At 63.3% G+C, this 57,671-nt stretch carries 49 protein-coding genes (1 of these 49 only partly in view); 41 read left to right on the top strand and 8 right to left on the bottom strand.

Annotated features, from left to right (window positions below; genetic code table 11):
- Positions 1–291: 291 nt before the first annotated feature.
- Both B9N88_RS25980 and bamA read right to left on the bottom strand, forming a co-directional pair.
- Entirely contained in the window at positions 292–1,146 is an 855-nt protein-coding gene (locus tag B9N88_RS25980; protein WP_081744474.1) for a lipopolysaccharide biosynthesis protein, read from the bottom strand.
- 165 nt (positions 1,147–1,311) lie between these two features.
- Complete coding sequence (gene bamA / locus B9N88_RS25975; protein WP_027607396.1) at positions 1,312–3,678, bottom strand: outer membrane protein assembly factor BamA; 2,367 nt, start codon at positions 3,676–3,678, stop codon at positions 1,312–1,314.
- A gap of 196 nt (positions 3,679–3,874) precedes the next feature.
- Here bamA and B9N88_RS25970 point away from each other — a divergent pair, with 196 nt between their 5' ends.
- The 9 genes from B9N88_RS25970 (at position 3,875) to B9N88_RS25930 (ending at position 13,860) form a co-directional block, all read left to right on the top strand.
- Entirely contained in the window at positions 3,875–4,558 is a 684-nt protein-coding gene (locus tag B9N88_RS25970; RefSeq protein ID WP_027607397.1) for a response regulator transcription factor, read from the top strand.
- Positions 4,555–5,838: a HAMP domain-containing sensor histidine kinase gene (locus tag B9N88_RS25965; protein WP_027607398.1), complete on the top strand. Its 1,284-nt coding sequence runs from the start codon at positions 4,555–4,557 to the stop codon at positions 5,836–5,838. The genes B9N88_RS25970 and B9N88_RS25965 overlap by 4 nt, the downstream gene beginning before the upstream one ends.
- 57 nt (positions 5,839–5,895) lie before the next feature.
- Positions 5,896–6,333 carry a hypothetical protein gene (locus B9N88_RS25960; protein WP_027607399.1) on the top strand — a complete coding sequence of 146 codons (438 nt, stop codon included), beginning with the start codon at positions 5,896–5,898 and terminating at the stop codon, positions 6,331–6,333.
- Between the two features lie 255 nt (positions 6,334–6,588).
- On the top strand, positions 6,589–7,257 hold the full coding sequence (locus tag B9N88_RS25955; protein ID WP_027607400.1) for a GntR family transcriptional regulator: 669 nt from the start codon (positions 6,589–6,591) through the stop codon (positions 7,255–7,257).
- A gap of 64 nt (positions 7,258–7,321) precedes the next feature.
- Entirely contained in the window at positions 7,322–8,128 is an 807-nt protein-coding gene (locus B9N88_RS25950) for an ABC transporter substrate-binding protein (protein ID WP_027607401.1), read from the top strand.
- Positions 8,129–8,140: 12 nt separating this feature from the next.
- The gene (locus B9N88_RS25945; protein ID WP_027607402.1) at positions 8,141–8,917 is read left to right on the top strand and encodes an amino acid ABC transporter permease; all 777 of its coding nucleotides are present in this window, start codon (positions 8,141–8,143) and stop codon (positions 8,915–8,917) included.
- Between the two features lie 2 nt (positions 8,918–8,919).
- Complete coding sequence (locus B9N88_RS25940; protein WP_027607403.1) at positions 8,920–9,699, top strand: amino acid ABC transporter ATP-binding protein; 780 nt, start codon at positions 8,920–8,922, stop codon at positions 9,697–9,699.
- Positions 9,700–9,721: 22 nt separating this feature from the next.
- Entirely contained in the window at positions 9,722–11,332 is a 1,611-nt protein-coding gene (locus B9N88_RS25935; RefSeq protein WP_027607404.1) for a gamma-glutamyltransferase family protein, read from the top strand.
- Between the two features lie 122 nt (positions 11,333–11,454).
- A complete protein-coding gene (locus B9N88_RS25930; protein ID WP_027607405.1) occupies positions 11,455–13,860 on the top strand; it encodes a TonB-dependent receptor in 2,406 nt (801 codons plus the stop codon).
- Positions 13,861–13,971: 111 nt separating this feature from the next.
- Here B9N88_RS25930 and B9N88_RS25925 read toward each other — a convergent pair whose 3' ends face one another.
- Genes B9N88_RS25925 through B9N88_RS25915 form a run of 3 tightly spaced genes read right to left on the bottom strand, consistent with a single transcriptional unit; the run spans position 13,972 to position 18,417 of the window.
- Positions 13,972–14,904, bottom strand: coding sequence for a sulfonate ABC transporter substrate-binding protein (locus tag B9N88_RS25925; RefSeq protein WP_027607406.1), 933 nt, complete (start codon positions 14,902–14,904; stop codon positions 13,972–13,974).
- Positions 14,901–16,241, bottom strand: a complete 1,341-nt coding sequence (locus tag B9N88_RS25920) for an LLM class flavin-dependent oxidoreductase (RefSeq protein WP_027607407.1) — start codon at positions 16,239–16,241, stop codon at positions 14,901–14,903. The genes B9N88_RS25925 and B9N88_RS25920 overlap by 4 nt, the downstream gene beginning before the upstream one ends.
- A complete protein-coding gene (locus B9N88_RS25915; RefSeq protein ID WP_043293743.1) occupies positions 16,234–18,417 on the bottom strand; it encodes a TonB-dependent receptor in 2,184 nt (727 codons plus the stop codon). Before B9N88_RS25915 ends, B9N88_RS25920 begins: the two co-directional genes overlap by 8 nt.
- Positions 18,418–18,625: 208 nt before the next feature.
- Here B9N88_RS25915 and B9N88_RS25910 point away from each other — a divergent pair, with 208 nt between their 5' ends.
- The 3 genes from B9N88_RS25910 to B9N88_RS25900 all read left to right on the top strand — a co-directional run bounded on the left by B9N88_RS25910 (position 18,626) and on the right by B9N88_RS25900 (position 20,797).
- Positions 18,626–19,648, top strand: a complete 1,023-nt coding sequence (locus tag B9N88_RS25910) for a LacI family DNA-binding transcriptional regulator (protein ID WP_027607409.1) — start codon at positions 18,626–18,628, stop codon at positions 19,646–19,648.
- 29 nt (positions 19,649–19,677) lie between these two features.
- Positions 19,678–20,292, top strand: a complete 615-nt coding sequence (locus B9N88_RS25905) for a TetR/AcrR family transcriptional regulator (RefSeq protein WP_027607410.1) — start codon at positions 19,678–19,680, stop codon at positions 20,290–20,292.
- Positions 20,293–20,617: 325 nt separating this feature from the next.
- A complete protein-coding gene (locus B9N88_RS25900; RefSeq protein WP_081744476.1) occupies positions 20,618–20,797 on the top strand; it encodes a hypothetical protein in 180 nt (59 codons plus the stop codon).
- A gap of 40 nt (positions 20,798–20,837) precedes the next feature.
- Here the strand turns inward: B9N88_RS25900 and B9N88_RS25895 are convergent, their stop codons facing one another.
- The gene (locus B9N88_RS25895; RefSeq protein WP_027607411.1) at positions 20,838–23,588 is read right to left on the bottom strand and encodes a beta-glucosidase; all 2,751 of its coding nucleotides are present in this window, start codon (positions 23,586–23,588) and stop codon (positions 20,838–20,840) included.
- A 507-nt stretch (positions 23,589–24,095) separates the two neighbouring features.
- On the opposite strand from B9N88_RS25895, the gene B9N88_RS25890 reads away from it, so the two are divergent.
- The 22 genes from B9N88_RS25890 (at position 24,096) to B9N88_RS25780 (ending at position 48,984) form a co-directional block, all read left to right on the top strand.
- Entirely contained in the window at positions 24,096–24,320 is a 225-nt protein-coding gene (locus tag B9N88_RS25890) for a hypothetical protein (RefSeq protein WP_027607412.1), read from the top strand.
- A gap of 93 nt (positions 24,321–24,413) precedes the next feature.
- Positions 24,414–26,144, top strand: a complete 1,731-nt coding sequence (gspE, locus tag B9N88_RS25885) for a type II secretion system ATPase GspE (RefSeq protein ID WP_027607413.1) — start codon at positions 24,414–24,416, stop codon at positions 26,142–26,144.
- On the top strand, positions 26,141–27,343 hold the full coding sequence (gene gspF, locus B9N88_RS25880) for a type II secretion system inner membrane protein GspF (protein WP_027607414.1): 1,203 nt from the start codon (positions 26,141–26,143) through the stop codon (positions 27,341–27,343). The genes gspE and gspF overlap by 4 nt, the downstream gene beginning before the upstream one ends.
- A gap of 20 nt (positions 27,344–27,363) precedes the next feature.
- On the top strand, positions 27,364–27,789 hold the full coding sequence (gene gspG / locus B9N88_RS25875) for a type II secretion system major pseudopilin GspG (protein WP_027607415.1): 426 nt from the start codon (positions 27,364–27,366) through the stop codon (positions 27,787–27,789).
- A gap of 9 nt (positions 27,790–27,798) precedes the next feature.
- Positions 27,799–28,230 carry a type II secretion system protein gene (locus B9N88_RS25870; RefSeq protein WP_027607416.1) on the top strand — a complete coding sequence of 144 codons (432 nt, stop codon included), beginning with the start codon at positions 27,799–27,801 and terminating at the stop codon, positions 28,228–28,230.
- Positions 28,227–28,595, top strand: coding sequence for a type II secretion system protein (locus tag B9N88_RS25865; RefSeq protein ID WP_027607417.1), 369 nt, complete (start codon positions 28,227–28,229; stop codon positions 28,593–28,595). Before B9N88_RS25870 ends, B9N88_RS25865 begins: the two co-directional genes overlap by 4 nt.
- The gene (locus B9N88_RS25860) at positions 28,592–29,221 is read left to right on the top strand and encodes a prepilin-type N-terminal cleavage/methylation domain-containing protein (protein WP_027607418.1); all 630 of its coding nucleotides are present in this window, start codon (positions 28,592–28,594) and stop codon (positions 29,219–29,221) included. The genes B9N88_RS25865 and B9N88_RS25860 overlap by 4 nt, the downstream gene beginning before the upstream one ends.
- Positions 29,218–29,943, top strand: a complete 726-nt coding sequence (locus B9N88_RS25855; RefSeq protein ID WP_043293746.1) for a hypothetical protein — start codon at positions 29,218–29,220, stop codon at positions 29,941–29,943. The genes B9N88_RS25860 and B9N88_RS25855 overlap by 4 nt, the downstream gene beginning before the upstream one ends.
- Complete coding sequence (locus B9N88_RS25850; protein ID WP_027607420.1) at positions 29,940–30,983, top strand: type II secretion system protein GspL; 1,044 nt, start codon at positions 29,940–29,942, stop codon at positions 30,981–30,983. Before B9N88_RS25855 ends, B9N88_RS25850 begins: the two co-directional genes overlap by 4 nt.
- A complete protein-coding gene (gene gspM / locus B9N88_RS25845; protein ID WP_024076406.1) occupies positions 30,958–31,569 on the top strand; it encodes a type II secretion system protein GspM in 612 nt (203 codons plus the stop codon). The genes B9N88_RS25850 and gspM overlap by 26 nt, the downstream gene beginning before the upstream one ends.
- Complete coding sequence (locus B9N88_RS25840) at positions 31,566–32,090, top strand: general secretion pathway protein GspN (RefSeq protein ID WP_027607421.1); 525 nt, start codon at positions 31,566–31,568, stop codon at positions 32,088–32,090. Before gspM ends, B9N88_RS25840 begins: the two co-directional genes overlap by 4 nt.
- On the top strand, positions 32,087–34,309 hold the full coding sequence (gene gspD / locus B9N88_RS25835) for a type II secretion system secretin GspD (RefSeq protein WP_027607422.1): 2,223 nt from the start codon (positions 32,087–32,089) through the stop codon (positions 34,307–34,309). Before B9N88_RS25840 ends, gspD begins: the two co-directional genes overlap by 4 nt.
- A gap of 1,142 nt (positions 34,310–35,451) precedes the next feature.
- Positions 35,452–37,845, top strand: a complete 2,394-nt coding sequence (locus B9N88_RS25825; protein ID WP_027607423.1) for a TonB-dependent receptor plug domain-containing protein — start codon at positions 35,452–35,454, stop codon at positions 37,843–37,845.
- A gap of 15 nt (positions 37,846–37,860) precedes the next feature.
- A complete protein-coding gene (locus tag B9N88_RS25820; protein ID WP_027607424.1) occupies positions 37,861–38,826 on the top strand; it encodes an amino acid ABC transporter permease in 966 nt (321 codons plus the stop codon).
- Positions 38,819–39,592 (top strand): amino acid ABC transporter ATP-binding protein, encoded by a 774-nt coding sequence (locus tag B9N88_RS25815; RefSeq protein WP_027607425.1) that lies wholly within the window; start codon positions 38,819–38,821, stop codon positions 39,590–39,592. The genes B9N88_RS25820 and B9N88_RS25815 overlap by 8 nt, the downstream gene beginning before the upstream one ends.
- A gap of 18 nt (positions 39,593–39,610) precedes the next feature.
- Complete coding sequence (locus B9N88_RS25810; protein WP_027607426.1) at positions 39,611–40,534, top strand: ABC transporter substrate-binding protein; 924 nt, start codon at positions 39,611–39,613, stop codon at positions 40,532–40,534.
- A gap of 12 nt (positions 40,535–40,546) precedes the next feature.
- On the top strand, positions 40,547–42,130 hold the full coding sequence (locus B9N88_RS25805; protein WP_027607427.1) for a flavin monoamine oxidase family protein: 1,584 nt from the start codon (positions 40,547–40,549) through the stop codon (positions 42,128–42,130).
- Between the two features lie 11 nt (positions 42,131–42,141).
- Positions 42,142–42,564: a RidA family protein gene (locus B9N88_RS25800; RefSeq protein WP_027607428.1), complete on the top strand. Its 423-nt coding sequence runs from the start codon at positions 42,142–42,144 to the stop codon at positions 42,562–42,564.
- A 232-nt stretch (positions 42,565–42,796) separates the two neighbouring features.
- The gene (locus B9N88_RS25795; RefSeq protein ID WP_043293747.1) at positions 42,797–43,297 is read left to right on the top strand and encodes a DUF2165 family protein; all 501 of its coding nucleotides are present in this window, start codon (positions 42,797–42,799) and stop codon (positions 43,295–43,297) included.
- 36 nt (positions 43,298–43,333) lie between these two features.
- Entirely contained in the window at positions 43,334–44,440 is a 1,107-nt protein-coding gene (locus B9N88_RS25790; RefSeq protein WP_027607430.1) for an efflux RND transporter periplasmic adaptor subunit, read from the top strand.
- 21 nt (positions 44,441–44,461) lie between these two features.
- Complete coding sequence (locus B9N88_RS25785; RefSeq protein ID WP_027607431.1) at positions 44,462–47,545, top strand: MexW/MexI family multidrug efflux RND transporter permease subunit; 3,084 nt, start codon at positions 44,462–44,464, stop codon at positions 47,543–47,545.
- A complete protein-coding gene (locus tag B9N88_RS25780; RefSeq protein WP_027607432.1) occupies positions 47,542–48,984 on the top strand; it encodes an efflux transporter outer membrane subunit in 1,443 nt (480 codons plus the stop codon). Before B9N88_RS25785 ends, B9N88_RS25780 begins: the two co-directional genes overlap by 4 nt.
- Here B9N88_RS25780 and B9N88_RS25775 read toward each other — a convergent pair.
- Both B9N88_RS25775 and B9N88_RS25770 read right to left on the bottom strand, forming a co-directional pair.
- Complete coding sequence (locus B9N88_RS25775) at positions 48,951–49,688, bottom strand: nitroreductase family protein (RefSeq protein WP_027607433.1); 738 nt, start codon at positions 49,686–49,688, stop codon at positions 48,951–48,953. The genes B9N88_RS25780 and B9N88_RS25775 overlap by 34 nt on opposite strands.
- Before the next feature lie 35 nt (positions 49,689–49,723).
- The gene (locus B9N88_RS25770) at positions 49,724–50,377 is read right to left on the bottom strand and encodes a helix-turn-helix transcriptional regulator (RefSeq protein ID WP_027607434.1); all 654 of its coding nucleotides are present in this window, start codon (positions 50,375–50,377) and stop codon (positions 49,724–49,726) included.
- A 342-nt stretch (positions 50,378–50,719) separates the two neighbouring features.
- Here B9N88_RS25770 and B9N88_RS25765 point away from each other — a divergent pair, with 342 nt between their 5' ends.
- From B9N88_RS25765 to ribD, 7 genes are all read left to right on the top strand, one after another.
- Entirely contained in the window at positions 50,720–51,775 is a 1,056-nt protein-coding gene (locus B9N88_RS25765; protein WP_027607435.1) for a class I SAM-dependent methyltransferase, read from the top strand.
- The gene (locus B9N88_RS25760; RefSeq protein ID WP_027607436.1) at positions 51,775–52,668 is read left to right on the top strand and encodes a VOC family protein; all 894 of its coding nucleotides are present in this window, start codon (positions 51,775–51,777) and stop codon (positions 52,666–52,668) included. The genes B9N88_RS25765 and B9N88_RS25760 overlap by 1 nt, the downstream gene beginning before the upstream one ends.
- A 74-nt stretch (positions 52,669–52,742) precedes the next feature.
- Positions 52,743–53,774 (top strand): formylglycine-generating enzyme family protein, encoded by a 1,032-nt coding sequence (locus tag B9N88_RS25755; protein WP_027607437.1) that lies wholly within the window; start codon positions 52,743–52,745, stop codon positions 53,772–53,774.
- Positions 53,775–53,784: 10 nt separating this feature from the next.
- Positions 53,785–54,381: a GTP cyclohydrolase II RibA gene (gene ribA / locus B9N88_RS25750; protein ID WP_027607438.1), complete on the top strand. Its 597-nt coding sequence runs from the start codon at positions 53,785–53,787 to the stop codon at positions 54,379–54,381.
- Between the two features lie 28 nt (positions 54,382–54,409).
- Positions 54,410–56,098, top strand: coding sequence for a WD40 repeat domain-containing protein (locus B9N88_RS25745; RefSeq protein ID WP_027607439.1), 1,689 nt, complete (start codon positions 54,410–54,412; stop codon positions 56,096–56,098).
- A gap of 17 nt (positions 56,099–56,115) precedes the next feature.
- Positions 56,116–56,772 carry an SAM-dependent methyltransferase gene (locus tag B9N88_RS25740; RefSeq protein ID WP_027607440.1) on the top strand — a complete coding sequence of 219 codons (657 nt, stop codon included), beginning with the start codon at positions 56,116–56,118 and terminating at the stop codon, positions 56,770–56,772.
- Positions 56,769–57,671, top strand: partial view of a bifunctional diaminohydroxyphosphoribosylaminopyrimidine deaminase/5-amino-6-(5-phosphoribosylamino)uracil reductase RibD gene (gene ribD, locus B9N88_RS25735; RefSeq protein ID WP_027607441.1) — the 5' portion only. 201 nt of this gene lie beyond the right edge of the window; 903 of the gene's 1,104 nt are visible here — the first part of the coding sequence; its start codon is at positions 56,769–56,771; the stop codon falls past the right edge of the window. The genes B9N88_RS25740 and ribD overlap by 4 nt, the downstream gene beginning before the upstream one ends.

Genomic DNA, 57,671 nt, shown 5'->3' with positions numbered 1-57,671 from the left:
TAAACCCACACAGGTTCATTGAGCATAGGCAGATCTGAAGTACGATCAGCGCATACGCTTCAGCGTAAGCCCCAAATGGCCCAGGGCATAGTGCTCACTATGCAACAGAAGGCCCCCGCCATTCTTCTCGCTGGCCGTGGAACCCAATCCAGATAACTCCTTCAATCTCCTGCTAAAAAAGACTGAAGTATCCGGGCTGATATTCGGATTTTTTGAGAAGGGCCCTCAGCTGCCGACACCCAATGTGTGTAGTGCAGGGAGTTGGCGAAGGCCTCCAGGCCGACTGTGTGTCTACTGGTGGAGCATCGCTTCCACTTGAGCGACGCTGATACGCGGAATCACACTCGCCGGAATCTTCGAAATATCGGATAAGTTGTAAACCATGAAGTCATCCCCGATGACTTTCTTGGACATCAACTCGAACGACGGCAGTATGCGGGTGTAATAGTGCTGGTCGAGCCCGCAGGGGGAGTTTATGGAGTCCTTCGTTTCGTAAAACCTCCCCGACTTTTCGTCCAGGTCGACGCCCACCAGGAAAACCTTGGAGAACCCGACGTGGAATGCCAGCTGGATGGCCAGGTAGGCCACGGTTCGGGCATCAAAAAAGCCCTGGCTCATGTCCTTGCTGAACCCGATGGACCGTTTCCGAAAGGCGATCAAGGGGTGATCAGTAACCAGCTCTTTTGATCTTCCGAGCGCCACATCGATCCACGACGGTTTTGGCGCCTTGGACAGCGGGTAGAGCTGCCCGGTTGGACGAGCATGGGAGGATTGCGCATGGTCTTCCCACAGCGCGACCCTTTGGCTGACAGCCATGGCGTAGTTGAATAAATCCGGCTGCTGTTTGGAAAAGCTTCTGTCCGTGCAGGCGTAAAAACTCGGCTTGATGTCGGTGTTCATAAACATCGAAATGGAGCCATTCATGGTGATCATGGGCACGTGCGCGAACTTTTCGAGGGGGAATGATTTGGCTGACAGGCCGGAAGCGATAATAAAAACCGCTCCTGATTCGACATTCCGACAGGCAGCAAAATCGTTCAGGTACAGCGGGTGTGCGCTTGAACGCCATGGCGCTGGCACGGGTGCAAACAAAGCCAGCTTTTTGTCGGCAACAGGCTTGGCCTCGACGAAGGGCATCTGTTTCATCCGATCTATCCGCGTAGTGAAAGGAAAATCCACACATCAGCCGACCAAGGCTCGATAGCGGAGTTCCTTTATAAAAAACAATACATAAACGCGGCTTCGCCAGACGTCCGGTATTTGTGTAGGGCCTTTCCGAGAAGGGGGAAACGCATCAACACGCCGCAACCTTTAAAACGTCTGCCCCATGGAGAACTGAAACACCTGCTTGTCCGCGTTCTCCGGCGTGCGAATCGGGTAGGCCAAGTTCACACTCAGCGGCCCCAGCGGGCTGTACCATGTCACCCCAACTCCCACCGAACTGGCCATCTGGCTTAGGTCCACGCTGCCGCAGCCCTGGGTCGTGCTGAGGTAGCACTTGTCCGAATACACCGTCCCTACGTCCCAGAACAACGAGGTTCGCACGGATTTGTTGTCTTTGATGAACGGCACCGGGAACAGGTACTCCGCGCCGCCGGTTATCAGGATATTGCCGCCCAGCGACTCGGTGTCCCGGTCCGAGTAGTACGCCTGCCCGGCACTGGCGTAGGCACCGGTTGCCGGGGTGTTGCGCGGGCCGAGGGTGCCGCTTTCAAAGCCGCGCACCGTGCCTTCGCCGCCGGCGGTGTAGGTTTCATAGAAGGGCAGCCCGTCCGTGGAGCCGTAGCCGCTGCCGTAGCCGAGCTTGGTGTGAAAGCGCAGTGATGTGGTGTTGCTGACAGGCAGGAACGTCTGCCCCGTGTAGTCGATTTTGTAGAAACTCAGGTCGCTGCCGGGCACCGTCACCATCAGGTTGAGGTTTTGCGAATGCCCGCGAGTCGCCAGCACGCCTTTGTTCAAGGTCGACTCCGACCAGCCAAGGTTGGCCTTGAAGTTGGTGAATTCCTTGCCTTCGCGCTCGATAAAGTCGTAGATCTCGTCGGCGCTGTAGGTGCCCGGTTCGATGCTGTCGTGTTGTACGGTCAGGCCAAAGTTCAAGCGCGAGGTTTCATTGATCGGGTAACCGAGGGTGGTGCCCAGGCCAAAACTATTGATGGCGTAATAGGAAACCCCGTCATCGTAGTACTTGTTGTAGTCGGTCTTGCTGTAGAACGCGTTGTAACCCAGGCTCACCCCGTCGGTGGTGAAGTAGGGATCGGTGAAACCGATGTTGTACTTGCTCTGGTAGGACGAGCGGGTCAGCCCCAGGCTGGCGTAGTTGCCGGTGCCGAGGAAATTGTTCTGGGTGATCGAGCCGCCGAGGATCAGCCCCGAACTCTGGGCAAAGCCGACACTGGCGGTAATCGAACCGGACGCCTGTTCTTCCACGGCGTAGTTCACATCCAACTGGTCATCGAGGCCGGCCACCGCAGGCGTCTCGACGTTCACCTCCTTGAAGAACCCCAGGCGCTCCAGGCGCACCTTGGACTGATCGATCAGGTAGGTTGACGCCCAGCCACCTTCCATCTGGCGCATTTCCCGCCGCAGCACCTTGTCGTCGGTCTTGGTATTGCCACGGAAGTTGATACGGTTGACGTAGGCCCGCTTACCGGGGTCGACGGAGAACGTGACGTCAACCGTGTGGTCTTCATCGTGGGCCTGCGGCACGCCGTTGACGTTGGCGAACGTGTAGCCTTCGTTGCCCAGGCGACGGGTAATCAGCTCCGAGGTGGTGGTCATCAGTTTGCGTGAGAACACCTGGCCCTTCTGCACCAGCAGCAAGGACTGGACCTGGTCCTGCGGGACTTTCAGCTCACCACTGAGCTTCACCTCGCGCACCGTGTATTTCTGGCCTTCCTGGATGTTCACGGTGATGTAGACGTGCTTTTTGTCCGGGGTCATCGAGACCTGGGTCGAGGTGATATCCATGTTGATATAGCCACGGTCCAGGTAATAGGAGCGCAAGCGTTCAAGGTCGCCCGACAGCTTCTCCCGTGCGTATTTGTCGTCGTTCTTGAAAAACGACAGCCAGTTGCTGGTCTTGAGGGTGAACTGGTCGATCAGGGCATCGTCGGGGAACACCGTGTTGCCTACCACGTTGATGTGCTGGATCGACGCCACTTCACCTTCGTCGATCTTGATTTTCAAGCCTACGCGGTTACGCGGCTGAGCCACCACCTGCGCGTCCACCGACGCCGAGTAACGGCCCTGGGCAACGTACTGGCGCTGCAACTCGTTGCGTATCCCTTCCAGGGTGGCGCGTTGGAAAATCTCGCCCTCGGCAAGGCCCGATTGCTTCATGCCTTTCATCAGGTCATCGGTGGCAATCGCCTTGTTGCCCTCGAACTCGATACTGGCAACCGAAGGACGCTCGACTACATTGATGATCAACACATCGCCTTCGCGGCTCAGTTGGATGTCCTGGAAGTAACCGGTCTTGAACAGCGCGCGGGTCGAGTCCACCAGGCGCCGGTCATCCGCTTCGTCGCCGACGTTCAGGGGTAATGCCCCGAACACGCTGCCTGCAGAGACCCGTTGCAGGCCGTTGATTCGAATATCCGAGATTTTGAAGCCTTGGGCGAGTGCCAGTGAGGCATTGAGCAGCAGCGCAACCGAGCAGAGCAGGCGCGAAAAATTCATCAAGATCTTTTCCAGAACACATCGACAAGCAGCGCCGGCACGCATGGACAACTCGCCGCGCGGCCGGACTGGTGAACATCCAGCATACGAGCGAGGGGCGTTTGGTGCGGTTAACCGAATGTCAAGTTAGGTAAAGTTTGGCCTGGGATGCCGATGCCGGGCCGATAATGCGCAACCCCCCACCGACGAGCCCGAGATGATCCGCGTATTGTTGGTCGACGACGACCAGGAACTGACTGACATGCTGAGCCAATACCTCGCGCGCGAAGGCTTTGAGACCACGGCCGTGCACACGGGGGAGGAGGGCGAGGTGGAGGCGCTGTCGGGGCGCTACAGCATTGTGGTGCTGGACGTGATGCTGCCCCAGCGCTCGGGCATCGAAGTGCTCCGGCGCATCCGCGTCGTCAGCCAGGTACCCGTAGTGCTGCTCACCGCCCGTGGTGACAACATCGACCGCATCACCGGCCTGGAACTCGGCGCCGATGATTACGTGCCCAAGCCCAGCTCCCCCGGCGAACTGGTCGCGCGCCTGCGCGCCATCATGCGCAGGGTGCAGCCGGTGGGCCAGCCGACCACCGAAGTGATCAAGACCGGCGCGCTGGTGTTGTGGCCCGGCAGGCGCCAGGCCCTGTGGAACGGCCTCGAGCTGGGTGTGACCAGCACCGAGTTCAGCCTGCTGGAAGAGCTGGCCCGCAGTGCCGGCCAGGTAGTGAGTAAAAAGGATCTGTCACTCAATGCCCTCGGTTGCCCGCTGACCCGCTACGACCGGCGCATCGACGTGCATATCAGCAGCATCCGGCAAAAACTCGGGCCGCGCCCGGACGCCAAGGCCTGGATCCAGAGCGTACGTGGCCTCGGCTACTTGTTGATTGCCGAATGACCAGGCCCAGCCTGCTGTTCTGGAAACTGTTCCTGGCCTTCTGGCTGGCGACCACCTTGACCTTCCTGGTGGGCGTCGGCGTGCTTGAACTGGGCCGTTTCCAGCCGAATGACCCGCATGTGGAAGCCATGCTGGCGGCCGAAGACAAGCTACTGCAAACGTTCGGTGTCGAGGCGGGCGGCCAGCTCCTGGCGGTGTGGGAGCGCCCGGCGGATGAGGCCATCGGCGTCTACAACAGTGCCGGGCAATTGCTGATAGGTGGGCCGGTGACGCAGCCGGCCTATGAGCGAGCGGTCGTCAGCAAGGAAGGCCTGGCGCTGTCGATCAGGTCGACCCACGCGCCCGGTAACCCGCCCGGCCGGCCCTGGCACCAGATTCCGTTGATCATCGGCACATTGATGAGTGCGCTGTTCAGCGGCTACATGGCCTATTACCTGGCCTGGCCCCTGGCTTACCTGAAGCGCGCCATGAGCGACGCGGCCCAGGGACGCTTCGAAACCCGGGTCAAGCCGGCCATGGGCAAGCGTCGCGACGAGATCGTCGACCTGGCGGAAGACTGCGACCGCATGGCCAACCAGTTGAAGGGGCTGGTGGAGGCCCAGCAGCAACTGCTGCACGACATCTCCCATGAACTGCGCTCCCCGCTGACGCGCATGCAGGCGGCCATCGGCCTGTTGCGCCAGGACGCCGCCCGCCTGGAAATGCTCGAACGCATCGAGCGCGAATCCGAGCGCATGGACACCCTGATCGAGGCGTTGCTGACCCTGGCGCGCCTGCAAGGCCGCCCGGAAAGTATCGAGCGCGAGCCCGTGGATATTGTCGAATTGCTGGCGATGATCGTTGAAGATGCGCAGTTCGAAGCCGGCATCAAAGGCTGTCGCGTGCACCTGCAGGCGTGCCCGCCGTTTATCGCCTGCGTCAGCGGTGAGTTGTTGTACCGCTGCTTCGAGAACGTGATTCGCAATGCCGTGCGCTACACCCGGCCGGACACCACCGTGTGCGTGTCGGCGCAGGTCAACCAGGATGCGAACCGCCTCACGGTACAGATCACCGACCAAGGGCCGGGCGTCGACAATGACCGGCTGCACAGCATTTTCCAGCCGTTCGAACGTGGTGTGGGCGATGCCAGCGTGGGGTTTGGCCTGGGGCTGGCCATTGCTGCGAGGGCCGTCCAGATGCACGGCGGCCACATCCTCGCGCGCAACGAGCCGGGCGGCGGGCTGACAGTGGAGATCACCCTGCACAGCGCGCGATCTTTACACGACATTACATTGGCTTGACCGCCCTGTACGTCGCGCCTGATTAGACTTGTCGCCATTGATTGAGTGGAGGTGACGATGTTTCAGGTGCATAAGAAGGGCTTCGTGCCCGGCAGGAAAATGGTCGACGGCCTGGTCCCTTACGACTTCTTTTGCGAAGACAGCCCGGCGATCAATCTGTTTGTGTTTACCGGCGCCGCTACGCCGGGCGCCACCGTCGAAGAACAGACCCTGTGGGGCTTCACTCGGTTGGAACGTTTTGAGGCGATGAGCCACGCGTTGGTGAGCAACCAGCGGCACGCCGGCTGGTTTCAAAGCGTCAATGTGCTCACCGGGCCCAGCCACAACGGCACGCTAAGCGTGAAATTCCAGCGCGTGCTGAAAATCATCAAGCACGCCAGCCCGGCCCGTAAGGCCGACTACGAGATCCTCACCGACGAAGGCGACACCTATTTCACCCGCCAGGCGGTCGGCGAAAACAGCGCGCAAACCGTCATCTATTCGGCCGAGCCATAACGCCAACGGTGGGCTGGATTCGCCTCAAGCAAAAGCATCTCACCCACGTCCTGCTTGTTACTTCCGCCCACCAATGGGGCATCTTCTGCGCCATTGGGTAGCAAATTCCCACGCGACTTTTCAACGCCAGCGCCAGCTTTTTCCCTTCTATCCGATCTGAATCAATCACTTGGCTCCTGGCCCAGGCCGTTGGCACGCATTCTGCTTTTTTGTATTCGTGGATAATTGGATACAAAAATTCAAAAGGTGCTGCCGATGCAATTCGCTCCCGCTTACGTTGACCGCCAGCCCCTCACCGCCGAGGAGGAGGCCTACAACTTTCTGCTCGATGCCATTTGCGGCGGCCGCTACCGCAAGGGCGACCGGCTGATCGCCGAAGACATCGCCAGCGAGATCGGCATGAGCCGCATGCCGGTGCGCGAAGCCTTTCGCCGCCTTGATGCCCAGGGCCTGGTGACCCTGCGGCCCAACCGTGGCGCGATCGTCAGCGGTCTGGATATCGATGAGCTGCACGAAGTGTTCGAGATGCGCAGCGCCCTCGAAGGCCTGGCGGTGCGCGTGGCCGTCGGCCGTATCGGTGAGCGTCAACTGGCGGCCCTGGAGCGCATGCTCGACGCGATGGACGACTACCGCGATGAGAGCGCCGCCTGGGTCAGCCGCCATCGCGCGTTCCATGAATACCTGTGCAGCCTCAGCGGCCGCCCACGCTTGATGAAGCAGATTTCGGCGCTGTACTCGCTGGTCGAGGCGCCCATGCGCTTGTGGTTGCAGCACGGCGAAAAACCCCTCAGTGCCCGCCAGGAACACGCGGTGATCCTCGATGCGATCCGCGCCGGCGACGCCGCCCGCGCCGAAGCCGTGGTGCGCGAACACATCGAAGGCACCGTGCCGGCGCTGATCCAGTTCCTGCAAACCGAACAATAAGAAACACCCGCTGTGTTTTGACTTTAGTCCTGCCCCGTTATTCAACGAACTGGAGTGTCTGGTCATGCATAAATGCCGCGCCTTGCTGGTGGCTGTCTCCTTCGGTCTCTGCGCACAAGGGGCCTTTGCTGCGCCTCAAGTGCCGGATCGTCTGCAAAAAGTCGACAAACTTGTCTATTGCTCGGGGATGGATTCCCCGCCCCTGGTGTCCTTCGACGAAGCCCAGAAACCCCGCGGGCTCACCGTCGACCTGGGCCTGGAAATCGCCAGGCGCCTGGGCGACAAGCAAGTGCAATGGCGGGTGATTCCGTTCTCTGGCCTGGTGCCGGCGCTGCTCGCCCAGCAGTGCGACATGATCGTCGACCAGCTGTTCGACAAACCCGAGCGGCGCCAGGTGATCGACATCGTCAACTACATGTATTCCAGCCAGTCGGTGGTGGTGCCCAAGGGCAACCCCAAGGGCATCAAGGCGCTGGATGACCTGTCCGCGCACAAGGTCGCGGTGCTCAACGGCTCCACCATCAAGACCCTGCTCGATGCCCACAATGAAAGCCTGGCCAAGGCCGGCAAGCCCCCGATGAAACTGGTGGTCTACAACACCGACACCGACGCGTTCCAGGCCCTGCGCATCAGCCAGGTCGACGCCTACGGCACCACCGTGGAAACCGCCGGTTACTACGCAGCAATGGCCCCGGACCTGTTCCAGGAAGGCGTGCCGGCGTTCAGCCGCATCCTCACCGGCCTGGGCATACGCAAGGACGACCCGCAACTGACCGCCGCCGTGCAGCAGGTGATCAGCGATATGCGCAGCGATGGCAGCTATGTGCAGTTGCTGGACAAATGGCATGTCAGCAGCGACACACTCGACTGAGGCGTACCTGCGATGAATTTCAATTGGGATGTGTTCTGGCAGTACCTGCTGCAGCCCAGCGGGGTTTACCTCACGGGGCTGTGGCTGACCTGCCTGATCAGCGTACTGGCGATGCTGCTGGGCTGCGCGCTGGGGCTGGCGGCGGCGTTGTTGCGCTTGTCGAAGAACCCGCTGTTGCATCTGCCGGTGCGTTTTTACGTGTGGCTGATGCGCGGCACGCCGCTGCTGGTGCAGATCGTGTTTCTGTACACGGCGCTGGCGGCGGGCGGGATTTTCCGCTTTGAGGATATCGAACTGTTCGGCCTGATCGTCCCCGGCAATATCCAGGCGGCGATCATTGCCCTGGGCCTCAACGAAGGTGCCTACATGGCCGAGATCATCCGTGCCGGCATCGGCGCGGTGGACAAGGGCCAATATGAAGCCGGGCGCTCCCTGGGCATGGGCTTCGCCAAGTTGATGCGGCGCATCGTGCTGCCCCAGGCGTTCCGGGTGATCGTGCCGCCGCTGGGCAATGAGTTCAACGTGATGCTCAAGAACACCACCCTGGTCAGCGTGATCGGTGTGCAGGAACTGCTGCTCAGCACCCAGATGATCACCTCGGCCACCTTCCGGGTGTTCGAGCTGTACCTGGTGGTTGCCTTGTACTTCCTGACGCTGACCACCCTCTGGGGCTTTTTCCAGCGCTGGCTCGAAGCCCGCTTCAGCCAGTCCGACCGGCCTTCCGCGCCACCACCGGCAGCCAGCCGCATGTTCGGGCGCAGCACCCTGAAACTGCTGAGGGGACGATAACCATGGCGCACCAAAGTGAAGAGCTGATCATTGAGGCACTGGATATTCAGAAGTCGTTCGGCGCGTTGCAGATCCTCAAGGGTATCTCGCTGCAAGTACGGCGCGGCGAAGTGGTGGTGCTGATCGGCGCCTCGGGCTCGGGCAAGACCACCTTTATCCGCTGCATCAACCTGCTGGAAGACATCCAGGGCGGGCGCATCCGCGTCAACGGCCGCGCCATGGGCTATCGCGAGCGCAGCGACGGCAGCCTGGTGCGTGATTCGGAGCGCAACATCGCCCGCCAGCGCCGCGACATTGGCATGGTGTTCCAGCGCTTCAACCTGTTCCCCCATATGACGGCGCTGGAAAACATCATTGAAGCGCCGATCCAGGTCCTCGGCACGCCACGTGCCGAAGCACTGGAACAGGCCCGTGGCCTGTTGGCGCGGGTCGGCCTGGCGGACAAGGCCAGCCATTACCCGTCGATGCTCTCCGGCGGCCAGCAGCAACGGGTCGCCATCGCCCGCGCCCTGGCGATGAAACCCCAGGCCATGCTGTTCGACGAACCCACCAGCGCCCTCGACCCGGAAACCGTCGGCGAAGTGCTGCAGGTGATGAAAGAGCTGGCCGAGGAGGGCATGACCATGGTGGTGGTCACCCATGAAATGGGCTTTGCCCGGGAAGTGGCAGACCGCGTGGTGGTTCTCGACCAGGGCGAACTCATCGAACAAGGGCCGCCGGAACAGATCTTCAGCCACCCCAGTCATCCCCGGACCCGGGCGTTTCTCAGCCGTGTGTTATGACTTTTTTTGAAGAGCCTTTGCCATGTTGAAATTTTCTGCTCACGAGTATCCCTATCCATCGCAGCGCCAGAGCGTATTTGCCCGCCGTGGCATGGTCGCCGCGTCCCAGCCCCTGGCTGCCCAGGCCGGTATCGAGATCATGCAAAAGGGCGGTAACGCCATCGACGCGGCCATCGCCACGGCGGCCGCGCTCACGGTGGTGGAGCCCACCGGCTGCGGCCTGGGCGGCGATGCGTTTGCCCTGGTGTGGTGCAAGGGCCAGTTGCATGGCCTGAACGGCAATGGCCATGCGCCGGGCGCCTTGAGTGTCGAGGCGGTCAAGGCTGCCGGGCACGATCGGATGCCGCTGTACGGCTGGACCCCGGTGACCGTGCCCGGCTGCCCATCGGCCTGGGCGGAGCTGTCGCAACGCTTCGGCAAGCTGGCGTTTGCCGAGTTGCTGCAACCGGCCATCCGCCTGGCCCGCGAGGGTTTCCCGCTGTCACCGGTGGTTGCCCACCAATGGCAGATCTCCTTGAACGAATTCAGCCCGCACCGCGATGAAGTGCTGCAAGCCTGGTTCGACACGTTCCTCATCGATGGGCGCGCACCCCAAGCGGGCGAGATTTTCCGCAACCCGGCCCAGGCGCGCACCCTGGAAGAACTCGCCGCCAGCCGTTGCGAAAGCCTGTATCGCGGTGCCCTGGCCGCACGCCTGGACGCCCACTCACGGGCCACCGGGGGTTACCTGCGCGCCAGTGATCTCAAGGACTACCGCGCACAGTGGGTGGACCCGATCCACATCAATTATCGCGGTGTCGACGTCTGGGAAATCCCGCCGAGCGGCCAGGGCCTGGTGGCGCTGATGGCGCTGAACATCCTCGAAGGCTTCACCTTCGATCACCGCGACAGCCAACAGACCTGGCACCGCCAGCTCGAGGCCATGAAGCTCGCCTACAGCGACGGCCTGCATTACATCACCGACCCGCTGCACATGCGCGTGGCAGTGGCCGACCTGCTCAGCGACGACTACAGCGCGCGCCGTCGCAGCCAGATCGGCGAACAGGCCCAGGCGCCCAAGCCCGGTGACCCGCACGCCAGCGGCACGGTGTACCTGGCCACGGCGGACGCCGAAGGCAATATGGTCTCGTTCATCCAGAGCAACTACCACGGCTTCGGCTCCGGCGTGGTACTGCCCGACAGCGGCATTGCGTTGCAGAACCGTGGGCAGGAATTCAGCCTCGACCCGAGCCACGCCAACTGCCTGGCAGCAGGCAAGAAAACCTTCCACACCATCATCCCCGGTTTCCTCACCAAGGACGGCCAGGCCCTGGGCCCGTTCGGCGTGATGGGCGGCTACATGCAGCCCCAGGGTCACGTACAGATGGTGATGAACCTGGTGGACTTCGGCCTCAACCCCCAGGCCGCACTGGATGCGCCGCGCTGGCAATGGCTGGGCGACATGAAGGTCGGCATCGAGCAGGGTGCCTCCCGCGACCTGGCCAATGCCCTGGCCCGGCGTGGTCACCAGGTGCAGATCGCCAGCGACCTCACCGACTACGGCCGTGGGCAGATCATCCTGCGCGACCCGGTCAGCGGCGTGCTGTGCGGCGGCACCGAACCGCGTGCGGATTCCCATATCGCGGTATGGTAACCAGGGCAGGGCATGGCGCCGCCATTGCCCTGCCATTTTGAAAAAAGTTGGTCGAAGCCTGTCCCCTTTTTTCACCTCGCCTGTCATTCCAGGCAAGTGAACAAAATCGAGAGCTTCTTCCAATGCCCGCAGTCCACCCCTTGCGCTTGCGCCCGTTGCTCAAACTGAGCCTGATGCTGAGCCTCAGCGCCAGCCCCTTGTTCGTCCCCGTCAGCTATGCCGAAGACAGCGCCGCGCGCCGCAGCTACCAGGTGCCGGCCGGCAGCCTGAGTGCGGCGTTGACCCGTTTTGCCGGGCTGTCGGGGGTCAACCTGTCGGTGGACCCGGCGCTGGTCAGCGGGCGCAGCAGCAGCGGTTTATCCGGCGAATATGGCGTGGAAGAGGGCTTTGCCCGCTTGCTGCAAGGCTCCGGCCTGCAATTGCAGCCCATGGGGGAGCAGGCCTACATGCTGGTGCCGGTGCCGGAGGGCGGCAGCCTGGAGCTGGCGCCCACGTCGATTCTCGGTACCACCGGCCTGTACGACGGCGACACCTACGCCGGTGGCCAGGTGGCGCGGCGTGGCTCGCAAGGCCTGCTGGGCACCCGGGACTTCATGGAAACCCCGTTCAGCATGACCACCTACACCCAGGACGCGGTGAAAAACCAGCAGGCGCGCACCCTTGGCGACCTGATCGCCAGCGACCCGTCGGTACGCGCCACCAACCCGGCCGGCGGGCGGTATGAGCAGTTCACCATTCGCGGCTTCAGCCTGTTCAACAGTGATGTGTCGTACAACGGCCTGTACGGCGTGCTGCCGACCTACACCATCGACATGGAGATGGCCGACCGCGTCGACATCTTCAAAGGCCCCACCCAGTTGATCAACGGCATCTCGCCGCGCGGCAGCGTGGGCGGCGGGATCAACGTGGTGCCCAAGCGCGCCACCGACAAGGACATCACCTCGTTCACCGGCACCTGGGCCTCCGACAGCCAGGCCGGTGGCGCCGTGGATGTGGGCCGGCGCTTTGGCGAGGACAACAAGTTCGGCCTGCGCTTCAACGGCGTGAAGCAGTCCGGCGATACCGAATGGGACCACCAGAGCGTCGACCGTGAGATGGCCGTGCTGGGCCTGGATTTTCGTGGCGAGCGCCTGCGCCTTTCCACGGATATCGGCCGCACCGAGCGCGACACCGATGCGCCGCAGGAGCGTGTGCAAGTCGCGGCTGCCGCGCCGGTGCCCAGCGCCAACGATGTGCGCCGCAACTATGCGCAGTCCTGGAGCAAGGCCCGCACCAAGGACACCTTCGGTACGCTGAATGCCGAATATGACCTCAGCGATTCGGTGATGCTCTACGGCGGTGTCGGCGCGCGCAAAAGCAACCACGAGTTCCTGCGCCATGCTGTTTCGGTGACCAATGCGGCCGGTGATTTCACCGTGCAGCCCCGGGACTTCACCCGCGATGAAAACGTCCGTACCGCCACGGCCGGCGTGCGTAACTGGTTCCACACCGGGCCGGTGAGCCATGAGGTCAACCTGGCCGCCAGCTACTTCTATATGGACTTCACCAACGGCGGTGCGCGTTATGCCAACGCATCGAGCAATCTCTACAACCCCGTGCAAACCCCGACGCCGTCGGTGGCCACGCGCCAGGATGCGAAGGTCTATACCGAGAACACGTTCAGTGGCGTGGCCGTGTCCGACACCCTGGGTTTCTTCGATGACCGCCTGTTGCTCACCCTCGGTGCGCGCTGGCAGCGCGTGATCGTGGATGACTGGAGCGACGGCATCAAAGGCGACACCAACTACGACGAAGAAAAGATCTCGCCTTCGGGCGGCCTGCTGTTCAAGGCCACCGACAAGCTGTCGCTGTACGCCAACTACATGGAAGGGTTGAGCCAGGGCAAGATCGCACCGTCCACGTCGAGAAACGAAGACCAGATCTTCCCGCCGTTTATCAGCCGCCAGGTGGAAGTCGGCGCCAAGTACGACGCCGGCGCCTTCGCCGTCACCGCCGCGGTGTTCCGCATCAAGCAACCGGCCTACGAGACCAACGCCACGTCGCGGCTGTTCGGTCCCAATGGCAAGCGCCAGAACACCGGTGCGGAGCTGAGCGTGTTCGGCGAACCCCTCAAGGGCGTGCGCCTGCTCGGCGGCGTGATGTACATCGACAGCAAATTGAAGGACACCACCAATGGCGCCTGGGACGGCAACCGCGCGCCGGCCACGCCCAAGTACAACGTCAACCTCGGTGCCGAGTGGGATGTCCCGACCCTCGAAGGCCTGACCCTGACCAGCCGTGGCATCCACTCCAGTTCTCAATACCTGGACCAGTCCAACGTCAAGGAAATCGACGCCTGGAACCGCATCGACGTCGGCGCCCGCTATGCGTTCAAGGTCGATGACAAGCACATCACCCTGCGGGCGAACGTGGAGAACGTCGCCGACAAGCGCTACTGGAGTTCGGCCGGCGCATCGGATGACAGCGAGCCGGGGCTGACCCTGTCGACCCCGCGTACCTACCTGCTGTCTGCCACCGTCGACTTCTAGACGCGGATTGAAAATGTGGGAGGGGGCTTGCCCCCGATTGCGGCGGTTCAGTTGGAGCATCCTTGACTGACACACCGCTATCGGGGGCAAGTCCCGTCCCATATTTGGATCTCAGTTGGCTTGGGAATTCCACACGGCCTTCTTCACCTCAATGGCCTTGGGCAACAACCGATTCTGGAAAAACAGATCCGCCGTCGCCTGCTGCGCCTGAATGATCCCCTCGTCAATCGGCAAAATCGGCGAAGGCGGGCGGTTGTCCATGTAGCGTGCGACCACCTCGGCGGGCAGGCCCATGAACTCGGTCAGTACTTTCAAACTGTCTTCGCGCTGGCTGCGGGTGAGGGCTTCGGCGGCGGTGAGCTCGTCGAGCAGGTCATGGATAAAGGCACCGTTGTCCCGCGCATACGCGCGCCGGGCGGTGTACACCGGACCCGACAAACCCAAGCCTTCGCCATTGGCCAGCACATGGCTGGGGCTCTGGCTCAAGGCGAGTGACGAGTAGGGCTCCCAGATCGCCCAGGCATCGACGCTGCCTTGTTCGAACGCCGCTCGTGCATCGGCCGGCGGCAGGTACACCGGTTGGATGTCCTTGTAGCTCAGGCCGGCGTTGTTCAGCGCGCGCAGGATCAGGTTGTGGGAGCTGGAACCCTTCTGGAACGCCACTTTCTTGCCCTTGAGGTCCGCCACCGAATGCAGCGGGCTGTCATTGCGCACCAGGATCGTCTCGGCGCTGGGCTTGGGCGGTTCGGCGCCGATGTAGACCAGGTCGGCCCCGGCGGCTTGGGCGAACAGCGGCGGGATGTCGCCGGTGGAACCCACATCCAGTGCCCCCACGTTCAGCGCTTCAAGCATCTGCGGGCCGGCGGGGAACTCGATCCACTTCACCTCCGTCTTCGGGAAACGCTTTTCCAGCAGGTCATGTTGCTTGGCGAGGACCAGGGCGATGGAGCCTTTTTGGTAGCCGATACGCAAGGTGGCGGGGTCGGCGGCCAGGGCGGTTTGCGTCACCGCCAGCAAGGCCAGGAGCAGTGCTGGAAACTTCATGCTTTACCCTCTGTAAAACGATGGGCCGGGCGCGCCAGTCCGAGGTTTTCGCGCAAGGTGGAACCGCTGTATTCAGTTCGAAACAGACCGCGCCGCTGCAGCTCGGGCACCACCCATTGCGCGACGTCTTCCAACCCACCCGGCAAGTGCGGCACCAGGATATTGAAGCCATCGGCCGCGCCGTTTTCGAACCAGTTCTGCAGCTCGTCGGCAATCTGCGCAGGCGTGCCGATCAGGCTGTAATGTCCGCGGCCCCCGGCAATTCGCCGACCCAATTGCGCGAGGGTCAGTTGCTCACGATCGGCCAAGTCACTCAGCAGTTGCTGGCGACTGCGTTGCCCGCTGTCGGTCAGCGGCAGCGCCGGCAACGGCCCGTCCAGCGGGTAGCCGGACAGGTCGAAATTGCCCAGCATGCGCCCCAGCAACGCGACGCCCACCTCAGGTTCGACCAGATCCTGGAACGCCTCGAATTTGGCCTGGGCCTCGGCCTCGGTCGCCCCGACCACCACCAACACGCCGGGCATGATTTTCAGCGAATCCGGCCCGCGCCCGTACTGGCTCAAGCGGCCCTTGAGGTCGGCATAAAACGCCTGGGCATTGGCCAGCGAGGTCTGTGCGGTAAACACCACCTCGGCGGTCTGCGCGGCCAGCTCACGGCCGGCTTCGGACGAGCCGGCCTGCACTATCACCGGTTGGCCCTGGGGCGAGCGCGCCACATTCAGCGGGCCCTTGACCCGGAAGTGTTCGCCCACGTGGTCCAGCACATGCAGTTTCGTCGGGTCGTAATAGTTGCCGCTGGCCTTGTCGCGCACAAACGCATCGTCTTCCCAGCTGTCCCACAGCCCGGTCACCACCTGGTGAAACTCCCTGGCGCGGCTATAGCGTTCGCCATGGCCGAGGTGTTCGTCGCGGCCAAAATTCTGCGCTTCGGCGGCGTTGTCCGAGGTCACCAGGTTCCAGCCCGCACGCCCGCCGGACAGGTGATCCAGCGAAGCGAACTTGCGCGCCACATGGTAGGGCTCGTTGTAGCTGGTGGTCGCCGTGGCGATCAGGCCGATGTTATCGGTCACCGCACTCAGTGCCGAGAGCAGGGTGAGCGGCTCGAAATGATCCGAGCGCGCCATATGGCTGGCGATCTCACCAGTGGCAGCGGCGATGCTGTCGGCCACGAACAGCGCATCGAACTTCGCCGCTTCGGCCACCCGTGCCAGGTGTTTGTATTGGGCGAAATCCAGCCCGGCATCCGCCGGCACGTCCGGGTGGCGCCAGGCGGCGACATGGTGCCCGGTGGCCATGAGAAAGGCGCCGAGTTTCAGTTGACGGCTCATGCTAGAAATCCTTGCGCAGTTGCACGCCGAAGTAACGCTCATCGTCACGGGGTACGGCGCGGTAGATGTAGTTGCCGCCACTGGCCAGCAGCGGTGAGTAGGACTTGTCGGCGAGGTTCTTGGCCAGCAACGCCACGCGCCAACCGTTGGTGTAGTCGGCCAGGGCCACGCTGGCGTTCCAGATGCCATAGGCGCCTTGCTTGGTGTCGACGTTCTGACTGATGTCGTACTGTACTTCGCTCTGCCAGCTGTAGTCGGTGCCCAGTTCGATGTCCAGGCCGTTATCCAGCGGGATCGTGTAGTCGGCGCGCACGTAGCTTTTCCAGTCCGGGCTGAAGGGCAGTGGCTTGCCATTCACGTTGCACGTCGCCGCTGCACCGGCCGGGCAGGCGAACTCATCGATGCGCGCACGGGTGTAGGCCAGGGCGCCGGAGAGCTTGAGTTGCTGGGTGGCCTGCAGGGCGTAATCCAGCTCGACGCCTTCGGTGCTGACGCTGCCGGCGTTGATCAGGCGGGTCACGACCTGGCCGGCGACGGTGTCGAAAAAGTTCGCCTGGTAGTTGTCGTAGTCGCTGCGGAATATCGCCAGGTTGGTGGTCAGGCGGTTGTTCCAGGCGGTGGCCTTGATCCCGGCTTCCCAGGTGTTAGAGGTTTCCGGCTTGAGCGCGTCGGTGTCGCGCGGCTGCATATTGAAGAACACGTTGTAGGCCGGGCCCTTGTAGCCGCGCGAGTAGGTGAGGTAGCTGGTGACGCTGTCGCTGAGGTCGTACTGCACCCCGAGGCGGCCTGACCAGCCGTCTTCGTCCACCGAGCCGGAGCTGGAGGTGGCCGGTTGAATCCCGCTGACCGTGGTGGCCGAGGTGGAGACGCGGCGGTGATCGTATTTCAGCTCATCGTGGGTGTAGCGTAGGCCGGCGATGCCACGAAAGCGCGAGGTGAAGTTCAGCGTGGTCTCGCCGAACACCGCGTAGCTGTCGCTGGTGGTGCTGTAGTCGGCGATGCCACGGTCGGTGCGCGTGGTGGTCGTGAGCGTGCGCTGATAGGTTTCCTCGTCCTTGCCGTGCATGTAGAACAGGCCGCCGACGTATTCCAGGAACTCACCCTTGGGCGAGGCCAGGCGCAGTTCCTGGGAGTATTGGTCGAAAGCCAGCTCGCCCTTGTCGGCGGTGCCGGGGAAGGCGGCGGTCACTGTGCCGAGGCGGTCGCCGTCCTGGTACTGGGTGTTGTCCCAGCCGCGCCAGGCGGTGATCGAGGTCAGGGTGTAGTCGCCGAGGTTCCAGTCCAACTGAGCGGACAAGCCTTTGTTGGTGTCCTCGACATGGCTGCGCGTATCGGTGTTGATGTCGCGGTTGTCGCCGGAGGCGCGCACCGGGCTCAAGGCATTGCTGAAGGCCGGGCTCAGGGACTTGCTGACCACGCCATTCGGCGCATCGTCGTGGGACTGCATGTAGTCGGCGATCAGGGTCAGTTTCACGTCATCGTTGGGGGTGAATTCCAGCTTGCCGCGGATGCCCTTGTGGTTGTAGCCGTTGACCTCCTGGCCGTTGTGCTGGTTATCGACGTTACCGTCGTAGCTGCCGAACAGCGTGCTGATCGAGCCCTTGAGCACCTCCGGCACCAGGCTGCCGCCGATGCCGAAACGGGTGCGGCTTTCGTTGCCGCTGTAGTACGCCTGGTCGATATAGCCGTGGGTCTCGGCGGTGGGCGCCTTGCTGGTGATGTTGAGCACGCCGGCCGAGGCGTTCTTGCCGAACAAGGTGCCTTGCGGGCCGCGCAGCACTTCGATGCGTTCCAGGTCCAGCAGGTCGAGGGTGGCCTGGCCGGGGCGCGCATAGACCACGCCGTCGATCACCGTGGCCACCGTCGGCTCCACCCCAGGGGAGGTGGAAATGGTGCCCACGCCGCGCACGAACAGCGAGGTGTCCTTGTTCGAGGCGCCGGTGCGGAAGTTCAGCGACGGCACTTGCTGGGCGATGCTGGCCACGCCGTTGCGGTTGTCGCGCTCCAGTTGTTCGCCGTCCAGCACCGAGACCGCCACCGGGACTTTTTGCAGGGATTCTTCACGCCGGGTGGCGGTGACCGTCACCGCTTTGAGCGTGGGTTCCTGCTCGTCGGCGGCAAAGGCGCCGGGCACGGGGAGGGCGGTCAGACCGGCGAGAAGGAATAAGTGCGTGTGCCTGTGCATGGTGTGTTCGCTCGAAAAAATGCCCTGGACCGCTGCGGTTCTTACGACCGTCAGCGCCTGTAAGACTGTCGTGGGCATTCGCTTGAGCGAGTAGCAGACAGCGCGCTTTGTTAGCGCTAACATCGGTATTATTGGTAGCTCGGGTTTAGAGCGTCAAAGACTTAAAAATTATTCCTATATTCTTTTTTGTTGTTAGCAGGATGGTCCCGTGAGCGAAGACAAACCGCGTAAACGCCGTGGCGCCGGGCGCGTCACCTTGAACACCGTGGCCCGCCAGGCCGGGGTGTCGGCAATCACCGTGTCGCGCTATTTCAACCAGCCGGAGCAGGTCTCGCCCGAGCGTCGCGAGCGCATCGCCGAGGTGGTGGCCGAGCTGGGTTATGTGCCCAACCTGGTGGCCGGCGGGCTGGCGTCGGCGCGGGGGCGGATCGTGGCGATGGTGATCCCGAACATCTCGGGGCCGATCTTCGCCAACACGATCCAGGGCTTCAGCGACACCCTCAGTCGCCATGGGTATCAGCTGTTGCTGGCGTCCAGTTACTTCAGCGCCGAGCAGGAAGAAAGCGCGGTGCGCGCGTTCCTCGGCTGGTCGCCGGCGGCGCTGGTACTGACCAGCCGCTTCCACAGTGCAGGCACCGAAAAGATGATCGCCGAAACCGAGATCCCGGTGGTGGAAACCTGGGACTACGTGCCCGAACGCGCGCCGGTGCAGATCGGTTTTTCCCACTACGACGTCGGCGTCACGGCCGCGCGCTACCTGCATGGCAAGGGCTATCGGCGCATGGCCTTCGTGCAGAACAGCGCCACGGGCGACTTCAGCGCGCTGGAGCGGGGCGATGGGTTTGCCGCGACCCTGATCGAACTGGGTGTACAGCCCCGGGTCTTCGTCCCGGACGCCGACAGCGCGCCTTTCGAGGCCGGCAAGCAGGCGATGCAAGCCCTGATGAACCACGCCACCCCGCCTGACGCGATCTTCTTCGCCAATGACAACCTCGCCGCCGGTGGTTTGCTGGCCGGGCAGCGTTCCGGGTTAAAGTGCGCGGTGCTCGGGTTCGGTGATTACCCGTTTGCCGAAATGCTGTTGCCCAGCCTGAGTACAATCAAACCGCCGGCCCTGGAGATCGGCGTACTGGCGGCAACCCGCGTGCTGGAAAGCCTCGGCGTGTTGCCGGATGCCGTACAGCGTTTGAACCTGTTGGATTGCCGCTTGATCGAACGGGAAAGCGCCTGAGCTTTTTTATCGCCCACTAGGACCTGCCCATGACCGAACCCGCCCCCAAGACCCGCCGCGCCCCCAAAGGTGAAAAACGCCGCGAAGAGCTGCTGGACGCGGCCCTGCAGGTGTTTTCCCTGGAAGGCTACAGCGGCGCCTCGATGGCCCAGGTGGCGGCGATCGTGGGTATTTCGGTGGCCGGGCTGCTGCATCATTTTCCCAGCAAGATCTCGCTGTTGATGGGGGTGTTGCAGCGTCGCGATGAGGTCAATCAACGGATTGCCGATGAGGTACGTGCGGAGAAAACCCTCAATGGCCTGCTCGGCAGCCTGCGTGCGATCAATCGTTCGAATGCCACGGCACCGGGCGTGGTGCGCGCGTTTACCATCTTGAATGCCGAAAGCCTGCTGGACACCCAACCGGCCTGGGCCTGGTTCCAGGCGCGCTATGCGGCGATTCACCAGCGCATGCAGGGGCAGTTTGCCGACCTGGTCGCGGCGGGGGAGGTGCGCAGCGATGTGGACATCGCCGGGCTGGTGGAAGAAATCCTGGCCATGATGGATGGCCTGCAGATCCAGTGGCTGCGGTTTCCCGAGCAGGTGGACCTGGTGGCGCGGTTTGACAGCTACATCGCGCGGGTCGAGGCAGCCATCAGAACCTGAGTCGAACACAGTCAACATGTGGGAGGGGGCTTGCCCCGATGGCGGCCTCTGGGCCGACCATGTGCTGGGGTTGGAATGAGTACATATCCGTTGCTGCGGTAACGGCTACTTAGGGTTCCGCTCTTACAGCGGGTCACTTTTGGAAGAGCGCCAAAAGTAACCAAAAACGCTTCGCCCCACCACTCGGCACCTCGCCTAGGCTCGGTGTGCCCGTAATCCGACAGTGATTTGGGGGGCCGCCGCCACGCGCCATCCATGGCGCGGGGCGGCTAAACCGGCATCCCTGCCGGTTTACCCCCCAAATCACTATCGAATTCCGGCCAGCGTGGTTAACGGGGCGCCTGAGATCAAGATCAAAAGCAAGATCAAGATCAAGATCAAGATCAAGATCAAGATCAAGATCAAGATCAAGATCAAGATCAAGATCAAGATCAAGATCAAGATCAAGATCAAGGGCGGCTCGCTTCGCATCGTGGTTAGCGTTGGCTGCTACACAGTTGTGTAGATACCCATGCTCATCGGGGGCAAGCCCCCTTCCACAGGGATCAGTTGCCGGTGGCACTGCCCTGGCTGCTGTCATCGCTCATGTCATAGCCATCACCGTCGCTGGTGCCGCTGTCGCCTTCGTTTTGATGCAGCACACCGCCGGTCTTCACCGTCGATTCACGCAGCGTCGAGTTGAGCGCCGAGCGTGGCAGCGGGTTGCTGGTGGTGGTCGACAGTTCCTGGCGGAACGGGTTGACCAGCTTGGCGTTCAGGCGAATATCCTGGGACGACGCGCCCACCGACAGGTTGAAGCTGTCGGCATCCACCACCCATTGCTTGCTTGCCACGTCGTAGTAGGCCAGCGAGCGATCGTTGAGCTCGATGGTCACGCGCTTGCTCTCGCCCGGCTTGAGGAACACCTTCTTGTAGCCCTTGAGTTCCTTGATCGCGCGTTCGACTTTCGGGTTGTTCTGGCCCACGTACAACTCGGCCACTTCGGCACCCGCGACCTTGCCGGTGTTGGCCAGGTCGAACGACACCTTGATCGGCGCACCGGCCACCGCCACCCCAGGGGTCACGCTGATATTGCTGTAGCCGAAGGTGGTGTACGACAAGCCGTAGCCGAACGGGTAGAGCGGCTTGATGCCCTTTTTCTCGTAGCCGCGATAGCCCAGGAACAGATCGTCCTTGTAGCTCATCTCGGCCAGGGTTTCCTGGTTGTCGAACTTGGGGAAGGTCGCGTAGATCGGGTTGTCTTCGATGTTGCGCTCGATGCTGATCGGCAGCTTGGCCGACGGGTTGACCTTGCCCAGCAGGATCTCCGCCAGGGCCTGGCCGCCGTTCTGCCCAGGGTAGAACGCATGCAGCGCGGCCGGTACCTGATCGATCCAGTCGCTCATCTTCAGGCCGGTACCGCCGTGCAGGGTGACCACGGTATTCGGGTTGACCTTGGCGATGCTCTGGATCAGCAGGTTCTGGTATTCGGGCAGGTCGAAGCTGTGGTCGAAGCCTTCGCCTTCGTACTCATTGCTGTTACCGGCCGCGACCAGTACCGCGTCGTACTTGGCCAGGTCCTGCGGTGCCACCAGCGACGCCCAGCTCATCTGCACACCGACGAGGCCGCCCATGGTCGACAGGTAGCCGTTGCGGCGTGAATATTCCAGCTTGATGTCGACCGGTTTGCCGGCTTCCAGGTTGACCTTGGCAAACACCGGGATGGTCGGCGGAATGCTGTTGTTCGGCAGCGGTTTGCCGTCGCCGTTGTCGAGGACTTTCTTGCCGTTGACGTAGAGGCGCACGGCGCCGTCGGCACGCACCTTGAACACCTGCTCGCCGCTGACCGTCGGGGTGATCTGGCCGCTGTAGCGAATCGAGGTGGCGGCGGTATCGCCGTTCACCGGCAGGCTGTCGGTGGACCAGTCCAGGTCGACATGGGGGTCGGTGCGGCTGGCGGCCGGGTCGCCGGACCAATTGGTGTTGCTGAAGAACTCGGTCTTCAGGCCTTTGACGCTGTTGCCATTGCCGTCGGCATGGGTCCAGGTCGAGGTGGCCGGGTCCAGGGACAGCCCGTCGATAAACTCGACCTTGGCGCCTGGCACCAGTTGCTGCAAGCCGCTCAGCTCACTGATGTAGTTGGCGGCCATGACGTTGGCGCTGCCAAAACCGGTAGGCGGCGCGTACTTGGCCAGGGTGCCGACCACGGCGATGCGCTTGACTTTCCTGGCGTCCAGCGGCAGCAGGCTGTTCTGGTTTTTCAGCAGCACGATGCCTTCGCGGGCGGCGTTCAGGGCCACGCGGTTGCTGGTGGCGCTGTTCATGTTGTGGCTGGTCAGCGGCGCCTTGCTGTCGAACTTGTACAGGTAGATCTGCTTGAGGATGCGGCGCACCTTGTCATCGATGGTCGCGCTGCTCAGCTCGCCGCTGTCCAGGTACGGCTTGAGGATGGTGCTGTTCATCTGGTAGCCCATCATGTCCAGGTCGGTACCCGCCTGTGCCGCCGGCAAACCGTCGACCACCGCGTTGTAGTCGCTCTGCACGAAGCCCGGGTAGCCCCATTCGGTCTTGAGGATGTCACGCATCAGGTGCTTGTTCTGGCACGCGAACTCGCCGTTCACCTTCTGGAAGGCGCACATCATCATCGCGACTTTGCTGTTCTTCGAGGCGGACTCGAACGGCGGCAGGGTCATCTCGCGCAGCACGCGTTCGCTGATGATTTCATTGAGGTGGAAGCGGTTGCTTTCCTGGTCATTGGCGGCGAAATGCTTGGCGTTGGCCCACACGCCACGGGACTGAATGCCGTTGATCACGGCCGGCGCCAGGCTGGCGCCGAGGAACGGGTCTTCACCGGACAGGTACTCGAACGCCCGGCCGCTGTACGGCATGCGGTACAGGTTCACCCCAGGGCCGGTGACGAACTGATAACCACCGCTGGCGGTGTCATAGCCCAGGGCACGGCCCAGGTCGATGGCGCGCCGTGGGTTCCAGCTGGCGGCCAGGTTCGGCCCCGACGGGTAGACCACGCCCTGGGCGTTGCCTTCGCTGGTGTAGCGCACGCCCACACCGCCATCGGCGCCGTGGATCTGCGGGATACCGTACTGGGTCAGTGGCTTGACGTCCCAGCCACCGGTGCCGCCGATGTAGGCGAGTTTTTCTTCCAGGGTCATCTTCGCCAGGGTCTTGTCCGCGGCTTTTTCCGCGCGGCTGACCCGACCTTCATCCAGGGCCGGGCTGGTGGCTGCATGCACCTGGGACACGGCCAGTGCCAGCAGGGCGAAAGCCGACTGTGCACCGATCATTTTGCGTTTATTCATGGGTTTCTCCGACAACAGTTCAGTAAACAGGGCGCGCCGAGAAGTGCGTGTTGCACTGCACCTCGTCACTTTTTTTCGGGCAATAGTTGCCCGTGATCGCAATTTTTAACCGATGGCTAATTGCAACTATTTGGCGAATTTCGCAGTTTTATAAGTGTAATAATTGTATTAGTTATTGTTGTGGGTAGTGTCTAAGCGATATCACGGGATGGCATTTTGAACCGCGAAAACCGCATAATTAAGGCAATTCTTGCGGTTATAAGTCAAACGAAAGCTAATTTTTGCGTGAAATAAGAAATATTTTCTTACCTTTCGGAACTAAGGCTAAACCTACCAGTCGATTGGTTTAAGAAAATTTATCGAGTCGTGGCTAACTAGTGGCATCGCTCGGTAGTTCTAAAGTGCCATGTTTACACAAGCTGTCATACACAACGCTTTGGTGTAGGGTCTTGATCGAGTTCAAGGCGCCACTTGGGCTATCTGCTGTTTTTGATCTGGAGAAAGTTGATGAAGATTTCCCTGTTGGGTGCCGGTGTTGTATTGGGCGTTGCGCTAAGTGGCGCGGCGATGGCGGCGGAGTCTACGGACGCCGATGCGAAATCCGGCGCCGCCGATTCCACGGTGCTGACCCAGGCCCACGATGCCAAGGCCGTCAAAAAACAGAAGGCTGAAACCACCAAGGGTGGGCGACCGCTGAGCAGCAGCCAGGCCGCGCCGAAGACCTCGAACTAACGGGGAAATGCGGTCCCCTGTGAGAGGGAGCTTGCCCCCTCCCACAAGGGTTTCCCATCGCCCTTTAGAACATCGCCCCTCAGATTTTTACCCATGCCCAGCTCCTCAACACCTCTCAATGCCTGCCAACTGCACATCCCGCACACCGAACAGGTCTGCGCGTGGCTGATGCAGCACGCCGGGTTGAAAACCGTTGATCTGGAGCGCGCCCGACGCTTGTCCCAGGAGGGCGGTGACACCGAATTACTGGGCCTGCTCACGCGCCTGGGGCTGGTTTCCGAAGTGGAACTGGCCCGTGCCTGGGCCGACCTGCTCGGCGCACCGCTGCTGTTGGCTGATGCCGCGCCGCCGCTGTTGGACCCGTTGCCGGTGTTGACCGAGCGTTTCATGCGCCACTACCAGGTGGTGCCCGTGGGCTGGAGCCAGGGCGGCCTGCGGGTGCTGGCGGCCAACCCGTCGCTGGTGTATCCGTTCCAGGCCATGGCCTATGCCTGTGGCGTGCCGGTGTGGCTGGCGGTGGGGCCGCGCAACGAAGTCGAATCCCTGATCGAGCGTTACTACGGCCAGGGCCGTTCGGCCATGGGCACCCTGATCGAAAACCTCGACGAGCAGGGCGGTGCCCTGGAAGACATCGAGCACCTCAAGGACATGGCCTCCGAAGCGCCGGTGATTCGCCTGGTCAACCTGATCCTGCAGCGCGCGGTGGAACATCGCGCCTCGGACATTCATATCGAACCCTTCGAAAACCAGCTCAAGGTGCGCTACCGCATCGATGGCGTGCTGCATGAAGCCGAGGCGCCGCCGTCCAGCTCTTCAGCGGCGGTGATTTCGCGGGTGAAGATCATGGCGCGCCTGGACATCGCCGAGCGGCGCCTGCCCCAGGACGGGCGCATCATGCTGCGCATCCAGGGCAAGGAGCTGGACTTGCGGGTGTCCACGGTGCCCACCAGTTTTGGCGAATCGGTGGTCATGCGTTTGCTCGACCGCCAGACCGTGCAGTTCGATTTCCAGAGCCTGGGCTTCGATGGCCAGCGCCTGGAAGCCTTCCTCGAAGTGCTCGAACGGCCCCACGGTATCCTGCTCGTCACCGGGCCCACCGGCTCGGGCAAGACCACCACCCTGTACACCGCGCTGTCGCGGCTCAATACCGCCGAGCGCAAGATCATCACCGTGGAAGACCCGGTGGAATACCAGCTTGAGGGCATCAACCAGATCCAGGTGAAACCGGCCATCGGCCTCGACTTCGCCGGCGCGCTGCGCTCCATCGTGCGCCAGGACCCGGACGTGATCATGATCGGTGAAATCCGCGACCTGGAAACCTGCCGCATCGCCATCCAGTCGTCCCTCACCGGCCACCTGGTGCTCTCGACCCTGCACACCAACAGCGCGGCGGCGAGTATCACGCGCTTGCTGGACATGGGTGTCGAAAGCTACCTGATTGCCTCGACCGTCAACGGCATCCTCGCCCAGCGCCTGGTGCGGCGCCTGGACCCGGCCACCCGCGAAGCCTTCGAAGCACCGGCGGAGTTGATCGCCGAACACGGCCTCGACCGGTTTACCGAGCAGCGTCCGATCATGCTTTATCGCCCCCGCGCCGATGCGCCGGGCGGTGGCTACCACGGCCGCAGTGCGATCACTGAACTGCTGGTGATGAACGACGAACTGCGCAGCCTGTTGATGCGCCAGGCCGACGCCGCCACCCTCGAACAGGCCGCCCGCCGTGGCGGCCTGCGGACCTTGCATGAAGAAGGCCTGCGCCAGGCCGTGGCCGGTGTCACCTCACTTGAGGAGGTGCTGCGCGTCACCCGGGGAGAGGGCGCATGAGCCTGTTCAAATACCGCGCCCTCGACAGCCAGGGCCAGGCGCAAAACGGCACCCTCGAAGCCAAGGACCAGGACGCTGCAGTCGCCGCGCTGCACAAGCGCGGTTTGCTGCTGTTGCAGATCGAGGTGGCGGGCGCCCAGGGCCTGCGCAAGGCCTTTGGCCGGGGTCAGTTGAATGGCGCGGCGCTGGTCAGTTTCACTCAACAATTGGCCACGCTATTGGGCGCCGGCCAGCCGCTGGAACGCTCCCTGGGCATCCTGCTCAAGCAGCCCGGCCAGCCCCAGACCCGTGCGTTGATCGAGCGCATCCGCGAACAGGTCAAGGCCGGCCAGCCGTTATCCAAGGCGCTGGAGGCGGAGGGCAGCCAGTTTTCGCCGCTGTACCTGAGCATGGTCCGCGCCGGCGAGGCGGGCGGCGCCCTCGAAGACACCCTGCGCCAGCTCAGCGACTACCTGGAGCGCAGCCAACTGCTCAGGGGCGAAGTGATCAACGCGCTGATCTACCCGGCCTTTCTGGTGGTCGGCGTGCTCGGTTCGCTGGCGTTGCTGCTGGCCTATGTGGTGCCGCAGTTCGTGCCGATCTTCAAGGACCTGGGCGTGCCGATTCCACTGATTACCGAGGTGATCCTGGGCCTCGGCCAATTCCTCGGGGCCTACGGCCTGGCGGTGCTGGCCGGGTTGATTGTCGGCGCCTGGGCCCTGGCCGCGCGGCTGCGCGATCCCCAGCGCCGCGAACGTTATGACCGCCGCGTGCTGGGCATCCGCATCATCGGCCCGTTGCTGCAACGGGTCGAAGCCGCCCGCCTGGCCCGCACCCTCGGCACCTTGCTGAGCAATGGTGTGGCGCTGCTGCAAGCGCTGGTGATTGCCCGCCAGGTCTGCACCAACCGCGCCCTGCAAGCCCAGGTCGCCCAGGCCGCCGAGTCGGTCAAGGGCGGCGGCACCCTGGCCAGCGCCTTCGGCAGCGAGCCGTTGCTGCCGGATCTGGCGTTGCAAATGATTGAAGTCGGCGAACAGGCCGGCGAACTCGACAGCATGCTGCTCAAGGTCGCCGAGGTGTTCGACGTCGAGGCCAAACGCGGCATCGACCGCCTGCTCGCCGCGCTGGTGCCGTCCCTGACCGTGGTCATGGCGGTGCTGGTGGCGGTGATCATGCTGGCGATCATGCTGCCGCTGATGAGCCTGACCAGCAATATATGAACCCTTAAGGAAACACGCTGATGCGCCATACCCGATTCAAGCCCGCCCGCCGCCAGGGCGGTTTTACCTTGCTGGAAATGCTCGCCGTAATCGTGCTGCTGGGCATTGTCGCGACCATCGTGGTACGCCAGGTCGGCGGCAACGTGGACAAGGGCAAGTACGGCGCGGGCAAGGCCCAGCTGGCCAGCCTGAGCATGAAGATCGAAAGCTACGGCCTGGACGTCGGCTCGCCGCCCAAGAGCCTGCAGCAACTGGTCGACAAGCCGGGCAACAGCGCCGGTTGGGCCGGGCCGTATGCCAAGCCGTCGGACCTCAAGGACCCGTTCGGCCATGCCTTCGGCTATCGCTTCCCCGGTGAGCACGGTGCGTTCGACCTGATTTTCTACGGTCAGGACGGCCAGCCCGGCGGCGAAGGCTACAGCGCCGACCTGGGCAACTGGGAATAACCCACGACCATGGCCAACGCCCAACGCGGCTTTACCTTGCTGGAAATGCTGGTGGTGATCGTCTTGATCAGCATCGCGGCCGGCTTGGTAGGGTTTGGCCTGCAACAAGGCCTGCGCGCGGCCAAAGAGCGCCAGGCCGTCGGGCAGGTGGTCGAGGCGTTGCGCAGCACGCGGGCGCGGGCGATTGTCAGTGGCACTACCGAAAGCACGGTGTTCGATTTGCGCAACCTCAGCGTGCAGGCGCCGGGCCGTCCGAAAAAGTATTGGCCGGCCGGGCTGCAAGTGACCCTGCACACCGCCGAGCAAGCCGGCGCGGCGGTGGATTTCTACCCCGATGGCAGCTCCACCGGCGGCCACGTGTTGCTGGCCAACGGCAGTCGGCGTTGGCGCATCGACATCGGCTGGCTGACCGGCAGCGTCGAATCCAAGGCCCTGCCATGAAGCGCCAGGCGGGTTTCACCCTGCTGGAAATGCTCGCCGCGCTGACGCTGATGGCGATCTGTAGCACGGTGCTGCTGGTTGCCTTCGGCCAGAGCGCGCGCTCGTTGTTGCAGGTGGCCCACAGCGACCGCTTGACCCATGCCGCCTTGAGTGTGATGGATCAGGAAGGCATGGGCCCTTTGGCCAGCGGTACACGGCAGGGCGAGTTGGACGGCATCGCCTGGCAACTGCGTATCGCCCAGCAGCCCAGCCGGTTCGGCCAGGCCCATCTGTTTCGCCTGGACCTCACCGTCAGCGAAGGCCCGCGCCAGGCCCGTTTCAGCACCTTGAAACTGCGCGCTGCCGGCGTCGGTGCCGGCTTGTGAAGGCGCGTCAGCAGGGCTTTACCTTGCTTGAGATCATGATCGTACTGAGCCTGCTCGGGGTATTGCTGACCCTGGTCGGCGGTGCGTTGCTGGGCGCCAATCGCGCCGTGCTCAAGGCCCAGCGCTACACGGTCAGCCTGGATGAAATGCGTGCCGCGCAGCAGTTTTTGCGTACCGCCATCAGCGAGGCGTTGCCGCTGGACGTGACCGAGGACGACAGCCAGACCGATGGCTTTTTCGCCGGTGGGCCCCAGCGCATGCAGTTTGTCGCGACCTTGCCGGGTGTGCTCGGCGGCGGGATTCAGCGCTTCACCTTGCAGTTGGTGGGCCCTGAATCGCAGCGCGATTTGCAGGTGGCGTTCGCGCGGTTTGAGTCCCCCGCGCAAGTCAGCGTCCCGGCCTCGCGCAGTGAGCCGCAGGTGTTGTTGAAGGATCTCGAGGACCTGCAATTCAGCTATCGCGGGGTGTCGCCCAAGGGCCAGGCCACCGGCTGGATCAGTGAGTGGCCGTGGACCAAACGCCTGCCTTACGCAGTGCGGATTGACGCACGGGTGAACGGGCCGGTGCCGTGGGTGACCCAGGTGGTTGCCTTGCGCCTGAACCTGTCCGGCGGGGCACCCGAATGATCCGCCATCAACGCGGTGTAGCCCTGCTGCTGGTGCTGTGGGTGCTGGCCTTGCTCAGCCTGTTGCTCGGCGGTTTGGCCGGCTGGGTGCAACTGGAAACACGCCAGGCCGCCTGGCACCGCCAGCATACCCAGGCGGTGCTGGCGGCCGAGGCCGGGGTGGCGCTGGCGATGCAGGCCGTCGCCGACCCGTTGCAGCGCAAGCAGTGGATTGCCGACGGGCGTGAAATTCCGCTGGTGTTCGACGATGCGCAGCTGCGCGTCAGCCTGCACAGCGAGCGCGGCAAGTTGTATTTGAACAGCGCCGAAGTGGGCGATTTCGCCCGCCTGGCCCTGGCCTGCGGTGCGACCCAGGCCCAGGCCAACCACCTCGCCAGGGCCCTGGAGGTGCGGCGTAACCAGGGCCTGGCGCCGTTTCGGGTGGTGGAAGAGGTGCGCCAACTGCCGGGCATGACCCAGGCGTTGTACAGCGAACTGGTGCCCGAGATCAGCCTGTGGAGCGGCCTGGACCGGCCCGATCCGGCATTCGCCAGTGCCTTGATGCGCCGCGCACTGAACCTGCCACATCAGAATGCGGTGGGTGCCGATCCCGGCGACGTGCTGGTGGTCAGCAGCCGCGCCCAACGTCCCGGCGGTTACCACGCCCAGGTGCAGGCCACCGTGTTATTGAGCCCCGCGCAAGGCAGCGCACAACCTTATCGAGTCTTACGTTGGCAAGAATGAACGAACAGTTAACCGCACGGCTTCAGGCGCTGGCGCAGCCCATCACCCAGCGTTGGCGCGGCAGCCTGCTGCAACTGGGCTGGCGCCTGTGGCTCAAGGAGCTGCGTGGCTGCCTGCCGGCATGGTTGTCTTTTGCCGAGATCCCCGAGCATGCCTACGCCTGGCCGCTGACCGACGCGGTGGAAAAGCTGCCTGGCGAAGCGCGTCAGGTGCTGGTGCTGCCGCCTGAAACGGTGTTGGTGCAAACCCTGCAACTGCCCCCGGCGGCAGCGCGCAACCTGTCGACGGTGGTGGGCTATGAACTGGACCGCTTCACGCCGTTCGACGCCGCCCAGTTGTACTTTGTCGCGCGCCAGGAACGCCGCACCCCCACGCACCTGCACGTCACGCTGGTAGCGATCCTGCGTGAGCGCCTCGATCAGATCCTCAATGACTGCGCGGTCCTCGGCTTGCAGCCCCATGCCGTGGATGTCGCAGAGAGCGCAGGCAAACCCATGGGCATCGACTTGCTGCCGGCGCCGTTGCGTCCCCGTCAGCGTCCCCAGGGCAAGGGCCTGCAACGCAGCCTGCCGTGGTTGTGCGGCGCGTTGCTGATCGCGGCGATGCTGCTGTGGCTCAACGACCGCCAGCGCGTGCTCGATGCCATGCAACACAGCGTGCGCGAGCAGAAAGCCCAGGTCGCCGAGATCCAGGCCCTGCGCCAGCAATTGCTCAATACCCGTGGCGCCGCCCAGTACCTGATTCGCCGCAAGGCCGCCCAACCGCCGTTGGCGGCGCTGCTCAGCGAGCTGACCGCGTGCCTGCCCTCGGACACCTGGCTCGACCAGTTGGAAGTCAACGACGGCGCCGACGTGTCCTTCTCCGGGCAGAGCGCCAAGGCCAGTGCCTTGATCACTCGGATCAAGGGCTGCCGCAGCCTGGAAAACGCCCAGTTCGAAGGGGTGATCCAACCCGATGCGCAAACCGGCAAGGATCAATTTTCCTTGCGCGCCCACCTGCACCAGGAGGCCGCCGATGCGCCGACCACTGACACCCCGTGAGCGCCGTGGCGCGGCCCTGATCGCCCTGGCCCTGGTGCTCGGCGCCGGTTACTGGCTGTTGATCGACAGCTGGTTCGCCGGCCCCTTGCGCAGCATGGGCGAGCAGGCCGAGCAGCTGCGTGAACAGCAGCAACGCTACGCCGGTGTGTTGCGCCAGGGCGACAGCCTGCGCCAGCAGTTGGAACAGGCGCGGCAGGACCCGGCCAGCAGCACCAGCCTGTTGCCCGGCGACGACCCGAGCGCGGTGGCGGCGGACCTGATGCAGCGCATCGCCGACCTGATCAACAGCCGCGCCGGCCTCGGTGGCGGTTGCAGCCTGACCCAGCGCATGCCCATCACCCCGGAGCAGGACGACGCCGAGCCCTATCGTCAGGTCAAGGTCAGCCTGACCCTTAACTGCGCCATCGAGCCCTTGACTGCGATCCTGCATGAGTTGGAGTACCAGCGGCCGTTTCTGTTTGTCGATGAGATGAGCATTCGCCGCCCACCGAACGCACCGGCCAGTGGCGGCGCCGGGCAACTGGTGGTGCACCTGTTGGTGCGCGGTTACCTGCAACCGGCCGCCGCCCGGCAGGTGCAACGATGATCCATGCATTGCGTCCCCTGGAATGGCTGTTGCTCGGCGTGGCCGGGCTGTTGGGCCTGCTGATGGTCGGCATCCTCAGCAGCATCGGCGATGCGCCGCAATGGTTGCCGGCGCCAGAGCCCGATGCGCGCGCCAACACCGCCACCAAGGTGCTGGTGGCGCCGAGCGCGACCCTTGAAAGCCTGGCCGGCACCTGGCAGGCGCCGCTGTTCAGCCCCGACCGCAGCCCCGACCGTGCCGTGGGCCAGGCCGGTGTTTCCAGCCTGTCGAGCCTGGTGCTGACCGGGATCGTTCTCGATGGCGACCTGCGCGTGGCGCTGCTCAAGCGTGCCGATGGCCCGCCGCTCAAAGTCCAGCAGGGCCAGACCCTGCCCAACGGCTGGCGCCTGGAACAGCTGACGCCCCGCGATGCCCGTTTTGTCCTCGACGGCCGTACGCAAACCCTGAGCCTGCGGGCCCTGCGCTTGCCGCCGCCGTCCACCACACCCCCGATTACCCTTCCTCACGAGTCCACCCCTTGATCGATACCTTCCCTGGCGCCTTGCGCACCACCGTGTTGTGCCTGGCCACCGCCGTTTCCCTCGGTGGCTGCGGCACCTTCCCCGAGCATCTCGACCCGGACGAGGCCCTGCTGCATGAGGCGATGCAGGGCACCGGTTCGCAACGCCCACCCGTGGACCCGGCCAGCGAACAGGCGCCGGTCGACAGCGGCCAACCCCAGGCGAAGACACCGCCCCAGCGCCAGTTGATACGCGGCAACCAGCAGTTCGTGCGCCAACCGGCAGCAGTCTCGGCTGCCAAGGAGGAGGGCAGCGGCGACATCGTGTTCAACTTCGCCGACCAGCCGATCGAAGCGGTGATCAACAGCGTGATGGGCGACCTGCTGCACGAGAACTACAGCATCGCCCAGGGCGTGAAGGGCAATGTCAGCTTTTCCACGTCCAAGCCGGTGAACAAGCAGCAGGCCTTGTCGATCCTGGAGACCCTGTTGTCGTGGACCGACAACGCCATGATCAAACAGGGCAACCGCTATGTGATCCTGCCGGCCAACCAGGCGGTGGCGGGCAAGCTGGTGCCGGAGATGCGCGTGTCGCAGCCCTCCAGCGGTTTGTCGGCACGCCTGTTTCCGTTGCGTTATATCTCGGCCACCGAGATGCAGAAACTGCTCAAGCCGTTCGCCCGCGAGAATGCGTTCCTGCTGGTGGACCCGGCGCGCAATGTGTTGAGCCTGGCCGGCACCCCCGAGGAACTGGCCAATTACCAGGACACCATCGACACCTTCGACGTGGACTGGCTCAAGGGCATGTCGGTGGGCGTGTTCGGCCTGCAACGGGCGTCGGTGGCCGAGCTGATGCCCGAGCTGCAAAAAATGTTCGGCCCCGACAGCGGCATGCCCCTGGCCGGCATGGTGCGCTTCTTGCCCATCGAGCGGACCAACTCGGTGGTGGCGATCTCGTCGCAGCCGCAGTACCTCAGTGAAGTCGGCGACTGGATCCACACCATCGACGAAGGCGGCGGCAACGAGCCGCAGATGTACGTCTACGACGTGCGCAACATGAAGGCCACCGACCTGGCCAAGTACCTGCGCCAGATCTACGGCACGGGCGCGATCAAGGACGATACCCCGGCCAAGGTCGCCCCCGGTTTGCGCACCGCGACCTTGTCCTCGCCGGGCACCAACAGCACCTCCGGCAGCACGCCCGGTGGCCTGAGCAACAACCTCAATGGCAACCCACCCGCCGCCGAGGATGAGGAGCAGGAGCCCGAGGCCGAGCAGGACACCGCCGAGCAGGGCGCGAGCGAAGACGCCCCGGCCAAAAGCCTCGACGCCGGCACCCGCATCACCGCGCAAAAAAGCAGTAACCAACTGCTGGTCCGCACCCGCCCGGTGCAGTGGAAAGAGATCGAATCGGCGATCAAACGCCTCGACAACCCACCGCTGCAAGTGCAGATCGAAACGCGCATCCTCGAGGTCAAGCTCACCGGTGAACTGGACCTGGGCGTGCAGTGGTACCTCGGCCGCCTGGCTGGTAATTCCACCAGCACCACCGTGGCCAACACCGCCGGCAGCCAGGGCGCGTTGGGCGGCGGCGGGGCAGGGTTGGGCGCGACGGATTCGTTGTTCTACTCCTTCGTCAGCTCCAACCTGCAAGTGGCCCTGCACGCCCTCGAAACCAACGGCCGCACCCAGGTGCTGTCGGCGCCGTCGCTGGTGGTGATGAACAACCAACCGGCGCAGATCCAGGTGGGCGACAACATCCCGATCAGCCAGACCACGGTCAACACCGGCACCTCCGACACCACCTTGAGCAGTGTTGAATACGTGCAGACCGGGGTGATCCTCGACGTCGTGCCGCGGATCAATCCGGGTGGACTGGTGTACATGGACATCCAGCAGCAGGTCAGCGATGCCCAGGACCAGCAGGCGTCCAGCAACGACACCCAGGCCAACCCGCGTATCTCCACGCGTTCGGTATCCACCCAGGTCGCGGTGCAGAGCGGGCAGACAGTGCTACTGGGCGGGTTGATCAAGCAGGACAACGCGGAGAGTGTCAGTGCGGTGCCTTACCTTGGGAAAATTCCGGGGTTGCGCTGGTTGTTTGGCAATACCAGCAAGTCCAAGGACCGCACGGAATTGATTGTGCTGATTACCCCGAGGGTGATTACCAGCAGCAGCCAGGCGCGGCAGGTGACGGATGACTATCGCCAGCAGATGCAGTTGTTGAAGCCGGCTAACTGAAATGTGGGAGGGGCGGTGCGACGATTCGACTTGCCCCCGATGGCGGCCTCTGGGCCGACCATTTTTTTGGATTGGACCGGGTACATATCCGTTGCTGCGGTAACGGCCGCTATGGGTTCCGCCCTTACGGCGGCTCACTTTTGAACAGCGCAAAAGTAAGCAAAACGCTTCGCCCCACCACTCGGCACCTCGCCTAGGCTCGGTGTGCCCGTAATCCGACAGTGATGTGGGGGGCCGCCGCCACGCGCCATCCATGGCGCGGGGCGGCTAAACCGGCATCCCTGCCGGTTTACTCCCCAAATCACTATCGAATTCCGGCCAGCGTGGTTTAACGGGGCGCCTGAGACCAAGATCTAAAGCAAGATCAAGGGCGGCTCGCTTCGCATCGTGGTTACCGTTGGTTAATACAACGTTGTGTAGATACCCATACTCATCGGGGCATAGGTATCTACACAATTTTCAGAGACTGGCGAGTTCCCCTGTGGCGAGCGGGCTTGTCCCGCGTTGGGCTGCGTAGCAGCCCCAGTAAAGCTGAATGCGGTGTATCAGAAACTCCATAGCGGCTGTTTTGGGGCCGCTACGCGGCCCAACGCGGGACAAGCCCGCTCGCCACAGGGAGATTTATCAGAGGCTGAAAAGTTGTGTAGATATCCATGCCCCGATGCGGGAGTGTCAGTTGATGCATCTGTAGCTGACCCACTGCCATCAGGGGGCAAGTCGAACCGTCGCACCGCCCCTCCCACATTTGGATTTGCATACCTCAGGTAGACCTCGGCCTGAGCTAAAGGCCAATCTCGAAAAGACATTATTTATATGAATAAAAAAACTAAAAAATAATAAAATTAGAGAATATTAGCTTATATCAAAACAGCATTGTATTTTCAAAACCCATTCCGTTATGTTTGATCGCAACAGCCTACCCCTGACCTCGGATGGTACCCAGCGTAATCAAGATTCTGCGCGCCATAACCGGGTGATCATCCCCGCAGCAGAATCGTTGGAAGGGAGTTCAACGTATGTTGCCAATTCAAACCCAGCGCCACACCTAGTCCCCAATCGCCGCAACCCCCCTGAAAAAAACCGAGCACCGCGCCCGCCCGCGTGACTGCCCGACTTTGCGATTTGGAATGTCTGGAGTGGCTATGAAGCAAGTCTTACAACCGACCGCCATCCTGGCGCTGGCAATCCTGGCCACTACCGCCCGGGCCCAGGACGACAGCACCCTTTCCACCGTGGTGGTCACCGGTAACCGTGGCGCCGAACAACGCACGGTCACCAGCAGCCCGGTGCCGATCGATGTGGTCAGCGCCAAGCAATTGCAGAGCACCGGCAAGCCCGGTTTGATGGAGGCGTTGAGCGCGGTGATCCCATCGCTGACCCTGCCGGAAAAAACCGGTTGGGACGCCAGCGGCATCGCCCGTGCGCCGAACCTGCGCGGCATGAGTGCCGCCGAAGTGCTGGTGCTGGTCAATGGCAAGCGCCGCCACACCGCGGCCACCCTGAACATCAACGGCATCAACACCGGCGCCGCGCCGGCAGACCTGGATTTGATCCCGATCAGCGCCATCGACCACGTCGAAGTCCTGCGCGACGGGGCCGCCGCCCAGTACGGCTCCGATGCCATCGCCGGGGTCATCAACGTGATCCTCAAGGCCGACACCAGTGGCACCTCGGTGACCAATGTCGGCCAGGGTTACGACGGCAAGAAACAGACCGTGCAGCAAAGCCTCAACAAGGGCTTCGAGATCGGCAACGGCGGCATCGTGCAGTTGGCCCTGGACGCGCGCAGTCAGAACGACGACAACAAGGCCAGCGCCAACGGCTACACCTACGCCCAGGCCTTTGAGCAGGCCGGCCGCTCCACCTATGGCGGCTACGGCACACCGAAGACCAACCTGCTGACCCTGGGCTACAACGCCGAATTGCCGATCGACGACAGCTTCAGCCTGTATTCCTTCACCACCTATTCGCGGCGCAAGGCCGAGCAGGGCCAGAACTTCCGCCTGCCGACCATCACCAACACCATCACCACCGGGCCTAACGGTTACCCCGGCGGCTACACGCCGACCTGGTATATCGACGAGGACGACTTCCAGGCCGCATTCGGCGGTAAAGGCACCGTCGGCGAGTGGGACTGGGACCTGTCCACCACCTACGGACGCAACGAGGCGGAGCAGGGCACCACCCATAACCAGAACCCATCCCTGGGCGAGGCCACGCCGAACAGCTTCACCTCCGGTACCTGGATTTCCACCGAGCTGACCACCAACCTCGATTTCAAGCGCGGCTTCGACATCGGCCTGCAAAAGCCGCTGGACCTGAGCTACGGTTTCGAACATCGCCGCGACACCTACGAGGTGCAGGCCGGTGACTATGAGTCCTACGCCAACGGCGGCTACTGCGTGGCACCGGGTAACTGTGCGTCGTCCGGGGCCCAGGTCACCAACGGCATCTCGCCGGATGAAGAAAGCAGCGCCTCGCGCAACAGCCTCGCCAGTTACGTCGACGTGGGCTTCAACCCGGTGCCGGACTGGTACGTGGGTACCGCGTTTCGCTACGAGCATTACAACCAGGGCGTGGGCGCTACCCGCAGCGGCAAGCTGACCACCCGCTACGACTTCACCCCGCAGTTCGCCGTGCGCGCCACCGTGAGCAATGGCTTCCGTGCACCGTCCCTGGCCAACAGCCTGTTCAGTGCGCGGTCCACCACCTATGGCGTGGTCGACGGCGTGTACCAATCGATCAACTACGGCGTGCTGCCGGTAGGTTCGGCCGCTGCCCAGGCCTTGGGGGCGCAGGAACTGAAACCCGAGCGTTCCACCAACTTCAGCCTGGGTTTCACGCTGACCCCCAGCGATCGCCTGCGCTTCACCGCCGACGCCTACGTGATCAACCTGCGCGACCGCATCACCCTCACGGGCACCTTGCTCGGCCCGGAAATCACCCAGGTGCTGCAAGGCAATGGCATCACCTCCACCTCCGGCGGCCAGTACTTCATCAACGGCGCCGACACCCGCACCAAAGGCCTGGACCTGGTCGGCAACTACAGCCAGGACCTCGGCCCCTATGGCGCGCTGAAATGGACCGCCGCGTTCAACTGGAACCAGACCAGAATCCTCAATTACAAGGAATCCACCACGATCCTGGGCACGGCCTATGACCTGATGGACCGCCAGGCCCGCAACCTGATCACCGGCGTGCAGCCCAGCACCAAGCTGATCCTCGGTGGCGACTGGAGCATCGAACGCTTCAACCTCAACCTGGCCCTGACCCGCTACGGCTCTTACAAAGAGGTCAACGTCTCCGCCGACCGCAGCCTCGACCGGGTCTACAGCGCCAAGTGGATCACCGACCTCGATCTTGGCTACAACCTCACCAAAGACCTCAACGTGGCCATCGGCGCCAAGAACCTGTTCGACGTCTACCCGAAAAAACAAGGTGTACCGAGCAGCACCATGGTCAGCAGCTACGGCACCTATTCGCCCTACGGTTTTACCGGCGGGTACTACTACACCCGCTTGACCTATGCCTTCTAGGCCGAGGAATACATCATGCCCATCGTTGCCAAATCCTATGACCTGATTGACTCGCCCGGCGCGCTGCGCCAGGCCCGTGTGTCCACACCGATCAAAGCCCTGCAGGTGGTGCCCGCGCGGCACCCCTGGCGCTGGGCCGGGTCGATCTTTGCCGCGCTGGTGCTGCTCGCCATCGCCCATTCCCTGGCCACCAACCCGCGCTGGGAGTGGGGCGTGTTCGGCCAGTGGTTCTTCTCGCCGTCGGTGCTGCGTGGCCTCGGCCAGACCCTGTTGCTGACGCTGCTGAGCACGGTGTTCAGCGCCATCCTCGGCACTGCGCTGGCGTTGGCGCGGCTGTCGGGCTCGCCGCTGCTGGCGGCCCTGGCCTGGGGCTACATCTGGTTTTTCCGCTCGATGCCGGCGCTGCTGGTGCTGATCATCCTCTACAACTTCGCCTACCTGTACGACCACATTGTCCTCGGCGTACCGTTCACCAGCGTGGTGTTCGCCGAGTGGTCGACGGTGGACGTGCTCAGCCAATTCACCGTGGCCGTACTGGGCCTGAGCCTGATGCAGGCGGCGTACGCGGCGGAGATCATTCGCGGCGGCCTGATCGGTGTGGATGCCGGCCAGCATGAAGCGGCGGCGGCCCTGGGCCTGCCGGCCTCGCGGCGGATCTTCCGGATCATCCTGCCCCAGGCGCTGCGCTCGATCCTGCCGTCGGGGTTCAATGAAATCATCGGCCTGGTCAAGGGCACCTCCATCGTCTACGTGCTGGCGCTGCCGGAGCTGTTCTACACCGTGCAGGTCATCTACAACCGCACCCAGGCGGTGATCCCGTTGCTGATCGTCGCCACCGTCTGGTACCTGATCATCACCACCGTGCTCACCAGCGCCCAGTACTACGTCGAGCGGCATTTTGCCCGGGGTACGGCCAGGGTGCTGCCGCCCACGCCGTGGCAACGCGTGCGCCGCTGGCTGAAGGAGAACACCCATGAGTGAAGCCCGCGCCGGCCGTATCCAGATCCAGGGCGTGGGCAAGCGCTTTGGCAATCAACAGGTGTTGAAAGACATCGACCTGACCATCGATCCGGGCAAGGTCACGGTGATTCTCGGGCCGTCCGGCTCGGGTAAATCCACCTTGCTGCGCACCATCAACCACCTGGAAAAGATCGACAGCGGGCACATCACCATCGACGGTGAATACGTCGGCTATCGACGCAAGGGCGACCTGCTTTACGAGCTCAAGGAACGCGAGATTCTCAAGCGCCGTATCGACGTCGGTTTTGTGTTCCAGAACTTCAACCTGTTCCCGCACCTCACCGCCTGGGAAAACGTCGCCGAGGCGCCGCTGGCGCACAAGCGCTGGAGCAAGGCCGACGCCCAGGCCAAGGCCACCGCACTGTTGGCCAAGGTTGGCCTGGCGGACAAGGTCGATGCCTACCCACGCCAGCTTTCCGGCGGCCAGCAACAGCGCGTCGCCATTGCCCGCGCACTGGCGCTGGACCCCAAGGTGCTGCTGTTCGATGAACCCACCTCAGCCCTCGACCCGGAACTGGTGGGCGAAGTACTCGACGTGATCAAGGGCCTGACCCGGCTGGGCGTGACCCTGGTGATCGTCACCCACGAAATCGGCTTTGCCCGCGAAGTGGCCGACCACGTGGTGTTTCTCTGCGACGGCGAGTTGATCGAAGAAGGCCCGCCCGAACAGATTTTCCGCCAACCCCGACATCCCCGCACCGTGGCCTTTCTCGGCAAGGTGCTTTAGTTCAAGGAGTGACTGCCCATGTTCATCAACATCACCCGCGTGGCCCTGCTGGCGCTGGCCGTCAGTGCTGCGCAAAGCGCATTCGCCGTGCAACAGGTCGACCTCAGCCCCGACCGCCCACGCATCCATGTGCCGCGTAACGAAGCGGCGATTGCGCAGATCCCGCCGGGCTTCAAGTTCGCCCAGCCGGGCAAGTTCACCGTGGCCGTGTCCGGCGTGGCAGGGCCGCCCCTGGCGCTGCTGGCCAGCGACGACAAGACCACCATCGGCAGCGAAGCCGACACCGCGCAACTGGTGGCCGACAGCCTCGGCCTGCAACTCAATGTGGTGCAGACCAGCTGGGAAGACTGGCCCCTGGGCGTCAGCTCGGGCAAGTACGACGCGGTGATCAGCAACGTCACGGTGACCGAGGCGCGCAAGAAGCGCTTTGACTTCGCCACCTATCGCCAGGATGTGCTCGGCTTCTACGTCAAGACCACCAGCAAGATCAGCGAGATCAAGCAGGCAGCCGATATTGCCGGGCTGAAGATCATCGTCGGCTCCGGCACCAACCAGGAAAAAGTCCTGCTGGCCTGGAACGAGGCCAACGAAAAGGCCGGCCTCAAACCCGCGCTGTTGCAGTACTTCGACGACCAGGCCGCCGCGCAACTGGCGGTGCAGTCGGGGCGCAGCGATGCGCTGTTCGGGCCCAACTCGGTGTATGCCTATTCGGCGGCGATCACCGGCGGCATCAAGCGCGTCGGCACGGTGAACGGTGGCTGGCCATTGCAGGCGGACATTGCCGTGACCACCCGCAAGGACAACGGCCTGGTCAAGCCGATCCACACCGCCCTGGAAGGCGCGATTGCCGGCGGCCAGTACGAGCAGGTGCTGCAACGCTGGGGCCTGGATGTGGAACGCGTCGACAAGTCGCTGATCAACCCACCGGGCCTACCGGATTAAGGAGCAATCGACATGGGACTGACACGACGTGAAGCGTTGTCGAGCATCGCTGCGGTAGGCGGCGAAAAAGCCGTCAAGGATGCACTCGCGGTACTCGGCCTCGGGCCGTCATCGCACCGCCGACCGCAACCGTTGAAACTCAAGGACGGCCTGGGGCAGGGCACCCGCGTGCTGGTGCTGGGCGCCGGGATTGCCGGGCTGGTCACCGCCCTGGAACTGACCCGCGCCGGGTTCAGCGTGCAGGTGCTGGAAGCCCGTGAGCGGGTCGGCGGTCGCACCTGGACAATCCGCCATGGCGACCGCGTGGACTACAAGGATGGCCGCACGCAAACCGCCGCGTTCGAGCCGGGGCATTACTTCAACGCCGGGCCTGCACGGATTCCCAGCCAGCACCGCACGATCCTCGACTATTGCAGTGAGCTGGGGGTGCCGCTGGAAGTGCTGGTCAACAGCAGCCATGGCGCCCAGGTGCGGCCGGATGTGAACCAGCCGGCCTTCAGCGTCGGCCAGGCGATCAACGATGCGCGCGGGCACGTGTCCGGGTTGCTGGCCAAGGCGGTGCAGCGCGATGCCCTCGACGATGTGCTGAGCGCCGAGGAACGCACGCGCTTGCTGGCGTTTTTGCACGTGTATGGCGACCTGTCCCAGGAGCTGGCCTTTGAGGGCACGATCCGTTCGGGGCACCTCGAATCCCCGGCCCATCCCGGCGCCTTGCCCGCCAGCCGCAGCCCGTTGGCACTGGACCAACTGCTGCACCCCGAGTTGTGGGGCGCCTTGCTGCACACCGAATTCCCGGAGTTTTCGGCGACCATGTTCCAACCGGTGGGCGGCATGGACCGCATCACCGACGCCTTCTACCGGCGCGTCAGCGATCACGTGCAACTGGGCGCCCAGGTGCGCCAGATCCGTCAGTTGGAAAACGGCGTGGCCGTGACCTACCACGACCAACGCAGCGGTCGCGAGCAGGTGGTACGCGCCGACTATCTGGTCTCGACCTTGCCGCTGCCATTGCTGGCCAAGCTCGACACCGACTTCAGCGACCCGATCAAGGCCGCCTTGCTCAGCACCCGCAGCGACCAGGCCACCAAAGTGGCGTGGCAGTCCCCACGCTTCTGGGAAACCGACTACCGCACCTACGGCGGCCTGTCGTGGATCGAACACCCGGCGCGCCTGCTCTGGTACCCGAGCAACGACCTCAACACCCGCGAGGGCCTGCTGGTGGCCGGCTACGTGACCGGGGAGGGCGCCGATGCGTTTGGCGCGCGACCGTTCGACCAGCAGTACGCCACCTCCAAGGAAGCGGTGGAACTGCTGCATCCGGGCTACTCCAGGCACCTGCGTCACCCGCTGGCGGTGTCCTGGGAACAGATCCCCTTCAGCGAAGGCCCGTGGCTGCAACGTGAACACTTCCCGGCCGATGCCAGCGCCTTGCTCGAAGAAGGCCACGGCCGCGTGTACTTCGCCGGCGACGGCCTGGTGCAAAGCGGCGTGGGCATCTGGCAGGAATCGGCGGCCAACTCGGCGCGGCATGTGGTCGCGCAACTGGCTGAACGCGTGACCCAACAACGACAGGTCGCGGCACTCGCCGCCTCTTAAGGAGACACACCATGAGCGACAGCATTCAACGCACCAGCGTCGGCGATTTCCCGATCTCGCAGACCGTCACCGTACCGGCGTCCGCCAGCCTGATCTTTGTCAGCGGGACCTTGCCGGACCTGGTTGATCCAACGGTTCCCGGGGTGTTTGGCAACACCGAAGTGCAGACGGTTTCGGTCTTCAACAAGCTGCGCCAGATCCTGCGCCAGCAAGACCTGGACCTGGGCGATATCGTGCAGTTACGGGTATTCCTGGTCGGCGCCGAGGAAACGGGCGGCAAGCTGGATTTCGCCGGGTTGCAGCGTGGGTATACGCAGTTCTTCGGCACCCCCGAGCAGCCGAACAAGCCCGCACGCACCGCGTTGCAGGTCGTGGCGTTGCCATTGCCCGGTGCACTGGTGGAAATCGAAGCCATCGCCGCCAGGACGGCGTGACAATCCCTCGCAAGTAACTCCCCTCCAGCCCCCTCACAACCGCTTCCGGGCTTCGGCGTGACTGCGCCGAACGCCCCGGCGGGCGCCTGCCAGACAGCGTTTCCAACCTTCCTGAAGCCCCTCCCGCACAAAGATAAATCTTGTATTTAAACGCCTGCGACGTATTATCCAAGCAATGTCTTGTGTATATACCTGAGGCTGGATTTCCCTTTCGACAAATACGGAGGTTTGAATGACTGTGGAGGCAGGGTTACTGGGTCACTCGATGTCAGTGTTCCTGGGCGTACAGGCCGTTGGCTTGAGCCTGTGGCTGAGCATTGCGGTGCTTAACAACTGGCAAGCGTTTCGCAGCTCGGTAGGCGCGGTAGGCGCAACCATGGCCATGGAGCCGTTGCGCCAGAGCCCCGCCATCGACATTCCCTTGCTGGTGCGGGCCGTGCGTTCACCCCGTCTGCACCAACTGGCGCTGCTGGTGGTGCTGGCCCTGCAACTGGTCGCTGCACTCGCGGCCTGGACCGGCAGTTATCACTTGATCCTCGGCGACGGCCTGCTGTCGGCAAGGCCCTGGCTCAACCTCGCCCTGAGTGCGTTTTCGGCGTTTGTGTTCGCGATGCTGCTGGGGGGCTTGTGGTTCGGCTACTGGATTCGCCAGGAGGGGTTGCAACTGACTCACCTGGTGCTGTCGATCTGGGCGGTACTGGCCTTCTTCCTGTTTAACCACAGCTGGCTGTGAACCGCGCGTAATGCACTCATCGTGATAAGGACGTCCATGAACAAGAAGAAGATAACCAGCCTGGTGTTGATTCCGGTGGCGGTCATCGCGGTGGTGATGATGTCGCGCGCGCCGTCCCAGGCCCAATCCGCCGATGCCCCCGCCAGCGCGTTGACCAAGGTGGCCCTGGGGGCGGTGCAATTGCGCCCGGCCAATGTGTATTTCGCCGGCGTCGGTGAGCTGGAAGCGGCCTCCCAGGTGCAGGTTTCCGCCGAGGTCGGCGGGCGGGTCACCTTGATCAACTTCGAGTCGGGCCGCCAGGTCAAGGCTGGCGAGGTGCTGGTCAAACTCAACGATGCCCCGGAACAGGCCGAGCAGTTGCGGCTGCAGGCCCAGGTGCGCAATGCCGAGATCATCCGCAAGCGCGTGACCGGGCTGGTCAGGGAAAACGCCGCGACCCAGGAACAGCTCGACAACGCCCGGGCCGCCCATGACATGGCCTTGGGCGAGTTGAAAAAAGTCCAGGCACTGATTGCCCAGAAGACTATCCGCGCACCCTTCGCCGGGGTGCTGGGGATTCGCCAGGTCAACGAAGGGCAGTACCTCAATGTCGGCGATCGTATCGTCAGCCTGGTCAACACCCAGGTGCTCTATGTCAATTTTTCCCTGGATGAGCAGCTCAGTCGCCGCCTGGTCATCGGGCAAACCGTGGGCGTGCTGATCGACGCCTACCCTGACCGGGTGTTCAAGGCGCGGATCAGTGCCGTCGACCCGATGATCGGCCGCTCACGCACGGTGCAGGTGCAGGCCACGCTGGAGAGCCCGGACGCCCGCCTCAAGCCGGGCATGTACGCCAGCGTCAAAGTGGCCGATACCGAGGTGGCCGATGTGCTCACCGTGCCGGAAACGGCGGTGGCCTACACCGCCTATGGCGATACCGTTTTCCTTGCCCGCCCGGACCAGGGCGCCACGCTGGTGGTCAAGCGGGTGGCGGTGAAAATCGGCCAGCGCCAGGACGGTTGGGTCCAGATCCAGGAAGGCTTGCACGAGGGTGACCAGGTGGTGACCTCCGGACAACTCAAGCTCAGTGACGGCATGGCGGTGCAGGCGACCGATGACACCCTGGCCCTGCCTGCGTCCAAACCGCCTGTGACGGGCATCTGATTCTTCGCCCAGAGAACGCTCATGACTTTCACCGATATTTTCGTTCGGCGGCCGGTGCTCGCGCTTGTCGTCAGTATTCTGATCCTGCTGCTGGGGATCATGTCCTTGTTGCAGCTGCCGATCCGCCAGTACCCGATGCTGGAAAGCTCCACCATCACCGTGACCACCGAATACCCCGGCGCGTCATCCGACCTGATGCAGGGCTTCGTCACTCAACCGATTGCCCAGGCGGTGTCATCGGTGGAAGGCGTGGATTACCTGTCGAGTTCGTCGGTGCAGGGGCGCAGCGTGGTCACGGTGCGCATGGAGCTCAACCGTGACTCGACCCAGGCGCTCACGGAAGTCATGGCCAAGGTCAACCAGGTGCGTTTCCGGCTGCCGGAGCAGGCCTATGACCCGGTGATCGAGCGCTCGTCCGGCGAGTCGACGGCGGTGGCCTATATCGGGTTCTCCAGCCCGACCCTGTCGACCCCGGCCTTGACCGATTACCTGGCACGGGTGGTGGAGCCGGTGATGAGCACCATCGAGGGCGTGGCCAAGGTCCAGGTGTTCGGCGGGCAAACCCTGGCGATGCGCCTGTGGATCGACCCCGCACGGCTGGCTGCGCGCGGCCTGACCGCCGCCGATGTGGCCGACGCGGTGCGCCGCAACAACTACCAGGCGGCGCCGGGCAAGGTCAAAGGCCTGTTCGTGGTCGCCAACCTGCGGGTCAATACCGACCTGACCAACGTCAATGAATTTCGCGATTTGGTGCTGCGCAACGATGGCAACGGCCTGGTCCGCCTGAAGGATGTCGGCACCGTGGAGCTGGGCGCGGCGTCCAGCGAAACCAGTGCCACCATGGACGGCGTTTCGGCCGTGCACCTGGGGTTGTTCCCGACGCCCGGCGGCAACCCGCTGGTGATTGTCGACGGTATCAAGAAACTCCTGCCGGACGTGCGCAAGACCCTGCCGCCGGACGTCAAGGCCGAGCTGGCGTTTGAAACCGCGCGCTTTATCCAGACCTCCATCGACGAGGTGATGAAGACCCTGCTCGAGGCCTTGCTGATCGTGGTGATCGTCATCTACCTGTGCCTGGGGTCGTTGCGCACGGTACTGATTCCGGTGGTGACCATCCCCTTGTCGATGCTGGGGGCCGCGGCGCTGATGCTGGCGTTCGGTTTCAGCCTCAACCTGTTGACGCTGCTGGCGATGGTGCTGGCCGTGGGGCTGGTGGTGGACGATGCGATTGTGGTGGTGGAGAACGTGCACCGGCATATCGAGGAGGGCAAGACCCCGGTGGCGGCCGCCCTGGTCGGTGCGCGGGAAGTGGCGGGGCCGGTGATCGCCATGACCATTACCCTGGCGGCGGTGTATGCGCCCATCGGCATGATGGGCGGCCTCACGGGGGCGTTGTTTCGGGAGTTCGCCCTGACCCTGGCCGGCGCGGTGATCGTGTCCGGCGTGGTGGCGCTGACGTTGTCGCCGGTCATGAGCTCGTTCCTGCTGCAGTCCAAGCAATCGGAAGGGCGCATGGCGCACCTGGCCAACCGTTTCTTCGACGGCCTGGCCCTGCGTTATGCCAAGGTACTGGACCTGTCGCTGCGGCATCGCTGGCTCAGCGGGCTGTTTGCCTTGCTGGTGATGATCAGCCTGCCGTGGCTGTACCAGTTGCCGCAGCGGGAGCTGGCGCCCACCGAGGACCAGGCCGGGCTGCTCACCGCCATCAAGGCGCCGCAACATGCCAACCTGGAATACGTCGAGCGCTTTTCCACCAAGCTGAATGAGGTCTATGGGCGCCTGCCGGAAACCGTCAGCACCTGGATCATCAATGGCAGCGACGGCATCGCCTCGAGCATTGGCGGCATCAACCTGACGTTGTGGGGCGAGCGCGAGCGCACCGCCGCGCAGATCCAGGTCGACCTGCAGGCGGCCACCAACGATGTGGAAGGCACCAGCATCTTTGCCTTCCAGTTGCCTGCCTTGCCGGGCTCCACCGGTGGCCTGCCGGTGCAACTGGTGCTGCGCAGCTCCCAGGATTACCGCGTGCTGTACGAAACCATGGAGCAGATCAAGCAGAAGGCCCGCGACAGTGGGTTGTTCGCCGTGGTCGACAGTGACCTGGACTATAACAACCCGGTGGTACAGGTGCGGGTGGACCGGGCCAAGGCCAACAGCCTGGGGATCCGCATGCAGGACATCGGAGAGTCGCTGGCGGTGCTGGTGGGGGAAAACTACCTCAATCGCTTTGGCCTGGAGGGCCGCTCCTATGATGTGATTGCCCAGAGCCCGGGCAGTGAGCGACTGACGCCCGAAGCCCTGACCCGCCAGTATGTGCGCACGGAAGACGGCACGCTGATTCCGCTGTCGACGGTGATCCAGGTGTCCGAGCACGTCGAACCCAACAAGCTGACCCAGTTCAACCAGCAGAACGCCGCGACCTTCCAGGGCGTGCCGGCGGCCGGGGTCACCCTGGGCGACGCCGTGGCGTTCCTGGAGGGCGTCACCGCCGAGTTGCCCGTAGGGTTCAGCTACGACTGGCAATCCGATGCGCGGCAGTACACCCAGGAAGGCAATGCGCTGCTGCTGGCGTTCCTGGCGGCGGTGATCGTGATCTACCTGGTACTGGCGGCGCAGTACGAAAGCCTGATGGACCCGCTGATCATCCTGATCACCGTGCCGCTGTCCATCAGCGGCGCGCTGATTCCCCTGGCGCTGGGCTACGCCACGATCAATATCTACACCCAGATCGGCCTGGTGACCCTGATCGGGCTGATCAGCAAGCACGGCATCCTGATGGTCGAGTTCGCCAACGCCCTGCAGGCCCAGGAACACCTCGACCGTTCCGAGGCGATACGCAAGGCCGCGCAGATTCGCTTGCGGCCGATCCTGATGACGACGGCGGCCATGGTGGTCGGCCTGGTGCCGCTGCTGTTCGCCTCGGGGGCCGGGGCCAACAGCCGCTATGGCCTGGGGGTGGTGATTGTATCGGGCATGCTGATCGGCACTTGCTTCACCCTGTTCGTGCTGCCGACGGTCTACACCCTGCTGGCCCGCAAGCATTCCCTGGCGGCCGCGACCCCACGGGCCCAGTCCCTGGCGCAAACCCTGAGGAGCGAACCATGAAGCCCGGCAAAACTGTCACCACCGTGCTGGCGCTGACGCTGCTCAACGGCTGCATGGTCGGGCCGCATTACGAAAAGCCCGTAACCCCGCCGATCAGCCTGGTCACCGCGCAAAAGGCCTTGTTCGCCCAACAGGCGCCCGTGCAGGCCCAGTGGTGGTCGTTTTTTGACGACGCCGAGCTCGATCGCCTGATCGACACGGCGCTGGCGCATAACCATGACATTCGCCAGGCCCAGGCCAACCTGTTGGCCTCCCGTGCGGTGTTCGATGACCGCCGGCTCGACCAGTATCCCGGCGTCACCGCCCGTGCCGCCTATGGCCGCAGCCTGGAGCAGCAGTTGCCGTTCGACGGTGGGCCACCGGAGCGGATGCTGTCGCAGACCTATCGCGCCGGCTTTGATGTGCAGTGGGAGATCGATGTGTTCGGGCGTTTGCAGCGCCTGACCGCATCGGCCATGGCACGTTCCCAGGCGGCGCAGGCGGACCTGGCGCTGATGCAGTTGAGCATCGCCGCCGACGTGGCGCGTTATTACTACGAGCAGCAAGGCTTGACCCGCAGCCTGGAGGTGGCCCAGGCCCAGGTCAGTGCCTGGCGCGAAACGCTCACGCTGACCAGCGCCCAGGTGCGCGCCGGCAGCGGCCAATTCGAGGATCAGCAAAACGCCCATGCCAACCTGCTGCTCAGTGAGGCAGCGATTCCACCGTTGCTGACGCGGATCCAGGAAACCGGTTATCGCCTGGACGTATTGACCGGCCAACCACCGCGTCAACAGCAGGCCCTGGCCAAGGCGCATTTCCTCGCGCCCCTGGCCCGGCAACTGCCCTTGGGCGATGTCGACCAGTTGATCCGCAATCGTCCGGATGTGGTCAGCGCCGAACGCCTGCTGGCCGCCAGCACCGAAGACGTCGGCGCCGCCACGGCGGACTTGTACCCACGCCTGAACCTGGGCGGTTTCATTGGCTTCTTCGCCCTGCGTGGCGGCGACCTGGGCAGCGCGTCCCGCGCGTATGAGCTGGCGCCGTCGGTGGACTGGCCGGCGTTTCGCCTGGGCAACGTGCGCGCACGCCTGCGCGGTTCCCAGGCCCAGGCCGAAGGTGCCTTGGCGCGCTATCAACAGTCGCTGCTCAAGGCCCAGGAAGATGTGGAAAATGCACTGATGCGCCTGGCGCAGGACCAGACCCGCCTGGGCGCCTTGCTGGCGTCCGCCACCCATGCCGAGCAGGCGATCGACATCGCCAGCAAACGCTACCGCAGCGGTTCGGGCACCTACATGGCGGTGCTGGAAAACCAGCGTGCGTTTTTCCTGATCAAGAAGGACGTGGCCGATGCCGAGACGGCGTCCTACCTCAACGCCATCGCGCTATACAAGGCGCTGGGCTGGGGCAGTGGCGGTGCGCAGCAGGCTCAATCAGCGGACAAACCATTGGCCAGCAACTGAGCCTTGAGATCGGGCCGGTAGTTACGTGCATACGTGCGGCCCACGGTGCTTGACCAGGACTGGCCGTCCGCACGGCCGATGATCTGCCAATGGCGCATCAGGTGCTGGTCATAGGCACTGATCGCCGGTGCGAGCGCGGCCGGGTTGTAGCGCTCGTCGTGACGGAAGGCTTCGATGCCCATGCGCGGTTTCTGTGCCGCCGGCTCGTGCACATGACCCAGGGCCAGGCCGCACAGGGCGAAGGTCTGCTCGGGCAGCCCGAGCAGCTCGATCATCGCCTCGGCGTTGGCACGAATGCCGCCCACCGGCACCACGCCCAACCCCAATGAGCGTGCGGCGATCATCAGGGTGCTGAGGATGATGCCGCCGTCGGTGCTGGCGGCGATCAGCCCTTCCAAGTGCCGCTGGATCTGCTGTTGCTGGCCATTGAGCGCGGCACCGACGGCGGTCTTGTGAAAGTCCACCACCAGGGTGATAAACACCGGTGCCGACGCGATCCAGGGCTGGCCGCCGGCTATTGCCGCAATGCGTTGGCGGGTGCCTGCGTCGCGCACGACCACCACGGAAATATGCTGGGCATTGAAGGACGTCGGCGCCAGGTGGCCGGCCCGCAAGATGGCATCCAGGTGTTCGTCGCTGACGGGCGTGGGTTGGAAGCTGCGCTCGCTGCGGTGGTTGGCGAGCAAGTCGATAGTCGGGGTCATGGCCTTATTCCTTTAGGGCGGTTGGTGTGGGGCGGTCAGGTGCGCGGTTGGATGTTATAGACGCAACGCCGGTCCCCGGAGATCAGGTGTTCGCAGCGTTCGACAAGGGTGTCGTCACCCATGGCTGCACGAAATATCTGCAGCTCCGAGCGGCAGAAACCCTGGCATTTGCGCGCGGCAGCGCAGATCGGGCAATGGTTTTCGATCAGCAGCCAACCTTCACCTGCGGGTTCCATATGCGCCATATAGCCGGCGAGTTCGCGGATGCGCACCAGGATGGCGACTTTTTCTTCCAGGGACGAGGCTTGCGAACACGCCTGGACGTACTCCTGGCGGTTGGTCGCTTCCATGCTGGTGATGATTTTCTCGATGCCGTCACTGCCGAAAACCCCCTCGATGGATTCGATCAGGTGCAGGGTCAGCACGCTGTGGGAATCGGGGAATTTGTTCTGCGCAGTGTCCGTCAGCGCCCACTTCAACGAAGGGCGGCCGGCCCCGGAGGTGGGTGCCGAAACGCCGACGATCAGTTCCGATGCCTGCAACTTCTGGATTTGTTGCCGGGTTGCCTCAAACGTGAGTTCCAGCAGGGACGCCAGTTCGGTGGTTTTCAACGGGCCACGGGTCTTGAGCAAAAACAGGATGCGTTCAGCGGTGGATGACTGGGTATCGTCGGCAGGTCTGGAGGTCATAAATCGCGTGTAACCATGGGGAGTGAGGGCATCACTGGAGTTCGTCGACCTTTGGCGCCATCCATTGCGTAAGGGGTAGTGGGCATGAGCATAGTCATTTTTGCTGCTCAGGAAAATAATAAATAAATGGAATCAATAGGTAATTATAAATAGCAAATAATTATAAAAGGTTTGCCTTGCTTTTGTAGGGCTTACGACTAGGATCGTAGCTAGCTTTTTGGAAGCTGCTCGTAAACATTCATTTGCACACGACTCCGGACCGTTAAAAAACACGCTGCGTCCCAAGCACTCATCGCTCGCCGACGCCAGTGAAGACAAAAACATTCAAGGAAGAGAATCTGTATGAATGCGCAAAAGCCGACGACCATCTATGAGCACGCCGATGAAGTAACCGCTCTGTCCAGCGTGGTCGACCTGGTAAAACTCTCCGACCAGTATCGACAATCCGCCATCCTTCACTTCGCCGTAGCGCAGCACCTCTTCGATCACACCGCCCGCCCGGCTACCGCCAACGCGATCAGCCAGCAATTGGGCTGGGTGCCCAACAAGGCGAAGATCTTTCTCAATGGCCTGGTCGCCCTGGGCCTGTTGAAAAAGTCCGCCGACACCTATACCAACCAGCCCCTGGCCGAGCGTTTCCTGGTCAGCCGCAGCGCTGAGTTCATCGGCCCGATCATTGCCCACCAGCGCTTGCAGTGGCAGAACTGGCCACGCCTCGGGGAGATCCTGAGCAGCGCCGAGTCCATGGATTTCCAGCAGGAGAACCGCTTCAAGCACGACATTGCCGCACGTGATGCCTTCAACGATGCGATGGTGCGCTTCAGTCAACCCATGGTCGATGTGCTCAAGGAATTGCCGGTGTTCGATACCGCCAGCAAGGTCATCGACCTGGCCGGTGGACACGGCACCTACATCGCCGAAATCGCTCGGCGGCACCCTCAGGTCCAGGGCGAAATCTGGGACCTGGCCGCCACGCGCCAGTCCGCCGAAAGCACCGTCGAGAAGTACCAGTTGGCGGGGCGCCTGACGTTCAAGGAGCGTAACCTGCTGGACCTGGCCCGCTACGAAGGTGAAAGCGCCGACGTGATCATGGTCAATGATTGCCTGCACTATTTCACCCGCGAAGAAACCAGCACGCTGATCCGCTCGGCGGCCCAATTGGTCAACGACGGCGGTTCGTTGCTGGTGCTGAGCATGACCCTGGAAGACGATGAAATTCACCCGGCGCTGTCGGCGGATTTCTCCCTGCACATGATGGTCAACACGGTGCACGGCGAACTGCATCCCACCCGCTGGATCGCCGAACAGATGGTTGCCCAGGGCTTTGAGGTGGTCCAGGAGCCTATCGGGCGCTACAGCCTGTTGATCGGTCGCCGCACTGAGGGGAGGGTTGCCTGATGCTGCGCTTTATTACCTTGTACAGCTCCGACACGGCCGCACGTCTGAACGGCTTTCTCGAGCCGTTGAACACCTGCGCGAAAGCCGCCGGTTTTGAACTGTGCGCTGCCGTTGAGGGCGCGCAGTTACCCCAGGCCGACGGGTTTATCCTGCTGGTGTCGGCGGCAGACAGCCTCGATACCCTCACTGCCCGGCTCGCGGCATTGGCCGATGGCTACCACAACAAGGCGGTCAGCATCGTGCGCCTTGCCGAAGGCAGCGCCGGGCAACCTGCCGGCGATCCGCTGAACGCGGCATTGCTGCAACGCACGGCCTGTTTCATTTACCCCCATGGCCTGGCGATCACTGACGCGGGCGTATCCACGGACACGGTGAAAAACTGGCTGGCCGGTTTCTCCAAATTCGCCGCCGCGATCAAAATGTGGCGGTCCCTGGAAGGCGTATCCATCGAGGCGGCCGCGCTGGAATCCCAGCGTCCGCAACTGACCCACATCAACATCCTCACCCGTAACCTGGAAGCCTCCCAGGCGTTTTATCGCGACATCTTCGGCGCCCACTATTGCTACAACCTGGGGCCACGCAAAGTGGTGATGGAGTTGAACGGGTTCGACTTCTTCATCGAGCACAATCCCGACTTTGTCTACCCGCCGGGCTACCACATCGGCATTCGTGCGCTGCCGGAGGATGTCAAGCGCATCGCCGACAAGGTGGCTGCCGACGACAACATCACCCTGGTCAAGGGCAATGGCCCCGCGCCGGGTTATCACCACGGTCCGGACAACGTCCGCACGGCCGTGTACTTCGAAGATCCCGATGGCCTGGTGGTTGAGGTGTACTCCACCGAAATCGAGATGATCGAGACCAATCGAAGGTTGCTGCTCGACCGACTCTGATACCTGACTGATCCACACGCCGAGCGGTTTCGCGCTCGGTCGTGGATGTGTTCGCTCGGAATAAAGGTGTACCTATGACGAATCAATACGGTTGGCATTGGCCGACGCTGCCGAGCCCTTTGCCAAAGAACGTGTCTGATCGGGTATTGATGGGCTACCCGCAGGCTTACGTCGAATATGAACTGACCCGGCAAATCGCCGACGCCACCGGACAGCTGATGAGTGCGCCCATCGAACAACTGCTACGGGTGGTCGAGTCGGTTGCCGAACCCCTGGTGAGGCGTATCGCCGCCGGTGAAGTGCTGGGCTACAAGGGCGACCCGCGCATCGACGTGTTCAGCCCCGCCATGTGCGACGTTCCTGCCGCCCAGGTCGAGATCGGCCTGGAGCCGCAGCGCGTCGATGCGGTCATGACCGCCTACGCCGGGCTGGGCCTGGACCGCAGTTGGATCGAGAAAGAAACCCCCAACCATCGGGTCGACCTGGCGAGCTTTCGCATCGGTCGCTACCCGGTCACCAACAGCGAATATCGCGCCTTCCTGTTGGATACCGGTTATCCGTTCCTGCCGACCGGCTGGGCCTTTGGCCGCTTTCCCCAGCACCAGGCCAACCACCCGGTCTACAGCGTCAGCGACGTGGATGCCGACGCCTACGCCCAATGGCTGAGCCGACGCACCGGGCGGGCGTTCGCGCTGCCCAGCGAAGCACAGTGGGAATACGCCGCGGCAGGGCCGCAGCGCTCTCAGTTTCCCTGGGGCGAAACCTTCAATGTCGAGTACGCCAACACCATCGAGTTGGGGTTGCTCACGTCGACACCCGTCGGGGTGTTCCTCGAGGGCGCCTCGATGTTTGGCGCGCTGGACATGGCCGGCAACGTGGAAGAGTACGTTGCCGACGATTATCGGGCCTATCCGGGCGGGCCTGAGATCAACGATGACCTGGTGCTGGATGTTGGTAGGCACCGGGTAGCCCGTGGCGGCAGTTTCACCCGCTTCAGGGATCTTGCGCGCAATCAGCGCCGACATGGACGTTATCCAAGACCCATCTATGTCATGGGATTCCGTTTGGTAGAAAACCACTCTGGCCAGAACGCGACACTTCCATAGAGGCTATGCCATGGACACTCCAGTAACGCTTCATACGCAAGTTCCCATCTCCATTCTTGGCGGTGAGGTCAACGCCCACTTCTACGGGTTCAAGGGCTTTGACAAGAACAATGAACACTTTGCCGTCAGAGCCGGTGAGCCCGATGCCGATGTGCCCCTGGTGCGCGTGCATTCCGAATGCATCACCGGTGATGTATTCGGTTCCCAGCGCTGCGATTGCGGCCCGCAGCTGCAGGAAGCCCTGAAGGCGCTCGATGCCGAAGGCGGCTACCTGATCTACCTGCGCCAGGAAGGTCGCGGTATCGGCCTGTATTCGAAGTTCGAAACCTACCTGCTGCAAGACGCCGGCATGGACACCTACGAGGCCAACGTGAAGCTCAATCACCCGGAAGACTCGCGCAGTTTCGCCCCGGCGGTCGCCATGCTGAGGGCCCTGGATGTGCATCGCTGCCGGCTCCTGACCAACAACCCGGACAAGGTCAAGCAGTTGCGCGATGGCGGGATCGACGTGGTCAGCTCAGTGCCGACCGGGGTGTTCCTGACCAAGCACAACCACAACTACCTGCGATCAAAAGTCAGCAAGTCGAGCCACACCATCAAGCTTTGATTTCATTCTCCAGGAAAAGGACTTTTCGATGAGACACATAGGCCCTATCAGCGGCGTCGCCGCCCATGCTGGTGAGTTCATCGCCACCGCCGGCTACGACAACCAAGTCATTCTGTGGAACGCCCAGACCGGGCATTCGATCCACCGTGTCAGCCATGACCACCTGGCCAACCAGTGCGCGTTCAGTGCCGATGGCAAGTACCTGGTGAGCGCCAGCAGCGACTACACCGCCCGCGTCTGGGAAGTGCCGAGCATGCGCCTCAAGGCCGTGCTGTCGGGGCATGACGACGACGTGGAAATGGCGGTGTTCTCGCCGGACGGTGCGTCGATCGCGACCTGCTCGCGCGATCATCAACTGCGCCTCTTCGACCTCGACGGCAACCTCAAGGGCACCTGTCGGGGGCATCAGGCCGATGTGATTTCCGTGGTCTGGTCGCCGGATGGCAAGCGCCTGATTTCCAGCAGCGACGACGGCACGGTGCGCCAGTGGGACACCAGCACCTTCGAGCAATGCGATGAAGTCGACATCGGCGGCGTCGAGACCGATACCGTCGCCATTACCCGTGCCGGCGTGGTGTTTGCCGGTGACGATGAAGGGCGCATCTCGATCATCCATGGGGGCGAGATCCGCTCCATTCCTGCCCACGACGCCGGGATCAAGCGCATTGTCTGGAACGACGAAAAACAGCTGCTGGTGACCTTGAGTTATGACCGCCTGGCGATCCTCTGGCGCTTCGATGGCACCCAGCTGGAGCGCCTGCGCAGCACCAATTTGCCGAGCATCGTCTGGCCGCGCAGCTGTGCGTTCGTCGGCAGTGACGCCTTGGTGTTCGCCACCTTCGGCTCGCGCTACGCCACCTGGGATTATGAACACGATCAGTGGACCGTGGACGGCATTCAGCCTGCGGTGAGCATCAACGCCGTGGTGACCACCGAGGGCGGGCAATACAGCATCGGTGACGCGGGCCTGCTGTTTCGCGATAACCAGCCCGTGAGCGGCGTCGGCAGCCTGTGCAACTTCCTGCTGCCGTTCGGTTCGCTGCTGCTGACCGGTGGGCAGATGGGCCAGGTGTTCGATGCCCTCAGCGGGCGCCTGTTGTATCAGCATCGCTCGCCGCTCAATTGCGGCACCACGTTCCAGCGCAATGGCCAGCTTCATGCACTGATCGGAACCTACACCGGCGAAGGCCTGGTGTTTGTCATCGCCGGCGATAACAGCCTGGAACTGGTGGCGTCGATCCCGATGCACGACAACGCGATCAAAGGCGTGGCCGCCAACGAGCATCACTTGTTCAGCGTGTGCGCCTCGGCCGCCGCCGCCCTGCACAATATCAGCGACTTCAGTTGCGCGCGGCATATCGAAAATGCCCACACGCGCATCTCCAACGGTTGCTGCCGGGTCGACGGCGGTTTCGCCAGCATTGGTCGCGACCTGAAACTGCGCCTGTGGCTGGAGTCCGGTGACGAGGTCTATGACACGCCGCACCGCAATTCCATCAAGTGCATTTGTGCCTCGGCCGACGGGGAAGTGATTGCCACCGCGAACTACAGCGGCACCATCGCGCTGTTCGACTTGCCCAGCCGCTCTTGGCAGCAAGTGCAGCGTCCCACCGCCAGTGGCATCTCCTGCATCACCCACAGCGTGGCCAGTGATGACTTCCTGGCCAGTTCCTACGATGGCCAGATCTACGGGATTGCCACCCGTCGCGCCTCTTGACCCAAGGACCGCCTGATATGAGCAAGCAAGCGCAATTCATGGACGTATCGACGTACCGCCGGGCGCTCGACACCTCATTTGTCCACCGCTACAGCCATGGTGAAGATGAGTGGTCCTGGGACATCGGCATGGCCAAGGCCGCCCGGGTTTTCCTCGAGGCACTGGGGCCGACGCCGGACCAGCACATCCTCGACGTGGGCGTCGGCCGTGCACGGGATGCCTCGGAGTTCATCCTGGCAGGGCACCGGGTGACCGGCCTGGACATCGTCGAGAATTCCAGCTGGCCGCTGCTGCGCAAACGCTGGGGCGAGCGTCTCAGCCTGGTGTGCAGCGCCCTGCAGGATTGGCAGCCACCGGCGGGGGAGGCGTTTGACGGTGTACTCGACAATGGCTGCTTCCATCACCAGCATCCGGATGAATGGGACCGTTACCTGGCCAATATCCGCCAGTACGCGCGCCCTGGCGCGCTGATCGGGCTCAACGTCTTCGGCGTCGACGCGAGCAATCCGGAGCCGGGCTGGCGCGAGATGGATAACCAGCGTCAAGGTTATTTCTTCACCGAACAGGGCGTGCGCGACACCCTGGAAGCGTTTGGTTTCACCTGGCAGGACCTGGTGGTGATCGAGCGCCAGCATGGCGAGGCGGTGTACCTGTTGGCGCTGGTTCGCACATGAGCCTGGCGCTGGCGCGCGACATGCACTTCATGCGGCTCGCCCTGAAACTGGCTGACCGCGGCGCCTTTACCACGGCGCCGAACCCGCGGGTCGGTTGCGTGATCGCCAAGGGCGACCTGCTGCTTGGCCAGGGCTGGCACGAGTGGGCGGGGCAGGCACACGCCGAAGTCAATGCCCTGCGCGAGGCGGGCGTCGATGCGCGGGGCGCCACCGCCTATGTCACCCTGGAGCCGTGCGGCGGTCATGGGCGCACGCCGCCCTGTGCCGACGCGTTGATCAGGGCCGGCGTGGCGCGAGTGGTGATCGCCAGTGTCGACCGCTCCCAGCATGAGCATCATGGCATTGAGCGGCTTGAGGCGGCGGGGGTGCTGGTCGAACACTTGCCGTGTCCGGAGGCGCGCGAGTTGAACCAAGGGTTTTTCTCGCGTACCGAGCGCAAGCGGCCGTGGCTGAGGGTCAAGCTGGCCATGAGCCTGGACGGACGCACGGCCCTGGGTAACGGGCAATCCAAATGGATCACTTCGCCCGAGGCCCGGGACGATGTACAAGTGTGGCGCGCCCGGGCCTGTGCGGTGCTCACCGGCAGTGGCACGCTGCTGGCGGACAACCCGCGCCTGACGGTGCGCCTGCCCGACCCGCACACGGCGTTTTCCGCGCCGCTGCGGGTGGTGCTCGACCAGCACCTCAAGGGCGATGCCAATGCCCATGTGCTGGATGGCGCGGCACCGACCCTGGTGTTTCATGGGCCCGGCGTCCAGCCGTTGCACCCGCCACCTGCGGGTGTGCGTTTCCGGCAGGTCGGGGTGGACGGCGAAGGGCTTGACCTGCGAGAGGTCATGACGGTCCTGGCTGAGGAGGGGTGCAACGAGGTCCAGGTCGAGGCCGGCCCGGTATTGTGT

The sequence above is a fragment of the Pseudomonas sp. LAMO17WK12:I1 genome (assembly GCF_900177315.1).
Classification (GTDB): Bacteria; Pseudomonadota; Gammaproteobacteria; order Pseudomonadales; family Pseudomonadaceae; genus Aquipseudomonas; species Aquipseudomonas marginalis.
The sequence above is the reverse complement of the archived record's forward strand: the minus strand, read 5'-3'. Positions and strand labels throughout refer to the sequence as shown.

Excerpts from the sequence above, each read along its gene's own strand:
- B9N88_RS25980 (WP_081744474.1), bottom strand. The coding sequence starts at position 1,146 with ATGAAACAGATGCCCTTCGTCGAGGCCAAGCCTGTTGCCGACAAAAAG.
- bamA (WP_027607396.1), bottom strand. The coding sequence starts at position 3,678 with ATGAATTTTTCGCGCCTGCTCTGCTCGGTTGCGCTGCTGCTCAATGCC.
- B9N88_RS25970 (WP_027607397.1), top strand. The coding sequence starts at position 3,875 with ATGATCCGCGTATTGTTGGTCGACGACGACCAGGAACTGACTGACATG.
- B9N88_RS25965 (WP_027607398.1), top strand. The coding sequence starts at position 4,555 with ATGACCAGGCCCAGCCTGCTGTTCTGGAAACTGTTCCTGGCCTTCTGG.
- B9N88_RS25960 (WP_027607399.1), top strand. The coding sequence starts at position 5,896 with ATGTTTCAGGTGCATAAGAAGGGCTTCGTGCCCGGCAGGAAAATGGTC.
- B9N88_RS25955 (WP_027607400.1), top strand. The coding sequence starts at position 6,589 with ATGCAATTCGCTCCCGCTTACGTTGACCGCCAGCCCCTCACCGCCGAG.
- B9N88_RS25950 (WP_027607401.1), top strand. The coding sequence starts at position 7,322 with ATGCATAAATGCCGCGCCTTGCTGGTGGCTGTCTCCTTCGGTCTCTGC.
- B9N88_RS25945 (WP_027607402.1), top strand. The coding sequence starts at position 8,141 with ATGAATTTCAATTGGGATGTGTTCTGGCAGTACCTGCTGCAGCCCAGC.
- B9N88_RS25940 (WP_027607403.1), top strand. The coding sequence starts at position 8,920 with ATGGCGCACCAAAGTGAAGAGCTGATCATTGAGGCACTGGATATTCAG.
- B9N88_RS25935 (WP_027607404.1), top strand. The coding sequence starts at position 9,722 with ATGTTGAAATTTTCTGCTCACGAGTATCCCTATCCATCGCAGCGCCAG.
- B9N88_RS25930 (WP_027607405.1), top strand. The coding sequence starts at position 11,455 with ATGCCCGCAGTCCACCCCTTGCGCTTGCGCCCGTTGCTCAAACTGAGC.
- B9N88_RS25925 (WP_027607406.1), bottom strand. The coding sequence starts at position 14,904 with ATGAAGTTTCCAGCACTGCTCCTGGCCTTGCTGGCGGTGACGCAAACC.
- B9N88_RS25915 (WP_043293743.1), bottom strand. The coding sequence starts at position 18,417 with ATGCACAGGCACACGCACTTATTCCTTCTCGCCGGTCTGACCGCCCTC.
- B9N88_RS25905 (WP_027607410.1), top strand. The coding sequence starts at position 19,678 with ATGACCGAACCCGCCCCCAAGACCCGCCGCGCCCCCAAAGGTGAAAAA.
- B9N88_RS25895 (WP_027607411.1), bottom strand. The coding sequence starts at position 23,588 with ATGAATAAACGCAAAATGATCGGTGCACAGTCGGCTTTCGCCCTGCTG.
- B9N88_RS25890 (WP_027607412.1), top strand. The coding sequence starts at position 24,096 with ATGAAGATTTCCCTGTTGGGTGCCGGTGTTGTATTGGGCGTTGCGCTA.
- gspE (WP_027607413.1), top strand. The coding sequence starts at position 24,414 with ATGCCCAGCTCCTCAACACCTCTCAATGCCTGCCAACTGCACATCCCG.
- gspF (WP_027607414.1), top strand. The coding sequence starts at position 26,141 with ATGAGCCTGTTCAAATACCGCGCCCTCGACAGCCAGGGCCAGGCGCAA.
- gspG (WP_027607415.1), top strand. The coding sequence starts at position 27,364 with ATGCGCCATACCCGATTCAAGCCCGCCCGCCGCCAGGGCGGTTTTACC.
- B9N88_RS25870 (WP_027607416.1), top strand. The coding sequence starts at position 27,799 with ATGGCCAACGCCCAACGCGGCTTTACCTTGCTGGAAATGCTGGTGGTG.
- B9N88_RS25865 (WP_027607417.1), top strand. The coding sequence starts at position 28,227 with ATGAAGCGCCAGGCGGGTTTCACCCTGCTGGAAATGCTCGCCGCGCTG.
- B9N88_RS25855 (WP_043293746.1), top strand. The coding sequence starts at position 29,218 with ATGATCCGCCATCAACGCGGTGTAGCCCTGCTGCTGGTGCTGTGGGTG.
- B9N88_RS25850 (WP_027607420.1), top strand. The coding sequence starts at position 29,940 with ATGAACGAACAGTTAACCGCACGGCTTCAGGCGCTGGCGCAGCCCATC.
- gspM (WP_024076406.1), top strand. The coding sequence starts at position 30,958 with ATGCGCCGACCACTGACACCCCGTGAGCGCCGTGGCGCGGCCCTGATC.
- B9N88_RS25840 (WP_027607421.1), top strand. The coding sequence starts at position 31,566 with ATGATCCATGCATTGCGTCCCCTGGAATGGCTGTTGCTCGGCGTGGCC.
- B9N88_RS25825 (WP_027607423.1), top strand. The coding sequence starts at position 35,452 with ATGAAGCAAGTCTTACAACCGACCGCCATCCTGGCGCTGGCAATCCTG.
- B9N88_RS25820 (WP_027607424.1), top strand. The coding sequence starts at position 37,861 with ATGCCCATCGTTGCCAAATCCTATGACCTGATTGACTCGCCCGGCGCG.
- B9N88_RS25815 (WP_027607425.1), top strand. The coding sequence starts at position 38,819 with ATGAGTGAAGCCCGCGCCGGCCGTATCCAGATCCAGGGCGTGGGCAAG.
- B9N88_RS25810 (WP_027607426.1), top strand. The coding sequence starts at position 39,611 with ATGTTCATCAACATCACCCGCGTGGCCCTGCTGGCGCTGGCCGTCAGT.
- B9N88_RS25805 (WP_027607427.1), top strand. The coding sequence starts at position 40,547 with ATGGGACTGACACGACGTGAAGCGTTGTCGAGCATCGCTGCGGTAGGC.
- B9N88_RS25800 (WP_027607428.1), top strand. The coding sequence starts at position 42,142 with ATGAGCGACAGCATTCAACGCACCAGCGTCGGCGATTTCCCGATCTCG.
- B9N88_RS25795 (WP_043293747.1), top strand. The coding sequence starts at position 42,797 with ATGACTGTGGAGGCAGGGTTACTGGGTCACTCGATGTCAGTGTTCCTG.
- B9N88_RS25790 (WP_027607430.1), top strand. The coding sequence starts at position 43,334 with ATGAACAAGAAGAAGATAACCAGCCTGGTGTTGATTCCGGTGGCGGTC.
- B9N88_RS25785 (WP_027607431.1), top strand. The coding sequence starts at position 44,462 with ATGACTTTCACCGATATTTTCGTTCGGCGGCCGGTGCTCGCGCTTGTC.
- B9N88_RS25780 (WP_027607432.1), top strand. The coding sequence starts at position 47,542 with ATGAAGCCCGGCAAAACTGTCACCACCGTGCTGGCGCTGACGCTGCTC.
- B9N88_RS25775 (WP_027607433.1), bottom strand. The coding sequence starts at position 49,688 with ATGACCCCGACTATCGACTTGCTCGCCAACCACCGCAGCGAGCGCAGC.
- B9N88_RS25770 (WP_027607434.1), bottom strand. The coding sequence starts at position 50,377 with ATGACCTCCAGACCTGCCGACGATACCCAGTCATCCACCGCTGAACGC.
- B9N88_RS25765 (WP_027607435.1), top strand. The coding sequence starts at position 50,720 with ATGAATGCGCAAAAGCCGACGACCATCTATGAGCACGCCGATGAAGTA.
- B9N88_RS25760 (WP_027607436.1), top strand. The coding sequence starts at position 51,775 with ATGCTGCGCTTTATTACCTTGTACAGCTCCGACACGGCCGCACGTCTG.
- B9N88_RS25755 (WP_027607437.1), top strand. The coding sequence starts at position 52,743 with ATGACGAATCAATACGGTTGGCATTGGCCGACGCTGCCGAGCCCTTTG.
- ribA (WP_027607438.1), top strand. The coding sequence starts at position 53,785 with ATGGACACTCCAGTAACGCTTCATACGCAAGTTCCCATCTCCATTCTT.
- B9N88_RS25745 (WP_027607439.1), top strand. The coding sequence starts at position 54,410 with ATGAGACACATAGGCCCTATCAGCGGCGTCGCCGCCCATGCTGGTGAG.
- B9N88_RS25740 (WP_027607440.1), top strand. The coding sequence starts at position 56,116 with ATGAGCAAGCAAGCGCAATTCATGGACGTATCGACGTACCGCCGGGCG.